Genomic DNA, 57671 nt, shown 5'->3' on the forward strand with positions numbered 1-57671 from the left:
CGTGGGCCTCGAGGCCATCACGGAGCTCCTCGATCGCCTTGGCACCGATACCATCGATGCGCAGCAGATCCTCCTCGGACTTGCCGACCAGGTCCCCGACCGTCTCGATGCCGACCTCGCTGAACTTGTTGGTCCAGCGCTGCGACACGCCCAGATCGTCGAACAGGTACAGGCGAGCCTTCTCGGCGGAGATGGTGTGGCCGTTGCGGGTGAACGAACCGTCAGCACCACCGAACTCGTCGTAGCCGGCCCAGTCGAGCTGCTGCGGGAGCTGCTCGTCCAGGTCCTTGAGCTCAACCGGAGCCCACTCGGGCAGCGACTTGGCGTTGGGCGAAGCCGGGCCGTCGATGTCGACATAGCCGTCGGCCGTACGATACGTCAGCTTGGCGTTGGCGTACGGCTTAAGACCGGTACCGGCCGGGATCTTCTTACCGACGATGACGTTGGACTTAAGGTCGAGCAGGTGGTCGACCTTGCCCTCGATGGCAGCCTCGGTAAGGACGCCGGCGGTGCGGATGAACGAAGCGCTCGACAGCCAGGAGTCGATGTTGGACGCGACCTTGAGCGTACCCAGGATGACGGGCTCGGCCACGGGGGCCTGACCGCCCAGACGGGCAACGCGCTCGACCTCGTCGGCGAACTCGTAGCGATCGACGTACTGACCAAGCAGGTACTTGGAGTCGCCGGGGTTGGTGATCTGAACGCGACGCAGCATCTGACGTGCGAGCACCTCGATGTGCTTGTCGTTCAGGTCGACGCCCTGGCTGGTGTAGACGTCCTTGACGCTCTCGACGAAGGTGTGCATCGTCGACTCGATGTCGGTCAGCTTGCGCAGGTTGCGGAAGTTGACGAAGCCCTTGGTGATCTGGTCGCCGGCGCGAACCTCGCAGCCGTCCTCGATCTCGGGCATGAAGCGCACCGAAGCGGGGACGCGACGCTCGTCGAGGACACGGGTGTGATCCTCGGAGTCGGTGAGCGTCAGCACGTACTCGGACTTCTCGGGCTTAATCGAGAGGTGGCCGGAGTACGGAGCCAGCTCGGCCTCGCGACCCAGGATCTTCTCGTTGACGTTGCCGACGATATCGAACATACGGCTGACCGTAGGCAGACCCTGCGTAATATCGTCGACGCCAGCGACGCCGCCGGAGTGAATGGTACGCATCGTAAGCTGCGTACCGGGCTCGCCGATGGACTGGGCGGCAATAATGCCGACCGCGGTACCGATGGCGACCGGACGACGGGTGGAAAGATCCCAGCCGTAGCACTTCTGGCACACGCCGTACTTGGAGCGGCAGGTGAGCAGCGCGCGAAGCTTGACCTTCTTAAGGCCGGCATCGACCATCTTCTGGATGTCAGCGACCTTCTCGATGTAGCCGTCCTGCTCAAAGAGCACGGTGCCATCGGGAGCCACGACGTCCTCAATGAAGCAACGGCCGACGAGGTCGGTGTTGAGGTCGGTGGTGCCGGGGATGATGAGGTTGTAGGTGACGCCCTCGTGCGTACCGCAGTCCTCCTCGCGGACGATGACGTCCTGGGCCACGTCGACCAGACGACGGGTCAGGTAACCAGAGTCTGAGGTGTGGGATGCGGTATCGACCAGGCCCTTACGGGCGCCGTAGGTCGAAATGAAGTACTCGAGCGGCAGCAGGCCCTCGCGGAAGTTCGCCTTAATGGGAAGGTCGATCGTCTCGCCGGACATGTCTGCCATCAGGCCACGCATGCCGCCGAGCTGACGCAGCTGGGTCTTAGAACCACGGGCGCCGGAGTCGGCCATCATGTAGAGCGGGTTCTCCTCGTCGAACAAGTCGAGCATGAGCGCTGCAACCTTATCGGTACAAGCGGTCCACTCGTTAACGACTTCGATGTGGCGCTCCGTCTCGTTGATGAAGCCCTCCTCGAAGTACTCGTTGATCTGGTCGACGTTGGCCTGGGCGCGATCGAGCAGCTCCTGCTTCTCGGCAGGGATGAGAGCGTCCCACACCGAGATGGTGAGGCCGGCGCGGGTAGCGTAGTGGAAGCCGGAGTACTTGATGGCGTCGAGGATCGGGCCGACCTTGGCCTCGGGATAGCGATCGCAGCAGTCCGCAACCAGCTTGGCCACGTCGCCCTTGACCATCTTGTAGTTCATGAACTCGTAGTCTTCGGGCAGGCACTGGCGGTTGAAGATGATGCGGCCGATAGAGGTCTCGAAGCGCGCGGTCTTGTTGCCGGTGACGTCGTAGTCGACAAACTCGTTCTTGCCGTTCTTGACGCGGAAGATACGGGTGCCGTCCTCGTTGATGACATTGGCGTCGGCAGCGGACACGCGGACCTGAATCTTGGCCTGCATGTCGACCTCGGAGCGGCAGTCATAGGCGTGCAGCGCGTCGTCGAAGCTGGCGAACACGTGGTTCTCGCCCGGCAGACCGTCGCGGACCTGGGTCAGGTAGTACACACCGATGATCATGTCCTGCGAGGGGATGTTAACCGGCTTGCCGGATGCCGGCGAGCGCAGGTTGTTCGCAGAGAGCATAAGCACGCGAGCCTCGGCCTGAGCCTGGCTGGACAGCGGCACATGGACAGACATCTGGTCGCCGTCGAAGTCGGCGTTGAAGGGCGAGCAGACCAGCGGATGCAGGTGGATAGCCTTGCCCTCGACCAGCACCGGCTCAAAGGCCTGGATGGACAGACGGTGCAGGGTCGGTGCACGGTTGAGCAGCACGACGCGGCCGTCGATGACCTCTTCGAGGATATCCCACACAAAGGTGGCACCGCGGTCGATAGCGCGCTTGGCGCCCTTGATGTTCTCGACCTTGCCGAGCTCGACCAGGCGCTTCATGACGAAGGGCTTGAAGAGCTCCAGCGCCATGGTCTTGGGCAGACCGCACTGGTGCAGCAGCAACTTGGGGTCGGTAACGATTACCGAACGGCCGGAGTAGTCGACACGCTTGCCCAGCAGGTTCTGACGGAAACGACCCTGCTTGCCCTTGAGGGCCTCGGCGAGCGACTTGAGCGGGCGACCGCCACGGCCAGAGACCGGGCGACCACGACGGCCGTTGTCGAACAGGGCGTCCACGGACTCCTGGAGCATGCGCTTCTCGTTGTTCACGATGATCGCAGGGGCGTCCAGGTCGAGCAGGCGCTTGAGTCGGTTGTTACGGTTGATCACGCGACGATACAGGTCGTTGAGGTCGGACGCGGCAAAGCGACCGCCGTCGAGCTGGACCATCGGGCGCAGATCGGGCGGAATGACCGGGATGACATCCAGGATCATGTTCGCGGGGCTGTTGCCACCCTTCAGGAAGGCGTCAACGACCTCGAGGCGCTTGACGGCCTTCTCGCGCTTCTGCTTCTGGGAATCCTCGTCGGCAATGATGGCCTTGAGCTTCTCGGCCTCGGAAGGAAGGTCGATGGCAGCGAGCAGGTCGCGGACGGCCTCGGCACCCATGCCACCCTTGAAGTACATGGAGTAGTAGCGGGTCATCTCGCGGAACAGCGGCTCATCGGAGATGAGGTCGCGCTCGGTGAGCTTCATGAAGGCGTTGAAGGCGTCCGTGCGGAGCTGCTTCTCGTCCTTGCACTCTTCCTCGATGTCGACGATGCCAGAGGCGATCTCCTCGGGGGTCAGCGGCTCCTCGTCGGAGAACTCGTCAAAGTTCTCGGGGTCGCCCTGCTCCTTGAGGGACTCGATCTGGCGGGCGCACTCGGCATCGATCTCTTCCAGATCGGCGGCGAGCTCCTCGCGCAGGTCGTCAGCGTCGGCCTCGCGAGCCTCGTAGTCAACCTCGGTGATGATGTAGCTGGCAAAGTACAGAACCTTCTCGAGGTCCTTGGACTTGATGTCGAGCATACGGCTCATCGGGAAGCTCGTGGGGCTCTTGAAGTACCAGATGTGGGACACGGGAGCGGCGAGCTCGATGTGGCCCATGCGGTCGCGACGCACCTTGGCCGAGGTGACCTCGACGCCGCAGCGCTCGCAGACGATGCCCTTAAAGCGGATGCCCTTGTACTTGCCGCAGGAGCACTCCCAGTCCTTGGCGGGACCGAAGATCTTCTCGCAGAACAGGCCGTCCTTCTCGGGCTTGAGGGTACGGTAATTGATGGTCTCCGGCTTCTTGACCTCACCGTGCGACCAGGAACGGATCTGGTCGGCGGAGGCAAGGGAGATCTTTACCGAGTCAAAATCAGTAGCTTCGAAATCTGCCACAGTCAACTACTCCTTATCAGTGGTCGTGGCGGCGACAGCCTCGGGTGCCTCGGCGGTCTCGGCATCCTCGGCCTCGACGTCGGTGTCAACGCCGGCGAGCGCAGCCAGGTCGTCGAGAGCAGAGGTCTCCTCGGCGGTCACAGGGGCGGAGGCGTCCTCGTCGGCATCGTGCATGGGCTCGATGTCCAGCGCGAGGGAGCGGATCTCCTTGACGAGAACCTTGAAGGACTCGGGGATACCCGGGACAGGAACGTTCTCGCCCTTGACGATGGACTCGTAGGTCTTGACGCGGCCCACGGTATCGTCGGACTTGACGGTCAGGATCTCCTGCAGGACGTTGGAAGCGCCGTAAGCGTACAGTGCCCAAACTTCCATCTCGCCGAAGCGCTGGCCGCCGAACTGGGCCTTGCCGCCCAGAGGCTGCTGGGTAACCAGGCTGTAAGGGCCGGTCGAACGGGCGTGGATCTTGTCGTCGACCATGTGGCCGAGCTTGAGGATGTAGGACGTACCCACGGTAATGGGCTCGCGGAACTCCTCGCCGGTGCGGCCGTCGAACAGACGGGTCTTGCCGCGCTCGTCAAGCTGGGTGACGAACTCGGGACGCATGTGATCGCCAAAGGCAGCGGTGGCCTTGTTGAGCATGTTCTTGTTGGCACGACGGATGACCTCGGCGATCTCGTCCTCCTTGGCGCCGTCGAAGACAGGCGTGGCGGTGAAGAACGGACCGGGGACATACTTGTCGGAGTCGGCCTGCTCGGTATCCCAACCGCAGGCAGCAGCCCAGCCAAGGTGGCACTCGAGCAGCTGGCCGACGTTCATACGCGAAGGAACGCCCAGCGGGTTGAGGATAACGTCGATCGGGGTACCGTCAGCCATGTAGGGCATGTCCTCGACCGGCAGAACGTTACAGATAACACCCTTGTTGCCGTGGCGGCCGGCGATCTTATCGCCCTGCTGGATCTTACGACGCTGGGCGACGTAGACGCGCACCTGCTCGTTGACGCCGGGGGCCAGGTCGTCGCCGTTCTCGCGGCTAAAGCGGACGACATCGATAACGCGGCCGTAAGCGCCGTGAGGCATCTTAAGGGAGGTATCGCGGACGTCGTGGGCCTTGGCACCGAAGATGGCGCGCAGCAGGCGCTCCTCGGCGGTCAGAGCGCTCTCGCCCTTAGGCGTGACCTTGCCGACCAGGATGTCGCCAGGGCCGACCTCGGCGCCGATGCGGATGATGCCGTCCTCGTCGAGGTTGGCAAGCATGTCCTCGGAGAGGTTCGGGATCTCGCGGGTGATCTCCTCGGGGCCGAGCTTGGTGTCGCGGGCGTCGATCTCGTGACGGGTGATGTTGATGGTCGTCAGCAGGTCCTCGGCCACCAGGCGCTCGGACACGACGATACCGTCCTCGTAGTTGAAGCCTTCCCACGGCATGTATGCCACGGTGAGGTTCTGGCCCAGTGCGAGCTCGCCGTGATCGGTCGAAGGACCGTCGGCCAGAGGCTCGCCCTGCTCAACGGTGTCACCGACGCGCACGAGCGGACGGTGGTTGATGCAGGTGGACTGGTTGGAGCGCTGGTACTTGGCCAGGTGATACTCGTCCATGCCGCCGGCATGCTTGACGATGATCTTGGCGGCGTCGGCAAAGATGACCTCGCCGGCGTTCTTGGCCAGGGTGACCTCGCCGGAGTCCAGAGCGGCGCGACGCTCCATGCCGGTACCGACATAGGGAGCGGCGGGGTGAACCAGCGGCACGGCCTGACGCTGCATGTTGGCGCCCATCAGCGTACGCTTGGCGTCGTCGTGCTCGAGGAACGGGATCAGCGTGGCTGCGACGGAGAGCATCTGACGCGGCGAGACGTCCATGTAGTCGACGTCCTCGACGGGCACGTCGGCGGGAGCGCCGAAGGAACCGTCGAAGTCGCGGGTACGGGCGATCACGGTGTGCGGGCGGACGATCTTGCCCTCGGCATCGGTCGTGATGAACTCGTTGGTCTTGGGATCGAGCGGCGTGTTGGCCGGCGCGATGACGTGCTTCTCTTCCTCGTCAGCGGTCATCCAGTCGATCCGATCGGTGGCAACGCCGTTCTCGACGCGACGGAACGGGGCCTCGATGAAGCCGTACTCGTTGACGCGGGCGTAGAGGGCGAGCGAGCCGATCAGGCCGATGTTGGGGCCTTCGGGGGTCTCGATCGGGCACATGCGGCTGTAGTGCGAATTGTGAACGTCGCGGACGGCCGTCGGCACGTTGGTGCGGCGGCTGGAGCCGGACTTGTGGCCGGCAAGACCACCAGGGCCGAGTGCGGACAGACGGCGCTTATGGGTCAGACCGGTCAGGGGGTTCGCCTGGTCCATGAACTGCGAGAGCTGCGAGGAACCGAAGAACTCCTTGATGGAGGCCACGATCGGGCGGATGTTGATGAGCGACTGCGGGGTGATCTCGTCGATGTCCTGGGAGCTCATGCGCTCACGGACGACGCGCTCCATACGGCTCATACCGATACGGAACTGGTTGGCGACGAGCTCGCCGACGGTACGGATGCGGCGGTTGCCGAAGTGGTCGATGTCGTCGACCTTGAAACCCTGCTCGCCGGCAGCGAGGGACAGCAGGTAGCGCAGCGTCGCAACGATATCCTCGTCGGTGAGCACCGTGACCTCTTCCTCGGTGGTGAGGTTGAGCTTCTTGTTGACCTTGTAACGACCGACGCGGGCCAGATCGTAGCGCTGCGGGTTAAAGAGCAGGCCCTCGAGCAGGCTGCGGGAAGCGTCCACGGTGGGAGGCTCGCCCGGGCGCAGGCGACGGTAGATCTCGATGAGGGCGTCCTCGCGGGTGAGGGCGGTGTCGCGCTCCAGGGTGCGCTTGATCACATCGGAGTTGCCGAGCAGCTCGATGATGTCGTCGTTGGTGACGGCAATGCCAAGGGCGCGCAGGAACATCGTGGCGCTCTGCTTGCGCTTACGGTCGATGGAGACCATGAGCTGGTCGCGCTTGTCGACCTCAAACTCGAGCCAGGCACCGCGGGACGGGATAATCTGGGCCTTGTAGATCTGCTTGCCCGAATCCATCTCGGAGCTGTAGTACACGCCCGGGGAGCGGACGAGCTGCGAGACGACGATACGCTCGGTACCGTTGATGATGAAGGTGCCCTGATCGGTCATCATGGGGAAGTCGCCCATGAAGACGAGCTGCTCCTTGATCTCGCCGGTCTCCTTGTTGGTGAGACGAACGTCGGTCAGAAGCGGAGCCTGATAGGTCATATCCTTCTCGCGGCACTCCTCGACGGTGTGCGCGGGGTCGCCGAACTGATGCTCGCCGAAGGTAACCTCGAGAACATGGTTCTGGCTCTGGATGGGGCTGGATTCCTTGAACGCCTCACGAAGGCCCTCGTCCTTAAAACGCTCAAAGGATTCCCTTTGAACAGAGATAAGGTTGGGGAGCTCCATGGCCTCCGGGATTTTCCCGAAGCTGACGCGCTTGCGCTCAGTGGCAGTGTATGCGTAGGTCACCAGGTTTTTCCTCCTTCACGGAAATGCTCGGTGGGTTGGCGAGGCATAGCTTCGCCAGTTATCGCAACCTAATAGTTTATCAGGTACCGACCGTTGGGCAAGAAAAGCCTTGACGCGATTGAGTTTTTGGAGTAGCAAAGATTTTCGACAGAAAACACGCAGGTAGATATATGTGTATCGAACATCTGTTCATATATTTTCTGTGAACAGAGAGCCGGCAATCGCAGCTCTTATAAAAAACGGGCGCGAACCGAAGTCCGCGCCCGTAAATGTCGATGCCCGAAGGCTTACTTGCGCATCAATCCGCCGCGCTCGTCGATAGCGTCCCAGAAGGCATCGGCAAAGCGGGGGTCGCTTGCAGCCATGAGGGCGTTGGTGGCCATCCAGCCAGAGGGAGTGCCGGTGTCGTAGCCCGACAGCGGGTCGATGACGACCGCATACATGGCCTCGCGGTCGAGCGAACGGGCCATGGCGTCGGTGAGCTGGATCTCGCCGCCCTTGCCGGCCTGCTGATCTGCCAGCAGGTCCATGACCAGCGGGCTCAGCAGGTAGCGACCGACGATGTACAGGTTGGACGGAGCAGCCTCGGGAGCGGGCTTCTCAACCAGACCGCCGATACGCCAGACAGCGCCCGGCTCGGCATCGGCAACGTCCTCGGCGCCCTCGAGCGAACCGACGCGCTCGCCGGCGATAACGCCGTAGCGGCTGACTTCCTCGGGCGAGCAAGCAGCGACGGCGATAACCGAAGCGCCACCGTGCTCCTTGGAAACGGCGAGCATCTTGTCGCAGATATCGCGGTTAGGCACAACGTAGTCGCCCAGAAGAACCAGGAAGTTCTCCCCTGCCACGGCGTCGGCAGCAGAGCGAATAGCATGGCCGAGGCCCTTGGGCTCGTACTGATAACGGAAGTCGACCGGCATACCGCCAGCGTGGGCGACGGCATCGGCATAGGCGTTCTTGCCGCGCTCGCGCAGCAGGTTCTCGAGCGAACGGTCGGGCTGGAAGTAGTTCAGCAGCTCGGGCTTGCCGGGAGAAGTAACGATGATGGCGTCGTCGACCTCCTCGGGGTCGAGTGCCTCCTCGACGACGTACTGAATGACGGGCTTGTCGAGCACCGGCAGCATCTCTTTGGGCGTGCACTTGGTGCCAGGCAGAAAACGCGTGCCAAGACCGGCGGCGGGGATGATTGCCTTCATGTTATTCAAAGATCCTTTCGCAGGCGCAAAAGCGCCCCATGCGTGCGGCACACAGCCGCAGACCAAATTGCGATACCCAAGCATCTTACCGCTGGAACTATATGTCGCTACAAGGCAGAGACAATTCTTCAGCAGGTCAACGCAAATTATTGCTCGAATGGTGCAATTTTATTGCCCAACGGCAGGGCACCCGATACGACGCAAATCACAGAACATGGCAGTTTGAGCAACCGATGCCGAGGGACCGAAAAACAAAAAAGACGGGGCTCGCAATGCGAACCCCGTCTGCAAAGAAATCTGGCGAGAAAGCCTGATTACTTGAGGGTGACAGCAGCGCCAGCAGCCTCGAGCTTCTCCTTGGCAGCCTCGGCGTCCTCCTTCTTGGCACCCTCGAGAACAGCCTTGGGAGCGCCCTCGACGACCTCCTTGGCCTCCTTCAGGCCAAGGTTGGTGAGCTCACGGACGGCCTTGATGACCTGGATCTTGTTGTCGCCGAAGCCCTCGAGCACGACGTCAAACTCGGTCTTCTCCTCGGCCTCAGCAGCGCCAGCAGCGGGAGCGGCGACAACAGCGGCAGGAGCAGCGGCGGAAACGCCGAAGGTGTCCTCGATAGCCTTAACGAGCTCGGAAGCCTCGAGAAGGGTCATTTCCTTAAGAGCATCGATGATCTCATCGGTGGTAAGCTTAGCCATTTCTAAGTCCTTTCGGTTTCCGTGTCTGTGCACGGAGATCAGTTAAAACACGGCGCGAATGCGCCAGGGGTGCGGCGTTGCCGCCGCGGGTGAAAACAGCGACTAGGCTGCCTTCTGCTCGGAGACCTGCTGGATCGAACGAGCGAGACCAGAGGAAACGCCGTTGACGCAGACAGCGATGTCGCGAGCGAAACCGGAGATGAGACCGGCGATCTGGCCGAGAAGCTGATCCTTGGTGGGCAGCTCGGCGATAGCCTTAACATCATCAGCGGAAACGGCCTTGCCGTCGGAGATACCGCCCTTGATCTCAAGGACGCCCTTGGACTTAGCAGAGAAGTCCTTAAGGGCCTTAGCGGCCTCGACCGGCTCGGACTCGTAGAACACATAAGCGACGGGGCCGGCGAGGATCTCGTCGAGCTCGGGCTGTTCCTGGTTCTTGAGAGCGATCTTGACCAGGTTGTTCTTGTAGACCTTCATCTCGGCGCCGCACTCGCGAAGCTGATGACGCAGCTCCTGAGCCTGCTTAACCGTCAGACCGTTGTAGTTGACGACGAACAGACCGGCGTTCTCGGCGATACGGGACTCGATCTCTGCAACCTTGTCGATTTTGTACTGCTGGGGCATGAATTACACCTCCTCGAATTCTTTCCGGGCACGGTCCGCCACAAGGACGTGACGGGGGCATGTCCAAAAAGAAAGCCCCCGCGCTGCATGAGCGACGGGGGCGAGAAGACATATCTACTCGACCACCTCGGCTGGCGGGATATCCCATTAAGCTCGCGGGCGATGCCCGTTTGCACCGGCTGTCTCTGGCAGCGGATTCGTGCGTGAACCGAAAGTATTATGGCGGGGACCCCGGCGTCGGTCAACGGGAAACCGGGCTGCACACAATTCCACCATCCGGCCGCGCCGCCGAAGGCCAGGCGCAAGGTTTTCGCTCGGTCAGGTCCTGGGCTCGCACGAAGAGCACATTAAGTGCTCTTCGGCTCGTGCGGAATCTACGAAAACCTTGCGCCTGGCCTTCGGCGGCGCGGCCTGCGGTGACTTTGGGGCAGCCCGGTTTCCCGTTGGCCGGCGCCCCCCACTCATAAGCCTTAAGTCGGTGGGCTGATATGTTGCGTCCCTGATGGCTATAGGGTTGAGACGAAGGTGGATAGGCGGTGGAGACCTTCGTCTAGGTCTTTGTCGGAGACGCAGTAGCTTAGGCGGATGTGGCCTTCGGTGCCGAAACAGTCGCCCGGAACCAGGGCTACGTTTGCCTCTTTGATGGCTTTGATGCAGAAGTCTTCGCTTGTTAGGCCGAATTGTTTGATGCTCGGGAAAGTGTAGAAGGCTCCTGCGGGCTCCACGACGTCCAGGCCCATGGCGTCTAAGGCTGCGAGTACGCGTTCGCGGCGGGCTCGGTAGACTTTGAGCATGGGGGTTGGGTCGACGGTGAGGGCTCGGGCTGCGGCGTCCATTTCGAAGGAGACAGCACTCGATACTAAGTATTGGTGAGCCTTTGCGATCTCGGCGATGACGGGGGCTGCCGCTGCGAGCCAGCCCAAGCGCCAGCCGGTCATGGCCCAGGGCTTGGAGAAGCTCTCGATGACCACCGTCTGGTCGCGCAGCTCCGGGTGGCGCTGGGCAAAGCGCTCGTAGCCATCCACATAGACCAGACGGTTGTATACGTCGTCGCAGACTACGTAGATGCCCGCCTGCTCTGCCACGCGCGCCACGGCGTCGAGCGATGCCGTGTCGAGGATGCAACCCGTGGGATTGTTGGGCGAGCAGATGACGATGGCCTTGGTCGCCGGGGTCACACAGGCGCGAAGCGCATCCTCGTCAATCTGGAATTGCGCAGGCTCCGTATCCAAAAAGACAGCCTTGGCGTGATTGGCCACGACGATGCTCTCGTACAGGCCAAAGGCCGGCGTGGGGATGATGACCTCGTCGCCGGGGTTGAGCATAGCCATAAATGTTGCCGACAGTGCCTCGGTCGCGCCGTCGGTCAGGATGACCTCATCGGCGGAAAACGCCAGGCCCGCGTCATCCATATATTCGGACAGTGCATCACGCAGGGCGGGGCGACCGTTGTTGGGCGGATAGTGCGTGTCACCGCGGTCCAGCGCGGCGGTCACCTCGGCGCTAATCACATCGGGCGTGGGAAAATCGGGCTCGCCGAGCGCGAGCGCGATACACCCCGGATGCTGGGCGGCGAGCGCGTTAATCCGGCGGATACCGGAGGGCTTGAGCATGGCAAGCGAGGTATTCATGGGCAGACGCATGGCGTTCCTTTCGTAAGGGTTGCACTAGGATAGCGCGGCGGGGCGCCACCAGACGGTGTAACCTAAACGGAAACGAGCCGGAAAGGAGATGGCATGGAGACGACCGCGCGCGGCGACTTACCAAAAACACTGCACACCATTGCGTATATCAGTATTCCCAATAGCGCCGATCTTGATTTTTTGCTCTGGGACCTGCAGGATGCCATCGCCGCCTATGCTCAACTTTCCGGCACCGCACTCCCCCGCCCGGTCGACTTGAAGGCAAATGACGCCGGCAGCGTTGCCGATGGCATCGTGCTGGCCATTGAAGATGTGGCTGACGATGAGACGTTGACTGCTATCGAGCAGGCGCTTGAGCGCTTTGGCGGTACGGGAACGCGCGTCTATGCCGCGATTCGAGCCGCACAAGAGGGCACTGAGCAGGCGCGTGGGACCGCCGTTCGCCTGCACAAGGCATGTGAGCGCCATGACCAATTGTGGTGTGGCGGCGTTGCCATCTGCGCCGGCAGCGGCATCGCAGCGCTTCGCCATTCCCCGCGCATGGGACTCTTGCGGCGACCGTTTTCGGAGGCCATGGACAAGCTCGTGGGCGCCGTGCGCATGGGCTGCTCCGTCGAGCATGCACAGCGACTTGGCGGCGGCAATGCCGCCAACGTCGACGCCGACGGCATGGTTTGCGCCGAGCCAGCCGTGCCCGCGCCGATCTGGCGAGGCGTTCTGAAACGTCTGGGCGCCCACGCTCAAACAAAAATCTAAATTAAATAACAGCCCAGTCAACGGCTTCGTGCCAACGCTCGACAAGACGCTCCAGTCGCCAGGCGGCATTGGCAGGACTTGTCGAGGGCAGGACGACGGCGGGCAACCCCGTCCGATCTTGCAAGTAGCGTTTGTAGAGTCGCCCTGCCGTACCGCCGTTACAGACAACGACCTCGATCGGCGCGGCATCGGTAATGCGCTCGATATGTGCCGGCACAACGTTGCGAATGCTCGCGTCGCTCGAGCCCTTAATGTCGCAACTCTCGATCACATCCCACAGGCCCACGCCGCCGTTCAGCAGCATAGATCGCTTGGCAGCAATGGAGGCATCGAGCGTCGCGGGCTCACCGCTTGCCAAAGGATCGCCCTCGTTGGGCGGCACAGGCACACCGAGGCACGCAGCCATCACACGCCAAAAGCGATTCTGAGGGTTGCCGTAATAAAAGGCATTTGCACGCGAGAGCACCGAGGGAAACGACCCCAGCACCAAAACGCGCGAGCGCTGGTCGAACACAGGCTCAAACCCATGCTCAATATGTTGATAGTCCTCGTCAGACACGGCCATGGGCTAGGCTCTCAACAGATAGCGCACCTCGTAGGGTGCAAGCTCAAGCGTGCCCGCAAGCTCAACCGCAGGTGCACCGTCGGTAAGCAGGTCGACAAAGGACCCGTTGAGCTCGCCGGCGCCAAAGGTGTAAGGCTCGCCCACGGCGCTCACCGCCACGAGCACCGTCGCGTCATCACAGGCGCGCTCGAACAGCAGCTGCTTGTTCTGGATCACCACGTTGCGATAGGCACCGTAGTTGAGAGCACAGGCCGCCGCGTCATCGGCCGAGCGAAGGTGCGCAAGCTGCGTGATGAACGCCGTCAGCTCGTTGGGCGCAGGCTCATCGAGCGCAGGTCGCAGCGCCCAGTCACCATCGGGGCCGCCCTTTTCGCCGGCAATCCCCCACTCGCTGCCATAGTAGACGCACGGAATGCCCGGCATGCCAAAGAGCATGCCATAGACGGGACGCAGGCACGACTTGTCGGTGAGGATGCTTGCCAGGCGCGGCACGTCGTGGTTGTCGACAAACGACAGCAGGTGCTTGCCGCGGTAGATGCACCACGGATCGCCGCCAAACTGGCGATGCAGCGAATGCGCGATCTCGAACATATTGACCGAGTTAAAGCTGGAGTACAGGCCCTTGTAGCACTCGTAGTTGGTGCAGGAGTCGAGCATCTCGTCGTTGACGATCTGGTTGTAGTCACCGTGAAGCGTCTCGCCGATCAGCACAAAGTCGGGCTTGAGCTCACGGGTAAAGGCGTGCAGGCGACGCATAAAGTCGCGGTCGAGCATATAGGCAACGTCCAGGCGCAGACCGTCGACGCCAAAGACCTCGGCCCAGCGGCGCACGGACTCGAGCAGGTAATCGACCACGGCGGGGTTTTGCAGGTTGAGCTTCACGAGCTCAAAATGGCCTTCCCAGCCCTCGTACCAAAAGCCGTCGCCATAGCAGGAATCGCCGTCAAAGCTGATGTGGAACCAATCCTTGTACGGCGAGTCCCACTTACGCTCCTGCACATCGCGGAAGGCCCAAAAGCCACGGCCCACATGGTTGAAGACGGCATCGAGCACCACGCGGATGCCATGGGCGTGCAGCGTCTCGCATACGGCGGCAAAATCGGCATCCCCGCCCAGGCGGCGGTCGATATGGCGCAGGCTGCGCGTATCGTAGCCGTGGCTATCAGACTCGAGCGGCGGGTTAATCAGCACAGCGCCAATACCGAGTTTTTGCAGGTAGTCGGCCCATTGGGCGATCTTCATGATGGGCGCATCGGGGTTGGGCGCAGCGTTGGCAGCCTGGGCGAGCTCATCCTCGGCAACGGGCGCGGCGTTTTCGCGCGGAGCTCCGCAAAAGCCCAGCGGATAGATCTGATAGAACGTCGTCTCGTATGCCCACATAGCAACCTCCCGGCAAGCTTTCACGCAACGACATCCATTGTATGCCCGCCGCGTATCCCCTCCCCCAAAATAAGTTGCGGTGAAATAATTCCTGCTTGGACCTTCAGGGGCCTTAAACAGGAGCTATTCCACCGCAGCTGATGAGGGGACGTGATTAGGCGACGGGCTTTGCGCGGCGTATGGCCGGGAACAGCACCGTGATGGCGAGGATGACGCCCACGACGGTAATCGCCCCGCCCGCGAAGCCAATCCAAGCGATACCGGGACCCGAAACCACGGCGCCACCGATTGCGGTGCCCGTGCCGATACCCAGATTGAACAGGCCCGAGAAGATCGACATGGCGACGGCCGACGAATCCGCCGGTGTGTACTTGATGAGCTCGGCCTGAAACGCCACGTTAAAGGCCGTGGCGCAGCAGCCCCATAGCGCGCAAACAGCGAGAACGGCGACGAGCGACGGTGCAACCGGACCCATGAGCAGCAGAGCCACCGGCACGCCGGAGAGCGTGATAGCCAAGAACGGGAAGCGATGCCCATCGAACAGACGGCCGAACAGCCAGCTTCCGAGCAGACCAGAGCAGCCGAACGCCGTCAGCGTCATGGTAATAGCGCTTGCGTCGACGTGCGCGACCTGCGCCAGGAACGGCTCGATATAGCTGTAACCCGCATAATAGCCGGTTGCCATAAAGACCGTGACCGCGTAGAGCGCGATCAGGAACGGGTTCTTGAGCAGCACGGGCAACTGTTTGACGGTAAAGCGCTCACCCGCCGGCATAGCCGGAAACACCGCGGCTTGGTACACCACCGCGGCGGCAGAGAAGGCACCGACCACGGCGAATGTCATGCGCCAGCCCACGGCCAGCCCGATGGCGCGGCCGATCGGCAGGCCAAAAATCTGCGCGATGGACGAGCCCGTGGCGATTATGCTGATGGCGAGCGCCCCATGGCGGGTGTCGACCAGGCGCGAAGCCATGATCGAGGCGACCGACCAGAACACGGCATGCGCGCAGGCGACCACCAGGCGCGCGCAGACCAAAATAGGATAGGTGGGCGCCACGGCGGACAGGAACTGGCCCAGCGAAAACACGGCAAGCACGCCCAACAGCATCCGTTTGAACTCAAAACGTGAGGCAAACACCATGAGCGGCAGCGACAGCAGCATGACGCCCCAAGCATAGACCGAGATCATGATGCCTGCCTGGGCCTCGGTGAGCGAGAACGATGCGGCAATATCAATCAGAAGGCCAATGGGCATGAATTCCGACGTGTTGAATACGAACGCACAGCAGGCGAGCCCGATAAGCGGGAGCCACTGCTTGAGCGAGATGCCATCTTGTCTTGCCTGAGTCATGTAGGAACCCTCTCCGATTGTCTTGAGCGATGGGCGATTATATAGCAACGGCCCCGCATCCGTCAGCAACAGATGCGGGGCCGTAATCAACTCAATACACAGAGGTTGCGCCATCAATAAATAACTAAGCCAACCCCAGCAATATGCCTGCCGAATGCACGACAAACGCCACAATCCAGGCAACCGTCACTTGGAACGCGAACACGGCCACGGCGTAGCGCGCGCCCAGCTCGCTCTTGACGGCGCCGATGGCCGCCACGCAGGGCGGGTACAGCAGCGTAAAGACCAGGAACACATAGGCGGTGAACGGCGAGAACATAGTCGACAGTGCAGCGGGCGAGGTTGCGCCCAGAAGCACCGTGAGGGTCGAGATGACACTCTCCTTGGCGATAAGTCCGGTGACGAGAGCCGTCGACGCACGCCAGTCGCCAAAGCCGAGCGGCGCCAGCACCGGCGCGATGATGCTACCCAAACTGGCAAGCAGGCTTTGCGACTGATCGGCGACCACGTTAAAGCGAATATCGAACGTCTGGAGGAACCAGATGACCACGGTGGCGGCAAAGATAATGGTGAAGGCCTTGGTAATAAAGTCCTTGGCCTTATCCCATGCCAGCATCACCGTCGTCTTGACGCTCGGCAGACGGTAATTGGGAAGCTCCATGATAAACGGCACCGGGTCACCCTTAAATGCCGTGCGATTGAGCACCAAAGCCGCGATGCAACCGACCGCAATGCCAATCAAATAGAGCGAGACCATGGCGGGAACCGTCGCCTGCGGGAAAAACGCCCCGCACAGCAGACCGTAGACCGGCAACTTGGCCGAACAGCTCATGAACGGCGTGAGCATGACGGTCATCTTGCGGTCGTGCTCGGATGGGAGCGTACGGGTTGACATGATAGCCGGCACGGTGCAGCCAAAACCGACGAGCATAGGCACGAAGCTGCGGCCCGACAGGCCAAAGCGACGCAGCACTTTATCCATGACAAAGGCCACGCGCGCCATGTAGCCGGAGTCTTCCAGAATGGAGAGGAACAAAAAGAGCACGACGATAATCGGCAGGAAGGTCAGCACGCTGCCCACGCCCGTAAGCACGCCGTCGACAGCCAGCGAGCGTACCACGTCGTTGGTGCCGAACGCCTTGAGGCCCGCATCGGCCGAGGCGATGACGGCAGCGATGCCGTCCTCCATGAGTCCCTGCAACGCCGCGCCGATCACGCCAAACGTCAGCCAAAAGACGAGGCCCATGATCACCAGAAACGCCGGAATGGCTGTGTAGCGACCCGTCAGGATGCGGTCGATCTTGACGGAGCGCACGTGCTCGCGGCTCTCGTGCGGCTTGACGACGCAACGCCCGCACACGTCGCCGATAAAGCTAAAGCGCATATCGGCCAGCGCGGACAGACGGTCGGTGCCGGCTTCGCCCTCCATCTGGGTAATGATGTGCTCGATAGCGTCGAGCTCATTGCGATCCAAGTGAAGCGCCTCGGTCACCAGCTCGTCGCCTTCAACCAGCTTGGTCGCCGCAAAACGCACCGGAATGTGCGCCGTCACGGCATGGTCCTCGATCAGGTTGGCAATACCGTGGATGCAGCGATGCAGTGCACCGCCGTCCGAGCCATCGGGCGCACAGAAGTCCAGGCGACCGGGGCGCTCGCGGAACCGTGCCACGTGCAAGGCATGATCCACCAGCTCGCCGATACCCTCGTTGCGGGCAGCGCTAATGGGGACAACAGGCACGCCCAACAGGCTCTCGAGCAGGTTGACGTCCACGGCGCCGCCGTTGGCCGTCACCTCGTCCATCATGTTGAGCGCGATGACCATGGGGCGGTCGAGCTCCATAAGCTGCAGCGTCAGGTACAGGTTGCGTTCGATATTAGTAGCGTCGATGATGTCGATGATGGCGTCGGGGTTTTCGTCCAGGATAAATTGGCGACTGACGATCTCTTCGCCCGTGTACGGAGACAGCGAATAGATGCCGGGCAGGTCGGTAACGCTTGCCTCGGGATGGTTACGGATGGTGCCGTCCTTGCGGTCGACCGTCACGCCGGGAAAGTTACCGACGTGCTGGTTGGAGCCCGTAAGCTGGTTGAATAACGTGGTCTTGCCGCAGTTTTGGTTGCCAGCGAGGGCAAAGTGCAGCGGTGCGCCCTCGGGCACGGCCGTTTTTGCCGCACGGGGCGAATACGTCCCCTCGCCCAGGGCCGGATGCTCCGTCGTGCCGATTGCGGCGTTAGCGCGCGGACCTGTATCGGTGTCGTGAATACCCACGAGCTCGATGCGAGCGGCATCGTCCTTGCGCAGCGTCAACTCGTAGCCACGCAGGCGAATCTCGAGCGGGTCGCCCATGGGGGCGTACTTCATCATGGTGACTTCGGTGCCCGGCGTCAGGCCCATGTCCAAAATATGCTGACGGAGCGCCTGGTCGTCGGATGTCACCGATGCGACAACGGCGTCCTTTCCAATCTCGAGTGTATCGAGCTTCACGCGCTCATCCTTTCGTTAGACGCGGTTAACCGTTTACCGGGGTTAACCAACTCGTAACGACAAATGATAGCGCTCTGAACTATTTTATAAAGTCAAATACCGATGTTTACCTGCGCAAACTTTATGCGGTGCGCCCCGAAGGCTCTTTACGCATACCGCTCAGCGAGATCGAAACGGAACCCGACCGCGCGGTAGCAGTGAGTCGATCACCCTCGACCGACCCCGTGCATGTAAAGGGCGCCTTGCCCATCAAGACGTGGGAGATAGTACCCAAGAGCTCAAAGAAATCGCCCTCAGCACGGGCACTCGAGAGAGCGATATTGAGACCCCTGACGTTTAGTACTGCCCTGAGCGCGCCGTTCACCCCATGTGAAAACGTCACCTCGCCGCGTCTACTCCCCACCGGCGTCTGGGCCGAAACCACATACGTACCCTCAAGCATGGTTCCTCCTCTAAGCAGACTTTTTGAAACGGGCAAGTAGTCTACTTTTACATATGGCGCTCCAGGAAGCGGAAGGCCAGGCGGATCCAAGGACGGACTGCCACTTGCTTGTCCTCGTTGTCGACCGCGGTATTGGCGTTGCCGAGCGAAAGGCCGTGGCCACCCTGGTCAAAGACGTGCATCTCGCATGCGACCCCTTCCTCGGCCATGCGCTGCGCAAACGGATAGACCTGCGCAATCGGCGCCGTCTTGTCGTCCGAAACGCCCCACACAAAGGTCGGAGGCATCTGGCGCGAAACGTGCGTGGTAGGGCAAATGTCGGCCAGGTGCTCATCGGTCGCCTCGCCGCCCGTCACCATCGACAGATAGTCGTTGAGCAAATCGCGCCCCGTCTTGCCACCCGTCTTGGGCACGCGCAGGTCGATGCGCGGGTCGCGCGTCTGCATATCGCGCACATAGGCAAGGTCGAGCAACGGATAGCCCAGCACCACGGCGTCGGGACGAATATCCTCCGGACGAGCCCCGGCAAGGCCCGCGAAAGGTCCGGTCTTCCACTGCGTTGCCAACGAGGCGCAGATCATGCCGCCCGCCGAGAAACCCACGATGCACACGCGCTTGGGATCGACATGCCACTCGTCGGCGTTGGCGCGCACGGTAGCGACCATCTTGGCGAGGTCCGCCTGCGGGTGCGGAAAACTCACGTCGCCCGTGGCGCTCGTCACATAGTTGAGCACAAAGGCCTGGTAGCCGCGGTCCAAAAACGCAAACGCCACCGGGTCCTGCTCGTGCGGAGCGATATGCGTAAACCCGCCTCCGCCGCAGATGATCACCGCGGGGCGGCGGCCATTGGGCTTGTCGGGCAGCGGCTCGGCACCCAGATACGTAAACGTCGCCGGATAATCCTCGGTCGGCTCCTCGCCCCACAGCGCATGGTTCTCAATAATCATAGGTGCTCCCTCCGTGCGATTCGTGCGCACTCGTTTTTCGCACCTTAGCGTACCCCACTTGAGCCCGCGGCGCAGAAACACCCCCGCAATAAGTTGGCCTTCAACTGATATATCACAAAATCGCTGTTCAGAGGTATCGTTGGACAGCGTAAAATAGGAGCGCTGACCGTGCTGGGAAACACGTACGAAACGTTTCCGGCAAACCACACGCGTGCAACATGCGCGCCTGATACGTTGGAGGCATCTATGGGTCTGCTCGATTCGCTCAAGTCCACGTTCACTTCGTCGGGCGAGGCGTCCGTTCCGCCCGCAGCAAGCTTCGCCACCCGCGAAGGCGTCATCTACGCTCCTGTCAACGGCGTGCTCGTCAATCTGGGTGAGGTTCCCGACGAGACCATCGCCTCGGGCATGCTCGGCCAGGGCTACGGCATCGAGCCCATTACCGGCACCATTTACGCCCCCGCTAACGGCCGTATCGGCGCCACCACCGTCACCAACCACTCCATCGGCATGATCACCGAGGACGGTCTTCGCGTGTTCATCCATGTTGGCCTGGGCACCGTGGAAATGAACGGCAAGGGTTTTGCCCGCTTTGTCGAGATGGGTGACACGGTCAAGGCCGGCCAGCCGCTCATCAGCTTCGATCGCGAGGCCATCAAGGCCGCCGGCCACGAGGACATCGTGACCGTCATCATCTCCGAGCTCGATCGTCTTAAGAGCATCGACCATGTCGGCGAGTCCGGAACGCTTATCGGCGGCAACCCGCTCGTCAAGCTGGGCGACCCGCTGCTGGTAGCCAAGACCAAGTAGCCAGGCCCCGCGCCACACAGCCAAAAGGCAACACGAAAAGCGCCCACGAGCATTTGCCGTGGGCGCTTTTCGTTTGAAAAACCATCCCGCCAATGCCTTATCTGTATAGCCCAAATGAGCCGAGCTGCTAGAATATCGAACTGTATGGATAACTATCATTCAACCGTTATGGGAGGATACGTGAACCGCACCAAAATCGCGCAGCTTTACGCCGATGCCGAGTCGCTTGGCGGCCAGACCGTCACCGTCGCCGGCTGGGTCAAGTCCATCCGCGACATGAAGAACTTTGGCTTTGTTACGCTCAACGACGGCAGCTGCTTCCGCGACCTGCAGGTCGTCATGAACCGCGAGGCACTCGACAACTACGACGAGATCGCCCATCAAAACGTCTCGGCCGCACTCATTTGCACCGGCACCGTCAAGCTGACCCCCGATGCGCCCCAGCCCTTCGAGCTTTCTGCCACCTCCATCGAGGTCGAGGGCGTCAGCGCCCCGGATTACCCGCTGCAGAAGAAGCGCGCAACCGTCGAGTTCCTGCGCACCCAGCAGCACCTGCGCCCGCGCACCAACCTGTTCCGCGCCGTGTTCCGCATCCGTTCTGTCGCGGCTGCCGCCATCCACCGCTTCTTCCAGGAGCAGGGCTTTGTCTACGTCAACACCCCCATCATCACCACGAGTGACTGCGAGGGCGCCGGCGAGATGTTCCGCGTGACCACGCTCGACCCCAAAAATCCGCCCCTCACCGAGTCCGGCGAGGTCGACTGGAGCCAGGACTTCTTTGGCAAGCACGCGAGCCTTACCGTGTCCGGCCAGCTCAATGCCGAGAACTTTGCCATGGCCTTTGGCGACGTGTACACCTTTGGCCCCACCTTCCGCGCCGAAAACTCCAACACCACGCGCCACGCCGCCGAGTTTTGGATGATCGAGCCCGAGATGGCCTTTGCCGACCTGAACGACTACATGGATAACGCCGAGGCCATGCTCAAGTACGTCCTTAAGGACGTTATGGCCACCTGCCCCGACGAGCTCAATATGCTCAACAAGTTTGTGGACAAGGGCCTGATCGAGCGCCTGGACCATGTGGCAAACTCCGACTTTGCCCGCGTTACCTACACCGAGGCTGTCGAAATCCTGGAGCAGGCAGTCGCTGCTGGCCACCAGTTTGATTACCCCGTCAGCTGGGGCATCGACCTGCAGACCGAGCACGAGCGTTTCCTGACCGAGGAGCACTTTAAGCGACCGACCTTCGTAACCGACTACCCGGCCGAGATCAAGGCGTTCTACATGCGCATGAACGAGGACGGCAAGACCGTCGCCGCCGCCGACTGCCTGGTTCCCGGTATCGGCGAGATTATCGGCGGCTCCCAGCGCGAGGAGCGCCTGGATCTGCTCGAGGCCCGCATCAAGGACCTGGGCATGAATCCCGAGCAGTACAAGTACTACCTTGACCTGCGCCGCTACGGTTCCTGCAAGCACGCCGGCTACGGCTTGGGCTTCGAGCGCCTGGTCATGTATCTGACCGGCGTGGGCAACATCCGCGACGTCCTGCCGCACCCGCGCACCGTGGGCAACGCCGACTTCTAATCGCCACAGCGCCACCAAACGCGTTCCAGCGCATCACGCCAGCGCCTCTCGGCAAGCCGAGGGGCGCTTTTTTCAACAGTATCCGTCAAGCTTTTGGCAAGATTTTGGTCAGTTGAGCAGGGCTGTTGAAAACTCGACCCGCCGCTTGCCGACGACTACCGACCGCCCGGAGCGTCCTGCACCCCTGGGAAAGCCCCGCGCCCTAGGCTCCATACCGTCGCCACCCAAAACGGAAAGGACGTGGACGCCATGACCGAAACCGCTGTTGAAACTTACGAGACCACGACGAGGGGCGCCGCCTCGATGGCAGCCTATCGCGCCGTTCGCATCCTGCAACTATTAAGCGAAAACACCGGCGAGGACAAGGCCATGCTTTCCGATGAGTTGATCCGGCGTCTCGCCCATCCCGACGACCCCGCCCGCATGCCCATCTCGGCGGCACGGCGCAGCATCTACACCGCCATCTCCGCACTTCGCCATGCCGGATACGAAATTGAGTACAAGCGCGGCGTTGGCTATCGACTCTTGACCCGTCCGCTCACCGACGAAGAGATCATCCGGCTCCACGGCATGGTCATGCGCAACCGCTCCACGCCCATCGCCATTCGAAAGAGCATAGCGCAGCACCTGGTCGCCATGGCGAGTGCCGACGTTCGCGGCTACCTCGATGCACCCGAGCCTGCTCCAAGCGCAGGCGACAAATCCACCAAGGCCACACGCACGCCCGTCAAGCGCATCGATGCCTGCGAGCTCATCGAGCAGGCCATCGACCACGGAACCACGGTGAGTTTTGATATTTCGAGTGTCACGGCACGCGGAGAGGTCGAAGTGGCGCGGATGACACTCCGGCCCTTTGCCATCAAGCAACGAGACGGCATCTCATATTTGCTGGGAACGGTCTATGACGCGCGAGGCGCCGACGACACGCTGCGTACCGTTGAGATCGGCCGCATGAGAAACGTCACCACACGTCTCCTTGACGGCAAGAAGCTCTTCGCCGTCCTGGACGAGGACGATGCCTCCTCCGCCGCATAAGACCCTCCGCCGCCCATTCGACTACCCGTACCGCCCATCCGATTCTGTATTAAAAAACCCGCCAGGCTGTTGTAAAAATGGACATCAGCGCTACTATAGTTCCACTTGCACTTTGTCCCAGTGCAGTGTTTCCAGCCATTTTTATACTGGGGGTAATGATATGAAGGACATCACCATCAGCCGCAGGAGCCTTCTGGTCTCCGCCGGTCTGCTCGCGCTCGCCCCGCTCGCCGGATGCGGCGGCAACTCTGGTTCCGGCTCTGCTGCCGCCGGTTCCGACTACACCATCGGCGTTCTGCAACTCACCGAGCACTCCGCACTCGATGCCGCCAACGACGGCTTTGTCAAGGCCATCAAGGAGAGCGGCCTTAAGGTCAAGATCGACCAGAAGAACGCCCAGAACGACCAGTCCACGTGTAAGTCCATTGCCGACAAGTTTGTGGGCGACAACGTCAACCTGATTTATGCCATCGCCACGCCCGCCGCGCAGGCTGCCGCCGGTGCCACGGCCGATATCCCCATCGTGGGCTGCGCCATCACCGACTACGCCGCCTCCGGCCTGGTCCAGGACAACGACAAGCCCGGCACCAACGTCACGGGCGCCTCCGACCTCACCCCGGTCGCCGAGCAGCTCGAGATGATGCAGAAGGTCCTGCCCGACGTTAAGAAGGTCGGCTTGCTCTACTGCACCGCTGAGTCCAACTCCGACGTCCAGATCAAGGCCGCCAAGAAGGAACTCGACAAGCTGGGCCTCGAGTACACCGATTTCACCGTCTCGAGCTCCAACGAGATTCAGTCCGTCGTCGAGTCCGCCGTGGGCAAGGTCGACGCGCTGTACTCCCCCACCGACAACACGATTGCCGCGGGTGCCTCGCAGGTGGGCCAGATCTGCAAGGAGAATAAGCTCCCCTTCGTGACCGGCGAGGAGGGTATGTGCATGGCCGGCGGCCTGTTCACCCTCTCCATCAACTATAAGGACCTGGGCTACGCCGCGGGCGAGATGGCCGTTAAGATCCTGAAGGGCGAGGCCAAGCCCGAGGATATGCCGATCAAGCACCTCTCGAGCAAGGACCTGGTCGTCGTCAAGAACGACGAGACGGCCGAGGCCCTGGGCATCGACCTTTCCGCTCTGGACGAGTAGCGCCATGCGCGGTAACGCGTCTAGGGCCCGCACGCGCGCCACAGCCGCGTTATTCAATATCTGAGTCCTTGGGGCGAACGCTAAAGACCGGCGTTCGCCCTGCTTGTTTCGGATGAGACAAAACATCCGTCCGCAGCTCTTTTATGCATTGGTACCGCTATTATGGAAAATCACGTGTCAACCCTATCCTAGGAGGTATGAAGCATGCTCATTGCATTGCAGGGCGCCGTTTCGCAGGGCGTCCTCTGGGGCATTATGGTGCTTGGCGTGTTTATCACGTTCCGCCTGCTCGACATCCCCGATATGACCTGCGACGGCAGCTTTGCCCTCGGCGGCTGTGTCTGCGCCGTACTCATCGTCAACAATAACGTCGACCCCTTGCTCGCCGTGCTGGCCGGCATGTGCGCCGGCGCCATCGCGGGCGCCGTCACGGGCATCTTGACCACCGTCTTTGAGATTCCCGCAATCCTCGCCGGAATCCTTACGCAGATCAGTCTGTGGTCCATCAACCTGCGCATCATGGGCAAGTCCAACACGCCCATCCTTGCCAAGGGCACTATCTTCTCATCCGTCAGCAACATGACGGGCCTGCCGCAGTCCACTGTTGCCATTATCCTAGGCATTGTGCTGGCCGTGGCCATCGTCGCCATCCTGTACTGGTTCTTTGGCACCGAGATCGGCTCGGCGCTGCGTGCCACCGGCAACAACGAGTACATGATCCGCGCCCTAGGCGTCAACACCAACTCCACCAAAATGATCGCCCTCGTGCTCTCCAACGCCCTCATTGGCCTTTCGGGTGCGCTCATCTGCCAGAGCCAGAAGTATGCCGACATTGGCATGGGTACCGGCGCCATCGTTATCGGTCTTGCCGCCATCGTCATCGGCGAGGTGCTCGGCCGCCTGCTGCCCGGCGGTCTCACGCAGTTCTCCGTCCGTCTGGCCTCCGCCGTCTTTGGCTCCGTGGTGTACTTCCTCATCCGCGCCATCGTGCTGCAACTGGGCATGGACGCCAACGACATGAAGCTGCTCTCCGCCGTGATCGTCGCCGTGGCCCTGTGCGTGCCCGTGGTTTGGGAGCGCTATAAGCTCCGCAGCTCCTACACGAAGGGAGATGAGGCAGATGCTTAAGCTCTCGCACGTCAAGAAGACCTTTAACAAGGGCACCGTCACCGAGAAGCGCGCGCTCACCGACGTCGACCTCACCCTCAACGATGGCGACTTTGTAACCGTGATTGGCGGCAACGGCGCCGGCAAGTCCACGCTGCTCAATATGATCGCCGGCGTGTATCCGCTTGATTCGGGTGTTATTGAGCTCGACGGCACCGACATCTCGCGTCTGAGCGAGTCGCAGCGCGCCAAGTACCTGGGCCGTGTGTTCCAGGACCCCATGCGCGGCACCGCAGCCGACATGCAAATTGCCGAAAACCTGGCCCTCGCCAAGCGCCGCGGCCAGCGTCGCGGTCTTTCGTGGGGCGTCACCAAGGCCGAGAAGGACGAGTACGTTGAACTGCTCAAGCGCCTGGACCTCGGTCTGGACACGCGTCTCAACGCCAAGGTCGGCCTGCTCTCGGGCGGCCAGCGCCAGGCACTCACCCTGCTGATGGCCACGCTCACCAAGCCGCGCCTGCTGCTGCTCGACGAGCACACGGCGGCCCTCGACCCCAAGACGGCCTCTAAGGTGCTCAACCTGACCGAGGAGATTGTCGACGAAAACCATCTGACCACGCTCATGGTTACGCACAACATGAATGACGCCATCCGTCTGGGCAACCGTCTGATCATGATGCACGAGGGCCATGTGATCTACGACGTGGCCGGCGACGAGAAGAAGTCGCTCACCGTCGCCGACCTGCTGCAGAAGTTCGAGGAGGTCTCGGGCGGCGAGCTCGCCAACGACCGCATGCTGCTGAGCTAAACCTACCAAAAAGGGACAGGTTTATTTTGGCAGGTTTTATCTGCGCAAACGTCAAAACCGCCGCAAAGGGACAGACGCCCTTGCGGCGGTTTTCGCATATTATGTCGATAATCCAGCGTCAGCAGGAACCACTGGTTAAGAACTAAGGAAACTGCCATGAGAAGACTCCTTCCCCGTCTTGCTTGACCGCCGCACTCCTTGCCGGCGTGCTCGCCGGCGGCCCAGCTTACGCCACCGCGGCCACCCCATCTCAAGTTATCGGCCCGTCCGATGTGATCGGACGGGCCTTTTGGTGGGTATCATGGTTGAATGATCATTAGGAGGTTTTCCCTACATGGAATTGTTTGAACCGATTCTTCATTTCTTTGAGCAGCGCTGGGTCCACAACATCATCTGGGCCGTCATCTTGGTAATAGTCACCGCCATCGCCGCCAAGGTGGCATCCAAGACCCTGCGCCACCTACTCAACCGAGACGACAACCCGCTTCCCGCATCGAGCATCTTCATCAACATCGCGCGTGCCGTCATTTGGATGATCGGCGGCAGCTTTATCCTCGACAACTGCTTTGGCATTAACGCAAACGCGCTCGTCGCCGCTCTTGGCGTCGGCGGCATCGCCATCTCGCTCGGCTTTCAGGACACGCTATCAAACCTTATCGGCGGCATGCAAGTGACCTTTATGGGCATCATCAAGCCCGGCGACAATATCGAGGTCGGCGGCGTGTCGGGCGTGGTCCAGGACATCACTTGGCGCCACACGACCATCGAGGACGCCTGCGGACAGACCATCATCGTCCCCAACTCCAACATCTCCAAGAACACACTCGTGCACCTCATGCCCTTTGGACGCGTTGTCGTTCCCGTCGCGGTGAAGGACACGTCAAAGTGGGACTCGCTCGATGCGCTGGCAGACGAGCTCGCCTGTGCCACCAAGGTCGCCGTTTCACCCATCTCGGGCTTTGACAAGGAACCCTACGTGCTCTTTAGCGAGATCGGCGACTTTGGCATTAAGGGTAAGATCATCTTTATCGTCAGTGACGACAGCACCACCTTTACGGCAGCCGACGCCTGCATCCGCGCCATCGCCCCCATCATCGCCTAAAACCACCGCAAAGGGGACAGGCACCTTTGTGGTGGTTTCGCATCGTGGTACCATGGTTCATATCGTTGTTTAAACGACTAAGGGAGTAGACACCATGGAAGAGGCCTATCGTCAAGCGCGCAAGCGCGGCGAACAGGAACGCCGTCGCGCCATCAGCCAAAGCGAGCATCCATATCTTACGGACCTCGACAGCTTGGTCGCCCAGCTTCCCTGCGGGCAGCGCGAGAACATCGGCCTGCGGGACATTCCGCTCGAAATGGTCGTCGGCACGGTTACCAAAGGTCGCCAGTCCGCCTTTTCGTGTAACTTTATGCCGCTGCTCCCCTGGAATACCGAATTCGCCCGCAAATGGTCCAACCTCTACGATATCCAAATCTCCGAGGGCTACCGCGACCCCATCATCGTCACCGAGTTCATGCACCGCTTTTACGTCCAAGAGGGCAACAAGCGTGTCAGCGTCCTCAAATTCCTTGACGCTCCGACGGTCTCGGCCAAGGTGACGCGTCTGTACCCCGGTAAGTGGGATTCCGTCGAGAGCCGCCTGTACGGTGAGTTTTGCGCCTTTTGGTACGTATGCCCCCTGTACGAGATTGAGTTTTCGCGCGAGGGCAGCTACGAGATGCTTGCCAAAATGCTCGGCCAAGATCTTGTCGAAAAATGGCCTCAAAAGAAGGTCGACTACCTACGTCACACCTTCCTGCTCTTTAAGCGCGCCTATCTTCGCGCAGGCGGCGACCACCTGGACATTACGCCCGCCGACGCCATGCTCGTCTACCTCAACGTGTACAACCAAGACCGTCTACTGGATACGCCGACGGACATCGTCGTAAACCGCCTGTGCAAGATTTGGCGCGAGCTGGTCATTGCCGGCAAAAATGACGAGGACAAGGTCGATCTTGTCGAAGCGCCGAGCGTCGATGAGCAAGAGACACCCGCCAAGTCCACCTCCGGCGTGCTCAACTTCTTTATGGGCAAGACCGTCTATTCGGCGGCCAACCCCCTGCGCATCGCCTTTATCCATGAGTTCCCCTGTGCGACGTCGAGCTGGGACAGCCTGCACGACCAAGGACGTCAGTATCTCGATGAGCACTTTGGCGGTATCGTGCGCACCGAGGCGTTCGAGGACTGTCACGATCCGGACGTGTTCTACGCCGCCGTGGAAACGGCTGTCAAACATGGAGCAAACGTCATCTTCTCGACCTCGCACCGCCTGATGGAATACACGCTCAGGGCTGCGGTTGAGTATCCCCAGGTTCGGTTCCTTAACTGCTCTATCGGCCTTCCCCACCAAAGCGTCCGATCGTACTTTGGCAAGATGTACGAGGCCAAGTTTCTCCTGGGCGCCCTTGCCGCCAGCATGGCGGACAACCACCGCATCGGTTATCACGCGTCAGTCTTCGCCTCGGGCGCACTCAGCGAGATCAACGCCTTTGCGATTGGCGCCTCGCTGCTCGACCCCCGTGCGCAAATTATCCTGACCTGGGGCGATGTGCCCGCCGGAGGCCTTGCCGAGGCCATGTGCCGCGAAGGCGTGAGCGTCATGACCGGCGCCGATATGTCCAAGTCTCTCGAGGACCCCACCGCCTACGGGCTTCACCGTCTGGTAAACGGCAAGGAAGTTACCGGTATTGCTATGCCGGTATGGAACTGGGGCCGTTACTACGAACTCATCGTACGCAGCCTACTGCACGGCACATGGGACGAGACCGCCGATGACCAGCAGGTGCGCGCCGTCAACTACTGGTACGGTATGAGCTCCGGCGTCATCGATATTCGCTACGCTCCGGGCCTACCCTATCAGACGCGTAAACTTGTGCAGCTGCTTCGCAACGGCATTGTCGAGGGCTCCATCAACCCATTTGGCGGCGAGCTCCACAGCCAGGACGGCGTGGTTCAGATTGAGGGCTTCCCTCCCCTGCCGAGTACGCAGATTGTCGAGATGAACTGGCTGGCTGACAACGTTATAGGCTCGATTCCGCAGCTCGATAACGAGCCGGAGGTCCGTGCCCTATGAATATCCTAGCCATTGCCGATGTAGAGGAGCGCTGCCTGTGGGAATGTTTTCGCAAGGAGCGCTTTGAGGACGTTGACCTGATTCTATCCGCAGGCGACCTGGATCCGGACTATCTTGAGTTTTTGGTCACTGTCATCAACAAACCGCTTGTGTACGTTCGTGGCAACCACGACGACCGCTACGCGCGCCATGCACCGGGCGGGTGCATTTGTGTTGAGGACAGCGTATATGTGTACCGAGGTATTCGCATTGCGGGTCTGGGCGGTTCCATGCGCTACCGCGACGGCGCGAACATGTATACCGAGCGCGAGATGGCAAAACGCATGCGCAAGCTATCGCGAAAAATCGCACTGGTAGACGGATGCGATATTCTACTTACCCATGCACCCGTCGCAGGCATGGGCGACCTGGACGACCTGCCGCATCGAGGATTCGGGTGCTTTAATGCGGCTCTTGAGTCTTGGGGTCCCGACTATATGGTTCACGGGCATGTGCACCAAAGCTACGGCCCCAACTTTCAACGCGAGCGCCAACACCCATGCGGAACGAAGATTGTCAACGCCTGCGGCTATACCAAGATCGAAATTGACGAGGCGCGCTACCCCACGCGCGGTTGGAAGGCCGCTTGGCTCAACTCGCAAACCATGCGCCGCGAGCTCAAACGCCACGAAGCAATCGAGTCTTCAACCGCCAGAACCCCCTGGTAACTGCCAACAACCACCACGAAGGGGATAGGCACCTTTATGGTGGTTTTGCTGACTCGTCCGACCTGTCCATCACGGTGCTTGTGTAATTAACGAGAACACTCATTGTTTTGTAAGGACGGCGCTCACGTGCCGTCTTTTTTTGTCAACTTATGCAGTCTCGACCGTGTTGTATGTAGAGGGACCTCGCGAGACGCCTTCCCTATATCCACCACGACCAATTGGAGGTGACACTATGCCTGCACGCCGTAACCGCAATAGCACGCTCCGATGCGATGCCGATCAGATCGAGCGGGAAGCAAAGCGCTTGGTCGACACGTATTCCGACCTCATCCTTCGATTGTGCTATTCGGCCCTTGGATCCGCTGACGACGCTCAAGACATCTGCCAGGACACGCTGATCAAGATTCTCCAACGCACTCAACCGTTCGACTCGCTCGAACACGAACGTGCTTGGGTGATCCGAGTCGCACTGAACGCATGTCGCGATATCGGCCGTACGCACGCGAATCACCCGGTTGTCGACCTCGATTCGCTCCCCGATTTCTGCGCACCCGTAACACATACCGAGCAAGAATTCGCGCAACGCGACTGCGCCATTCTTTCCGCTGTCACGGCCCTGCCTCAAGCACAGCGCATCGCCATCTTTTTGCACTACTACGCAGGCATGAGCATCAGGGAAATCGCAGACGCCGTTCACGCGACGCCAGCTGCAACCGCCCAGCACCTTAGCCGCGGACGTGCGTCACTTCGGCTTTCCTTGAAAGGAGACCACAATGACTACGAATTCGAATGACTATCGCCACGCCCTGGAGCACATTTCGTTTACCGATAATGCGAAGCAGCACATGGCAAACTCGATTGCTCAGTCCGTCGCCTCGAGCGATGCGGCGACCGCTCAAAGCAACTTTAATGGCACGCGACGCAAGCCGCGCATCGCCCGCCATCCCGTAAGAACAGTCGCTCGCATTGCCGCTGTAACGGCAGTCCTCGCTATCGTCATTGGAGGCGCTGGCACGGCTATGGCAACAGGCGTCCTGCCGCTTCCTTCTGACATGCTTTCCGACATCTTTGACGGACCTGCTTCTCAAACCGAGATCATCGACCGTATTGGCCGGCCCGTCGGTGCTAGCTGCTCCAACAACGGAGTCACCGTGACCGCCGACGCCATCATGGGCGACAAGGATATGGTTACCATCGCCTATACGCTTACGTTCGACGATCCCGCTGCCCTGAAAAAGCTTTCCGAGCCGGGCGAGAACGGAACTATCGCCGGAAGTGTCGATGGAAACGTATACGTTGATGGCGAGCATGGCGGCCAAGGCCAATCATGGCTCATTGACAAGAACCCCAATGACTCCAGCATTCAATACTTTGCACAGTTCAGCGTTGAATCACCCGGCCTTATGGGCAGGACCGTCCGCACGCATATCAACTCTCTCGTTGTGCCACGTGCTGGCAAAGAGCTTCCCGAGTATAAGAAAATACTTACGGGCCCATGGGATCTTAAGTTCCAGCTGAATTACGAAGATACATCCGTTACGATTCCCGCGCCCAAATCGGTCAACTTTAACGGCACCAAGGCGACGATTCAAGAGGCCACCGTATCCTGCGTTGGCGTTTCAGTCCGCTACAACATAGATCGTTCCATCGAACACGACAACAACAGCGGCAAGATGTCTCAAAACATGGAGGAGTCTATGGATGCCGTTGGCAACATACCCCTCATCGTGACGTTCAAAGACGGTCATGTTGAGGACGCAACCAGCCACAGCGGCTATTTCGCAAATAAACTGGATAACGGCACCACTGATGTCCACAAGACCTGGCCGTTCTCGCAAGTTTGTGACACAGACAAGATTGCAAGCGTACAAATTGGCGATACGGTCATTCCCATGAATTCGTAACGCTACGCGGCTCGTATATGCACCCGGTTCCGCACTTCGCGTCTAAAGATGCGCTGTCATCGAGCAGCGTGAGCGCAAGGCCGCCCGTATGGTCGGCTGGGAACACCTCGTTGCTCTAAAAACCACCACGAAGGGGACCGGCACCTTTGTGGTGGTTTTGCTGACTCGTCCGACCTGTCCCAACGGTTTGTCTCAATCTGTAACAGGTAGGGCCCAAATAATCGGTTAGCTGTTACAGATCGAGACAGACCACGGATGCTCGGCCGAAAATCTCAATCTGTAACAGGTAGGAACGATTTTGCCCCTTAGATGTTACAGATTGAGATATTTGACAGCTTGAATCGGCATCGCCTACAGCGCGGCGACGACCTTGTCGCCCATCGTCGTGGTGCCCAGGATCTTATCTGCCGGGGTGTTGACATCGGCGATGTCACGGGTGCGCCAGCCCTCGTCGAGCACGCGCGCCACGGCGCTCTCGATCCACGCGGCTTGCTCGCCCATGTCGAGCGCGTAGGTCAGCAGCATCGCCACCGACAAGATTTGAGCCAGCGGATTGGCCACGCCGAGCCCCGCGATGTCAGGAGCGCTGCCAGCGCTCGGCCCAAACAGCGATACGCCATCATCCAGCGAGGCAGAGGCAAGCATACCAAGCGATCCGGTAATCTGAGCCGCCTCATCGGACAGGATGTCGCCGAACATGTTCTCCGTCACCACGACGTCAAAGTCTGCCGGTCGACTGATGAGCTGCATGGCGGCGTTGTCGACGAGCAGGTCCTCAAGCTCCACGTCGGAGTACTCCTCGTCTTGCACGCGATGCACGATCTCGCGCCACATGCGGCTCGTCTCCAGCACGTTGCGCTTATCAACGCTCGTCACCTTGCCGCGACGTTTGCGCGCCGCCTCAAATGCCTGGCGCGCAATGCGCTCAATCTCGTACTCGCGATACTCCATCACGTCGACCGCACGCTGACCGGCCGCACCCGCAGCGCCCGCGCAGGTCACGAATGCGGGCGCCAAAGTCCCACGGCATGTTGTAGCCCATCGTATCGGGGATGTTCACGACCGTGGCACCGGCCTTTACGGCCGCCTCGATAATGCGCACCAGAAACTCCTGATCGGAGCGGCCGGCATCCTCGGCATAAAACTCAACATCGTCAACGAACTTGCGAGCATGTTTGACGGCATGAATCGCTCACTCAATTGCCCTTTCCTCAGTCATATGGAGCTTGTCGCGCAGGTGACTGGTGCTCACACCCAGCCCTGTATGGATACGGGGCCTCTGGGCCGTTTTGAGCGCCTCTGCAGCCACTTCGATATCCCTGTCGACAGCGCGCGTCAGGCCGCATACCGTGCATCGGTCGCCCGCAATCTTGCCAATCTCCTGTACGGAGCGAAAGTCACCAGGACTCGAGATGGGAAAGCCCGCCTCGATAACGTCCACGTTCATGCGCACCAGCTGGCGGGCGATGAAGAGCTTTTCCTCGGTATTCATGCTGGCGCCCGGCGACTGCTCACCGTCGCACAGGGTGGCGTCAAAGATTGTGATTTTGCGGCTTATATGTTCCTCCTGATTGACCGTTTTATGACAGATGGCTTTCAGGAGAGAGAAGGCCTAGAGATAGAAAAATACCCGTGTCGCTCATCACGCCTGAAAGCGGCAGACGATAGCGCACCCGGGTACAACAAATCGTTATAGCGAGATTACAACCCTAGCGCGCTATCCAATCTAGTAGCGCTAGGCCTAGGAGCTGTTGCGTGTTCTTAAACATGTTGGGCTCCCTTCGGCCTCGGGTAGTACTACATCGCGCTAAAGTACAACACAAGTAAAACCACCACAAGGGTGCCTGTCCCCTTCGTGGTGGTTTCGTTGACTCAAAAGCAAGAGACCCGGTCCTGCACGAGGCAGAACCGGGTCTCTTTAGCAATGCTTGCTTTGCTCAGGCAGTAACTGTTAGTTACTCAGCCAGGAAGTCGCGCTGGATAGCGGGATCGACCTTGACGCCAGGGCCCATGGTGGAAGACACGGAGATGGACTTGACGTACTTGCCCTTAGCAGAAGAGGGCTTGACGCGCAGGATCTCGGTGTACAGGGCAGCGTAGTTCTCGACGAGCTGCTGCTCAGAGAAGGACTTCTTGCCCAGGGGCACGTGGCAGATGCCGTAGCGGTCGGCGCGGTACTCAACGCGGCCAGCCTTGAGCTCGGAGACCATCTTGGCGACGTCCATGGTCACGGTGCCGAGCTTGGGGTTCGGCATGAGGCCACGGGGACCAAGGATCTTACCGATGCGGCCAACCTTGGCCATCATGTTCGGCGTAGCGATAGCGGCGTCGAAGTTGATCTCGCCCTTCTGAATCTGGGCGACAAGCTCGTCGGAACCGATGATGTCGGCGCCGGCAGCCTCAGCCTCGCGGGCCTTCTCGCCCTCGGCGAAGACGGCAACACGAACGGTCTTGCCGGTGCCGTGGGGCAGGGAGATGGAACCACGGATGTTCTGGTCAGCCTTACGAGTATCGATGCCCAGACGGAAGTGGGCCTCGACGGTCTCGTCGAACTTGGCGGTGTCGAGCTCCTTGATGAGCTTGGCAGCCTGAAGGGGGGTGTAGAGCGTGGCGCGGTCGATCTTCTCGGCAGCGGCGTTATAGCTCTTACCATGCTTAGCCATGTGCATTACCTCCTGTGGTCAAACGGGCGTGAGCCCTCCCACATCGTATCGTGTGCCCTATTGCACACATATAACGCGCGCCCCGGTCGGAGCACGCGTCATTACCTAAAGAAATCGCTACTCAGCGATGGTGACGCCCATGGAACGGGCGGTACCGGCGATAATCTTCTTGGCGGCGTCAATGTCGTTGGCATTGAGGTCCGGCATCTTGATCTCGGCGATCTTGGTGAGCTGCTCCTGGGAAAGCTGACCAACCTTGTCGGCCTGGGGCTTAGCGGAACCAGACTTGAGGTTCAGCTCCTTCTTGATGAGATGAGCCGCCGGCGGGGTCTTGGTGATGAAGGAGAAGGACTTGTCCTCGTAGACAGAGATCTCAACGGGGATGATGTCGCCCTTCTTGTCCTGCGTCTCGGCGTTAAAGGCCTGGCAGAACTGCATGATGTTCACGCCAGCAGCGCCCAGGGCGGGGCCGACGGGAGGAGCGGGGTTAGCTGCACCAGCAGGAATCTGGAGCTTAATGACGTTGGCAACCTTCTTCTCAGCCATGGTCATTCCTTTCGAATCACGAGTGTGAAGTACTTGCTATATCGTAAGCACGCACGTGTTAGAAGCACTCCTGAGATGAGCAGTCACAGAAGAAGCACGCTCGCGCGAACGGACGAAAACTTAAGCGATGACAGCGACCTGGTTAAAGTCGAGCTCGACCGGCGTCTCGCGGCCAAAGATCATCAGCGTGACCTTGAGCTTGCCAGCCTCGGTGTTAACCTCGGAGACCTTGCCATCAAAGTCGGTAAGCGGGCCATCGGTGACGCGGACGGACGTGCCGACCTGAATATCGACCGAGGTGCGCTTGGGCGAATCGCCCTTACCGGGACGACGAGTCATCTTGTTGTACTCGTCGCGGGAAAGCGGAGCGGGCTTGCCGTTGCCGCCCAGGAAACCGGTGACGCCAGGCGTGTTGCGAACGCACGTCCAAGCATCGTCATCCATCTCCATGCGGACCAGGACATAACCCGGGAAGATCTTAGAATCCTTGGTCTCGCGCTTGCCACCCTCTTTAATCTCGGTGACGCGCTCCATAGGAATCTCGATATCAAAGATACGGTCCTGCATGCCCATGGTCTCGATGCGATGCTCGAGATCGGACTTAACGCGGTTCTCGTATCCAGAGTAAGTGTGAACGACGTACCAACGCTTAGACATGGTTTAGCCCCTCAATCCAGAGAACAGAGCAAGAGCCTCGCCAAAGCCAGCATCGAGCAGAGCGATGACGACGCCGACGACGATCAGAGAAGCGCAAACGACGACAGAGTAGTTCACGAGCTCCTTCTTATCGGGCCACGTGACACGCTTCATCTCGGACTTGACCGAAGCGAAATACTTCTTGGTGCGGGCGAAGAAACCAGGCTTCTCGTTCTTCTTGGACTTCGCAGCCTTCTCGTTCTTCTTGGCAACGGCCTTCTTGGCCTCAACCTTGGAGTTGGCGGCAGCGTTATTGGCAGGCGCCTGCTGCTGTGCCTTCTTCTTGTTCTTCTTGTTGGCCATTTGGGTTACCTCCGCGCAATGCGCTTATACATGAGTAAACCGTAAGCCCCCAATTGGGAGCTTACGGAATAATGACTGGCACGCCAGGAAGGACTCGAACCCTCAACACTCGGTTTTGGAGACCGATGCTCTACCAATTGAACTACTGGCGTATATGACTAGAGACTAGCGAGTCTCTTTGTGCAACGTGTGGTGACGGCACCAGGGGCAATACTTCTTGATCTCCATACGATCAGGCATGTTCGACTTGTTCTTGGTGGTCGTATAGTTGCGGCGCTTGCACTCAGTGCACGCAAGAGTAACTAGAGTACGCATTTATCCTGAACCTTTCATTTCCGCCCCGTACGGGCACGAGATGGTACTTTATCAGCTCTATGTAAGTGCTGTCAATGAAAACCTCGAATCAATTGGTTCTCGGTGGATCCATTCATATTTGGAACACATCAATGAAGCCATCGAGAGCTAATCGACGGTGCAACCAGGACCATTATTGATCTTCTCGACACCAGCAACGGCTCAATATCCATTGCAGAAAAGAACCCGGCACCCATATAAGTGCCGGGTTCTCTAAGTCAACTATCAGAGAGCTAATTTACTCAATGATCGTGGAGACGATGCCCGAACCGACGGTGTGGCCACCCTCGCGGATAGCGAAGCGCAGGCCCTCCTCCATGGCGATCGGGTGGATGAGGTCGCCCTCGATGGTGATGTGGTCACCAGGCATAGCCATCTCGGTGCCCTCGGGGAGCTTGACCGTACCGGTAACGTCGGTGGTACGGAAGTAGAACTGAGGACGATAACCATCGAAGAACGGGGTGTGACGGCCGCCCTCCTCCTTGGTCAGAACGTAGATCTCGCCGGTGAACTTGGTGTGCGGGGTAACCGAACCGGGCTTGCAGAGAACCTGGCCGCGCTCGATGTCCTCGCGCTTGATGCCGCGGAGCAGCAGACCGACGTTGTCGCCAGCCTCGCAGAAGTCCATGGACTTACGGAACATCTCGATACCGGTAACGACGGTGTTCTGGGTATCCTTGATGCCGACGATCTCGACGGGCTCGTTGAGCTTGAGCTCACCGCGCTCGACACGGCCGGTAGCAACAGTACCACGGCCGGAGATGGTCATAACGTCCTCAACGGCCATCAGGAACGGGAGGTCGTTGTTACGAGCAGGCGTCGGGATGTACTCGTCGACGGCGTTCATGAGCTCGCGGATAGCGTCCATCCACTTGGCGTCGCCCTCGAGAGCGCCCAGAGCGGAACCACGGATGACGGGGATGTCGTCGCCGGGGAAATCGTACTCGGAGAGGAGCTCACGGGTCTCCATCTCGACGAGGTCGATGAGCTCGTCATCGTCAACCATGTCGCACTTGTTCAGGAAGACGACGATGTAAGGAACGCCAACCTGACGGGCGAGCAGGATGTGCTCGCGGGTCTGAGCCATGGGGCCGTCGGTAGCGGCGATGACCAAGATAGCGCCGTCCATCTGAGCAGCACCGGAGATCATGTTCTTGACGTAGTCAGCGTGGCCCGGGCAGTCAACGTGAGCGTAGTGACGGGCAGCAGTCTCGTACTCGACGTGGGAGACGGAGATCGTAATGCCGCGCTCGCGCTCCTCGGGAGCCTTGTCGATGTTCTCGAACGCAGTGAAGTCAGCCTTGCAGCCCTCGGTCTCGGAGAGAACCTTGGTGATGGCGGCGGTCAGCGTGGTCTTGCCGTGGTCGACGTGACCAATGGTGCCGATGTTAACATGCGGCTTAGTGCGCTCAAACTTCTCTTTGGCCATAAAGCCCTCCTCTAAACAGGTCGTCCCCGGACGGGACTTTGCCTTTATACCATAGTGGCCTCTCAACATACTATTGAGAAGCCACCGTGTTACCTATGGTAGCGGTGACTGGATTCGAACCAGTGACGCCACGGGTATGAACCGTGTGCTCTAACCAACTGAGCTACACCGCCGGATGGAGCCTGCAACCAGACTTGAACTGGTGACCTCTTCGTTACCAACGAAGTGCTCTACCGACTGAGCTATACAGGCACTTGACGGGTGGGAGCTATAGGATTCGAACCTATGTAGGCAGAGCCAACGGGTTTACAGCCCGTCCCCATTAACCACTCGGGCAAACTCCCAATCGTTCAAGTATCCGCAGGTCCTTTGGTCTTTTGGACCGCCGCCCCCGCGAACGAAAAAGATAATACGATGCAACCTTGGGGGCTGTCAACGAAAACCTCTAGATACACGGTTCCGGGCGTATCTATATAGCCGTGACCTGCGGTTTTGCTGAGTTTGATTATGTGGAGTGATGAATTTGGCAATGCTGGCGTCATTTCCCAAGGGCACACTTTGGCGTGATGGAGTATGTCTGCAGTCTCGACCCTCGATAACGGATCCCTTGCGCTTATTACATAGGTCGTGATCGGCCTTCACCGGCACAATTCAGCGTGGATTTTCTCCCGTTTGACATCGAGCGTGGATAATCTCCCACTTTTGGCGTGTTTCTGAGGCCAAAGTGGCAGATTATCCACGCTCATTCTCTAGGCGGGAGAACTATAGAGCCGAACTACTCGGGCCAGGCCAAAGTAGACCCATAGAGCGGCTCCCCCTTGGTGCAGGGGTAGCGACTCAAGTAACACGACGATAGCAAGTCGAAGAAATAAGTCATGGCATATTTCGAATAAACGCCGAGTCGGTCAATTCCGTTTCCCGCATTACCAAGACGATATACACGGTCAAAAGACCTCGATTTGTCATCGTTGCTAAACGCAGTAATTAGAATCTTCCTGCCCGAACGGCAATCAAGATACTCACGTGCCTGTGGCGCAAATAGCCCGGAGACCGATACGAGAATTATCAATGACTGCGAAACGTCTCCCATGTTTTTCAATTCCGCGACGTTAGCCCCAGCAACTATGCGAACTATCTTGCCCGCATAAAACATTTCCTGCTGAAATCGTACGAGATTGGCGCTCACATTATTGGTGCACCAGATTTCAACGTTTTTATGGCCATCAATTTCGTCGGCAAGGTGCTTAATAGCGATATCGGACACGCCGCTTTCAACCTCAGCGAACATCTCGATCATGCGAACGTCGAGCTCTGCCCTGTACTCCTCGTAGCCAAATTCCTCCTCTCGATGGCTTAAGTCGCTTGGAAAGACTGATTGAGTAAATGATTCTTTCAAATCGCTAAGAGACTGGTAGCCCAATCGATTGCAGAAACGACGAACAGCGGAACGGGTCACGAATGCATCGCGGGTTATTGCGGCAACATTGATTTCGCTCGAACGCCTAATGTGAGCGATGAGATATCGAGCGATGGCGGCATCGTTTGACCCAAACTCGCTGTTGATGATTGAGCTAATGCGATTGAGCACATCGAAGTCATTGATATTCACGTGATCCCTCTTTCCGCTCTCCTCGAAATCATGGTTCATTTATTGAATCAAACAGCTTTGGTCGTTCTCCTATGATTCAAATCAGTTGACGTCATCTTAATCGTAATTCCGCCACACGTATCCACCGTGTTGAATGATGGAAAGGGGATTCATGGACAACGTGAACAACATGCCGTTTCTCTGGGGTTCCGCCACGGCGTCTTATCAGTGCGAGGGTGCCTGGAACGAAGACGGCAAAGGCCTTGGCGAGTGGGATTTCTTTAGCCACACAAGCAATAAGAACATCAACCATGTTGACGGTGATGTATCTTGCGACTTCTACCATCGCTATGAAGAAGATATCCGCATGATGAAAGAAGGCGGACAAAACACTTATCGCTTCTCTCTTTCATGGAGTCGAATCATCCCCACGGGTATCGGCGAAGTGAATGAAGAGGGTATCGATTTTTATAATCGGGTCATTGATTGTTGCCTCGAAAATGGCATAGAGCCCAACGTTACGCTGTTCCATTACGATCTACCATTCACGCTTGCTTGCAAAGGCGGATGGCTGAACAACGACATGGCAGAGTGGTTCTGCAAATACGCCAAGATTTGCTTTGAGCGCTTTGGAGACCGCGTCAAAATCTGGGCTACCGTTAACGAGCCGCATTTCTACAGCTACTGCGTAAACATGTTGGGCAACTATCCCCCCAATCGATCGCTCGACGTTCAGTCGTACATGCAGTTTCAGTACAACCTGATGCGCGCGAGCGCACTCGCAGTCCGAACATATCGTCAAATGGGCTACGACGGCATCATCGGCGCCGTCCACGATGGCGGCGTTGTCGAACTCGACCCGGCAACCGAGCACCCTGATGACGTATTTCGATACGCAGACTTTTTCGCCAATCGCATGATTCTGGCACCAGCGCTTCAGGGTCAACTGCCGCCAGAAATGGACGAAATCCTTGAAAAACTTGGCGTCTCGCTCTATCGATCCCCAAATGACGTAGAAGAATTCAGAGACGGTAAAGTCGATTTTATTGGACTCAACGTGTATTGCCGAGAGTATGTAACCGACTGGCACGGTGGAGAGCTTGCCGTTTCGGCGAACAATAAGGGCGGTTCGAGCAAAAAGGTCGAAGGAAAATGCATTGCGCCCTTGTTTGAAAGCGCCCGCGACAGCAATGTTCCCCGCAATAAATGGGGCCGCGAAATACTCCCAGGTTGCATGTATTCAACCATCATGGATGTCCACGAGCGCTATGACGCGCCCCGCATCTTTATTACGGAAAACGGACATGGCGCCTATGAGCAACCAGACGCAGACGGAATGATCCACGATGATGACCGCATCGAGCTTCTGGGCCAGTTCATCGAGCACATGATGAGGGCTAAGCGCGACGGCGCGCGCGTTGAGGGCTACTACCTCTGGTCGACGATGGATCTGTATAGCTGGATCAACGGCTACGAAAAACGATACGGACTTGTCCATATCGACTTCGAGAACAATCTGGAGCGCACCCCCAAAAAGAGCTGGTATTGGTACCGAGACCTTATCTCGAAGTATCAGGAGCAGGAAGGTTAGGAGAAAGAGATGAAATATCAGGCAATGTCCGAAACAGTCCTAAAGGCTGTTGGCGGCAAAGAGAACATTACATCGGTAACTCATTGTGCGACGCGCCTTCGCATCGACGCACGAGACACCTCGATCATCGATCTCCAGCTCGCCAAATCGGCCGATCAGGCGCTCGGGGCAGTAGTCAGCGGTGGCCAGCTTCAGGTGATCATCGGCCCCAACGTCACCGAGGCTTACAACGACTTCCTCGACTTCGCGGGAATCGAAGTCGGCGGTGGCACGGTTGCCGACGATGCCCAAACCGCCAAAGACCTTGCAGAAGGCATTAAAAGCGGTAACACCGCCATGGGCTTGATTGAGAAATTCGGGAACGTCTCTGCACAGGTATTCATGCCCATCGTCCCGGCGCTCATCGTTGGCGGACTCATTCTTTCGATCAAGAATCTCCTGGTCAATTATTGCGGATTGAGCACCGATAGCGGAACCGCCCAGGTCCTGTTGGCGATCTTTAGCGCTTCGTTTAGCTTCTTACCCGTTTATCTTGGTTATCAGCTCGCGGCCGTCATGAAGATGCAGCCCATCATGGGCGCATTGCTGGGCGCGATCATGATCAGCTCGTCCATTAGCGGTGCCGAGGGTCTCGACTTTCTTGGTATTCCCATCCCGACGAACGACTATTCGAGTACGGTAGTGCCCATCGTACTGGGCGTTGTATTCATGTACTTTGTCGACCGCGGCCTTCAGAAGATCATTCCCGACGTTACCAAACTGTTCTTGAAGCCGCTGCTCACCATGATCATCGTCGTGCCCGTCGAGCTTATTATCCTTGGCCCCGCCGGCAGCATGATGGGCTACGCGCTGAGCGATGCCGTCACGTGGCTTATGGACAACGTGGCATTTATCGCTACTCCGATCCTGGCAGCCCTTAACCCCTATTTCGTCATGCTCGGTCTCGATAAGGCTTACATCGCAATCGAAGTTACGAGCCTGGCGCAGCTCGGTTGGGCACCCATTATCTTTGGATTCATCTCGAACCTCTGCATTGGCGGCACGAGCCTCGCCCTGGCAACTGCCATGAAGGGAAACAAAGAGAAGAGGGGTATGGTCACCACGGTTGCCGTCACCGCACTCTGTGGCGTAACCGAGCCCGCGTTCTACGGTTGCCTCATCGAGCGTCCCCGCCTGCTTGTCGGCACGGCAATCGGCGCGCTCTGCGCTGGACTCCCTGCAGGCATCTTTGTTCTGAAAGAGTATGTTGCGGGAGCATGCCCCGGCCTTCTTTCGGCACTCATCTTTATCGCTCCCGATGGGTCCATGGGTAACTTCGTGCTGGCATGCGTTGTCGCCATCATCGCCATCGTCGTCTCCTTCATCGCTGCACGCGTGATCATCAAGAAGAACCCCAGCTATATTGAGTAGATGCCCGCTGTTTACATTGGGGACATCCTCGGCAGACCATTAGCAAGAACCCAAAAAGTTCCTTAGGAGCTCGATTAATCCATTCGGATTCCTGAGGCACAAACGACCCCGATTCCACAATGAAATCGGGGTCGTTGTTTCTAAAGCCGTCGATAGACAATCGGTGTTTACCTTAGCTCCCTATCCAAGTTAATTATCCACGCTCGTTCTCCGGTCGGGAGATTTTCTTAGCTCGCGTATCCAGAAATCCACGCTCGAGCAGGACATCCAGATCCGCGCCCGCCCTTGTCTCGATCTGTAACAGCAAGAGGCCTATTCCGCTTCTACATGTTACAGATCAAGATATTCCTAAAACACCCTAAGTTTCATCTCAATCTGTAACAGTTAGATGCCGAATATCGGTCTTGGTGTTACAGATTTAGACAAACTGGAGGACGAGACAAACCAAAAACGGGATGGGCGCTAACCCGATGGCGCACCACCTAAATAGAAACGGGCTCTGTCCCTCTTGGAGACAGAGCCCGAAACTCTCATGGAGCCAGTGACAGGAATCGAACCTGCAACCCACTGATTACAAATCAGTTGCGCTACCGTTGCGCCACACTGGCACACTTGGCGCTTTCGCGCGAAGCCAATTAAGAATAAAGGAATTGCTGACGAGGCGCAACAGACCCTTCGACCGACCACATCTCAAAACTATTCGCCAGAACGAATAGTTTTATCTGTTCGCCAAAACAAAAAACTATTCGTTTTGGCGACGGCAACGGGCTGGCCAATTGGGAAACGGGTCTCTATAGATACTCCCCTACCTCCCGCGAAGGGCCTTGAGCTTGGCCAGGGCATCGGGGCTCAGGCGACTGCCCAGAGTCATCTTGATCTGCGGAGCTTCCTCGGCCTCGTGCACGTCGTTGTCGATCTGTTTGATCTCGTCCACCAGCATGCGGCTCGAGATGCGCGTAACACCCTTGCCCATGACGACGGCCTGGATCGTGCCGTCGCTCGACACCACGGAGCACGCGCGGCCTTCTTCGCGCGCCTCGATGCAGAGCTTCTGCACCACGGTGTCGGCCGATACGCCCGTCGGCGAAAACTCGATGCGCACGCCGCGGGCCGGCAGGTTGGGGCGCTCGCTGGAGATATTGCCCGCGCCGTCAAACACGATTACGGCCTCGTAGCGGCCCTGGGCAAACGCGGCAACATCGTTGATGAGTGCCGTGCGCGCCATATCGTGAACGTCGCTGGAATACGGATCATCGGAATGGTCGTAGACGAGCTTTTCGTAGCGCGGCGTGCAGTGGATCACGTTGTAGCCATCGACCACCAGCAGCTCGGGCTTATTGGAGTGCACCGTCGAGACCGGGTCGGCGATGGCCTGCGCAAACGCATTGCCGCCCACGCCATAAGTCGCGGCCGAAACAATCGGCTTGGCCGAGCCTTCGCCAAAGCGCTTGGCCTTGGACTTGGCGCGGTTCTTCTTGGACATGCGCTACTCCTCCCCCATGAGCTCGCCGGCATTGCGGCGCAGCCACTCAAAGCACAGCGCGGTGGTCGCCTGGGCCACGTTGAGACTCTCGGTCATGCCGCGCTGGGGAAGCTTGGTCAAAAAGTCACATTTCTCGAGCACCAGACGCGAGATGCCGTCGCCCTCGGAGCCCATGACGAGCGCCACGCGGCCCTCGAAGGGAGCATCCCAGCAGCTGCCCTCGGCATGCTCGGAAGCGCCACCCACCCAAAAGCCGGCGGCCTTGAGGACATCGAGCGCACGGGCGATATTGGGCACCTGCGCGATAGGCAGATGCATGACGGCGCCGGCGGAGGTCTTGTAGCTGCCCACGGTCACGCCGGCGGCACGCTTGTTGGCGATGATGACGCCCGCTGCGCCCACAACCTCGGCAGAGCGCACGATGGCGCCAAAGTTACCGTCGTCGGTCACATGGTCGAGCACCACGACAAGCGCCGAGCCCTCGCCTGCGCGGTCGAGGATGTCGGCGACATCGGCGTAAGGGAAGTTGCCCACCTCGAGCGCAATGCCCTGGTGAGCGCCATGGCTCGACAGCGCATCGAGCTGCGCGCGCGGCACATACTTAATGCGGACGCCCGTGGCGTTGAGGTCATCGACCAGGCGCGACAGAGCGGCATCGCGCTCCCCGCCCTCGGCGATGAGCGCGCACTTGATGGGAAAACCGGTGCGCAGTGCCTCGGCGGCAGCACGACGACCTTCGATAAACTCGCCCTTGGGAACCTGGACAGCGTCGCGGTTACGATCGCGTTGCGGACGTGCGGCCTGGGCGCGATCGCGCTGGCCCTTGGGAGTGGCAGCGCGGTCGTTGCGGCGAATCGGACGCGAGCCAGAAGCAGTCTGCTTGCCGCCACGAGGCGCACGCTTGCGATTGTCGGCCATAAAACGGCCTCCTTTAAAAAATTTTCAAACAGGACAAAAGAAGCGACCGCTTAAGACGAATAGCTCAAGCGGTCGGTACGGGTTTTCCAAGTGCCCGAGATTGCCGTGAAAGAGGAGCGACGCGTACTTGAGTACGCGAGCGACGGTTTGAACGGCAAGGTCGGGTGCTTGGGAAACCCGCGGGGATTAGAGAGATTTAATACGAGTGCCCGCGGCAGTATCCTCAATGGTGAGGCCCAGGTCCTTGAGCTGGTCGCGGATGGCGTCGGCCAGATCCCAGTTCTTGGCGGCACGGGCCTCGGCGCGGGCCTCGAGAATCTTGGCGGCGGCCTCGTCCACGTCGTCGCCCGTGTAGGCGACCAGGCCGGCGGCAACGCCCAGCAGACCCAGCGGCAGCTCGACCTTGGGCTCGGGGAGCTCAACGCCAAACGTATCGAACAGCTCGGCCAGCGTATCGGCAGCAGCCAGGACTGCGGCCTTGTCGGCAGCGTCGCCCGCCTGCTCCAGGTACTGGTTGCACTCGGTCACAAAGCCAAAGACAGCACCCATGGCACCGGCAGTGTTAAAGTCGTCGTCCATGCACTCCTTAAAGGCGGCACGGGCCTCGGCGGCCTTAGCGGCAAACGCCTCGGATGCTGCCTCATCGGCATCGGCCGTCGCATGGTTCGCGGCCCAGCGCAGGTTCTCGACCGTACCGGCAATGCGTGTGAGCGAGTTCTCGGCACCATCCAGACGCTCCCAGGAGAAGTCAAGCGGCGAGCGATAGCTCGTCTGCAGCATCAGCAGGCGCAGAGCGGCAGCGGAGTGCTGCTCGAGCACCTCGGCCAGCGTAAAGAAGTTACCGAGCGACTTGGACATCTTCTCGCCGTCTACCAGCAGCATGCCCGTGTGCATCCAGGTGTTGGAGAAACCCTGGTGCCAGGCGCAAGTGGCCTGGGCGCACTCGTTCTCGTGATGCGGGAAGGCAAGATCGGAGCCGCCGCCGTGGATGTCGATCGGGGTGCCCAGGTAGCGGTGCACCATGGCGGCGCACTCGGTGTGCCAGCCGGGACGGCCCTCGCCCCAGGGGCTCGGCCAGCTGGGCTCGCCGGGCTTGGCGGCCTTCCACAGGGCAAAGTCGAGCGGGTCGTTCTTGTCCTCGTTCTCCTCGATGCGCGCACCAACCATAAGGTCATCGATGTTGCGGCCCGAGACCTGGCCATAGTTGGGATCGCTGCGCACGGCAAAGTACACATCGCCGTTATCGGCGGCGTAAGCGTGGCCCTGCTCGATAAGCGTCTTGATCATGGCGATCATGGGGCCGATCTCCTTGGTGGCGCGGGGGCGCACATCGGGATCGAGCACGTTGGCGGCGCGCATGACGCCGATGAACTTGCCAGAGAACTCCGTCGCGACCTCGGCGGCCGTTCGGCCCTGCTCGTTGGCGCGCTTGATGATCTTGTCATCGACATCGGTGAGGTTCTGGGCGAACGTGACCTCGTAGCCGCTCGCGATGAGCCAGCGACGAATCACGTCAAAGCTGATGAACGTGCGGGCATTGCCGATGTGGATGTTGTCGTAGACCGTGGGGCCGCACACGTACATGCGGACCTTGCCGGACTCGATGGGCTGGAACTCTTCCTTTTTATGGGTAGCGCTGTTGTAGATACGCATTCGTTACTCCTTAACAGTTTTCTGTAGCAGGCAGACGGCCCAGGCGCCAATTCCCTCGCCTTGACCTTCCCAACCGAGCTTTTCGGTCGTAGTGGCGGCGACGCCCACGTTTTCGACGTCGACGCCCAGGGCATGGGCAAGGTTGGCGCGCATGGCATCGCGGTGCGGGGTGATCTTGGGTTGCTGACAGGCAATGGTGCAATCGGCATCGACAAACTCGAAGCCCAGTTCGCGCGCGTAGTCCATCACGCGAGCGAGCAGCACCATCGAATCGGCACCCTCATAGGCGGGGTCGGTATCGGGGAATAGCTTGCCGATGTCTCCCCCGCGGCAGGCGCCCAGAATGGCGTCGGCCAAGGCGTGCGCGAGCACATCGGCATCCGAGTGGCCCAGCAGGCCGCGCTCGTAGGGAATGTCAACACCGCCGATGATACATCGACGCCCCTCCACCAGACGGTGGACGTCGTAGCCATGGCCAATGCGCAGGTTACTGAACATGGGGAAGGTCCTCTCCCTCGGCCATACGGCCAAGCAGAATCGCGGTTACGGGACGAAGGTCCTCGGGCACCGTCACCTTTAGGTTGTCGCGCGGGCTCTGGACGCAGCGGACGCGCCCACCCATGCGCTCGACCAGCGATGAATCGTCGGTACCGATAAAGCCCTCGGCAATCGCCGCGGCGTGAGCGCGCTTCATGGCGTCGACGCTAAAGATCTGCGGCGTCTGCGCGGCCCAATAGAGCTCGCGCGGCGGCGTCTCGACGATGTTGTCGCCATCGACGATCTTGAGCGTATCGATCGCGGGCTGACCGCACACGACACCGTCGAGGGCACGGTCGCTCACGAGCACGTCGATAGCGTGGTCGATAGCCTCGGTCGTAATGAGCGGACGGGCGCCATCGTGGATGGCGACATATTCAAAGCCCGCCGGCACCGCGTGCACGCCGGCGCGGGTGGAATCCTGGCGGGTCTCGCCGGCATCGGCAAAGCTGATGGGCGTGCTATACGAATACGGGCTGATGGCCAGGCGGCGCATCTCGGCACGACGCTCGGCAGGGCAAACCACGACGATGTGGCCGACCTTATTGCTACGGTCAAATGCGCGGATGGACCAGCTCATAAGCGGACGACCCGCTACATTGACGAGCTGCTTGCCACCGGGGTTACCAAAGCGCTGGCCGCTGCCACCGGCAACGACCACGGCGCATACGGGCGCCATTATGCGTTCCCCTGTTTGGTGCCCTTCATGCGGTACAGGGAGTCCGCAAGAATGGCAGGGTTGTTAACGCCAAAGTCGCCCAGGCGCTCCGGATCCTCGCTGATGTCGTCCATGAGCTCCTGCAACGATCCATACTCGTCGACGATTTTCTCGGCCACGCCGTCGCGCACGACGGACACGCGCGAAAGCGTGCGCAGGCCCAGCGGTGTCATGACGGAGTCCTCGTCCAGGTCGTCGTAACCCAGAACCGCCGCCACATGCTGCGGGTCGGACAAGTCCTTGGGCGTCATACGGCTCAGGTTGGCGCGGATCTTTTCGGCATTGGCCTCGGAAGAATCGCTCGCGTAGTCGCGAATCATCAGGTCGTACTCGGTATCCATGCTGGAGCCGGCGAGCTGCTCGAGCTGCATCTGCACGAGCTTGCCCTGGTTGCCCAACTTGACAATGCAATCCTTAAGCTCAGTCTTTGCCTGCTGCATGATCTCGAAACTCGAGAAAATGCCGGTGATGTCGGCGAGCGTAACGTAGTCGTCGAGCTCGAGGGCCGTCAGACGCAGCAGGGAGCGGTCGAGCGACTGACGGGTAGTCTGGAGCGTGGCGACGAGCTGGTTGACCGAGCTCATGATGGTGGTGACGGGCTGGATCTCGTAGCTCTTGCCGTGAACGTACACGTTGACGACGGCACGACGGGCCGAGACCGAGATCACGATGGCATCCGTGAGCACCGACATGCGGGCGGCGGTGCGGTGACGCATGCCCGTCTCACTCGTGGCGAGTGAGGGATCGGGATTGAGGTGGAAGTTGGCGCGCAGGATCTGGGTGAGGTCGCCGTCGATGACGATGGCGCCGTCCATCTTGGAAAGCTCGAACAGGCGGTTCGAGGTAAACGAAATGTTGAGCGGGAAGCCGTCGTTACCAGCAGCGAGCACGTTTTCGGTGTCGCCGACGCAAATAAGAGCGCCCAGGTGACCAGCGATGATCATGTCGAGGGCGGTGCGGATCGGCTGGCCAGGTGCCGTCAGGCGGATGGCCTGTTCCATACGCTTTTGCAGCTCGTTCTTATCCAAGGCATCGCTCCCATCGTATACGCTCCATAAACGTCAATAAGTTTCTCACGGTTTGCCTCTGTGACGCCCGCAAAATCCGATGCTTACAGAATGAGCGAACACCGCTAAGATAGCTAATTTGGGACGGGCTCTTTTGACTACCCACTCAACCATGTGCCAAGGATAGTCTTTTTGTTGCTCCCCCAAGAGGTACACGCGGGCCCGCCCGCAGAGAGGGAGCCAGACTATGGGACTCGCAGAGCTCGTGCTGCTCGCCGTTGGCCTTTCGATGGACGCCTTTGCCGTATCCATCTGCAAGGGCCTTGGCATGAAGAAGATCAACCTTAAGGTCGCCGTAGTGCTCGGCCTGTTCTTTGGCGGCTTCCAGGCCGGCATGCCCGTGATCGGATGGGCGCTTGGCAGCCAGTTTATGGGCATCATCGGCCCCATCGACCACTGGATCGCCTTTATCCTGCTCGCCTTCATTGGCGGCAAAATGCTGTGGGAGGCCTTTACCGAGGACGAGGACGAGGATGAAGGCGACGGCAAGGATGCCGAAAAGATTGACCTGGGCGAGTACATGATCCTCGCCATCGCCACCTCAATCGACGCCCTAGCCGTGGGCATCTCATTTGCCGCGCTCTCGGTCGACATCATGCCCGCCGTGTCGCTCATCGGCATCACGACCTTTATCTTCTCCGTCGCCGGCGTAGTGATCGGCCACACCTTTGGCGCGCGCTACGAAAAGCCTGCCACCATCGTGGGTGGCGTCGTGCTCATCCTCATCGGGCTTAAGATCTTGCTTGAGCATCTGGGGATTCTCGCGATATAAAAAACGCCTCTCATAAGCTCAACGTCAATGTAGAGGTCTCATGCAGAGTTTTGCATAATACCTTTTCGTGCAGACTTTTGCATGTCATACTGATATGCAAAAGTCTGCACGTTAGGAGATCGCCATGGATACCCTTCCCATCACCACACCGCGGCAAGCTGGCATCTATGTGCGTCAGGCACGCGAGGCTCAGGGTCTCACCCGTGCCGCCCTCGCTAAAAAAGCCGGTGTTTCGGAGCGCCTGCTCGCATCGCTCGAGCTAGGAGACGCCACTGGCATTCGACTCGACAAGCTGCTGACGATTTTCAATGCTCTTGGACTGGCACTCGCCGCTCAAGGGGATATCGGCGAAGCAAAAAATGAGCGACCAGTCGACGCTCCGCATGCCAATCCGCTGCCTCGCAGCATCCCCAGGCGCCATCACACTCAACGTCCCCATCATCGCAACAGTCGTAGTACCGCCATTCCGGCTCTTGCAGATGCCCCCTTTACATCCGCACTTTACGACGAGATCTTCGCCGATTTCGTCATGTCCAATCTCGGAGTCTCGATTGCCGCAAACGCATCTAACCAAACCAAGCCCGAAGGGAAATAGCCAATGGCCAGAACATCACTTCGGACCATTATTTGCGGCGTACCTGCGGGAACGCTCACGCAAGATGAGAACGGTCTTATCAGCTTTACCTACGATCATGACTATGACGGGCCAGCCCTATCGACCAACATACCCGTATCGAATCGCACATACGGACAACAGGTCATGAATCCGTACCTGTTTGGCCTTCTACCCGACAGCGAGGACCAGCGAAAAGCGATTGCCGCCGAATTCGACGTTAGGCCCAACAATCCCGTTGCGTTGCTCAGCCATATCGGACTCGACTGTCCGGGCGGAGTGCAGTTTTATGCCGAAGAAGATGCCGACGCCGTCCTGCATCGCGCTGGCGATTACCGCCCTATAGACGACCACGAAATTGCTCTCCGCCTCAAGTCGATCAGAGATGACCGCGATGCATCGTGGATGGGTCTAGATGAAAGTTGGTCACTTGGAGGCAACCAGGGCAAGTTCGCGCTCGCGTTCATTAACGGCCGCTGGTGCGAATGCATGGGCTCCTCGCCCACGACGCATATTTTCAAAAATGGCGTTAACGGATTTAAACTCGAGGCTCTCAATGAGTTTGTCTGCATGAAAAGCGCCCAGCGCGCCGGTATCGCAACGGCAAACGTCGAATATCGTATGTTTGAGGACGAACCTACCCTCATTGTTGAGCGCTATGACCGCGTGAAAGTCGAAGACGGAACGATCAGGCGCCTACATCAAGAAGACCTCTGTCAGGCACTTGGGGTGATGCCCGCCCAAAAGTACACGGCAGACGGCGGCCCGACCACACGCGACATTCAAGAGCTCCTCGTAACTACGAGCCACCATCAACTTAACCTGCATCTGTTTACGCAGATACTGTTCTTCAACGCCATTATCGGCGCACCGGATGCGCATGCGAAAAACTATTCCCTGCTCCTTGGAAACGACGGCGCAGCCATGATGGCTCGAATGTACGATGTCGCTTCGGGTTTGGCGTATGAGCGTATGCGCCGCCGGGCGCGCCTTGCCATGAGCGTTGGCGGCGAAAATCGAGTGGGGCGCATCGGTCCAGGCGCTATCCGCCGATACCACGGTATGGGCGACCCCGCGCTGGAGGCGGCGCTCACCGATGCCGGGCTATCCGAGAAGTTTTGCTTTGCGACCATGATGGACCTCGCCTACGAGGTGCCCATTTGCATGGAAGAGATCATGGACGAATACGCCGACCTGCCCGGCATGGCGGACCTGCGCGAGCATATGCTCGGCCCCGTCCGCGAAAACTGCCAGCGCACCCTCGACCTCATCAAGGCGGATATGGGCTAGGCGCCAATCAATCCACATTTCTTAAAAGAAGAGGGGGGCACCCGTCGCAAAAGTTCGGATGCCCCCTCTCGTAATGTCATTTGCAATCCGCTAGCACGTGGCTCGAACTGCTGCTAGCGCGACCCTTACGCGGCAAGGCGCTTGAGGACGTCGATGAGCAGCTCGTAGAAGCGCTCGGCAGAAGCGAGCTCCATGCTCTCGTCCGGGGTGTGGACATCGGAGAGCGTCGGGCCCACGGCGATGGCGTCCAGGCCGTGCAGGGCCTCAGCAAACAGGCCGCACTCAAGGCCAGCGTGAATGGACTCGATGCGCAGCTCGGAGCCAAAGAGCTCGCGATAGCTCTCGACAAAAACGTCGCGGACCGGCGAATGCTCGGCATAGCTCCAGCCGGGATACTCGAACTCGAACTTGGCGTCGAAGCCCAAGACATCGGCCAGCGTCTGCAGGCGGTCCTTGAACTCGTTCTGCAGCGAGGTGATCGAGGAGCGCGGGGACAGCATGATCTTGACCTGGTCGTCGGAAGTGGCGACCACGCCGATGTTGGAGGAAACCTCGACGGAGCCGTCGGTGGCGACGTTGCGGCGAATCACGCCGTTAGGGGCAAGACGCAGGGCGCGGATGAGGGCAAGCGCGGACTTCTGATCCATGGCCTCGACCTCGGCGTCGTCGGCAATCTCGACGGTGCAGGTAAAGCCGGGGTCGAAGACCTCGAGCTCGGCAGTGACGTCGGCGATGATGCCCTTTGCGATCTGGGCCGCGGCCTCGGCGGCAGCGTGGTCGGCGTAAACCAGCTCGGCCTTGCACTCACGGTTGATGGCGTTGTCCTTAGTGCCGCCGTTAAAGCTGACGATGGCGGGCTCGCCGGCAACCATCAGGCGGTCGATGATGCGGGCCATGATGAGGTTGCCGTTGCCGCGCTCCAGGTGGATATCGCTGCCGGAGTGGCCGCCCAGCAGGCCGGAGATGTCGAGCGTGAGGGTGCTGCCGGTCTTGTGCTCGCGCACGATGGGGCAGGTGTAGGTAACGACGACGCCGCCGGCGCAGCTGACGGTGGCAACGCCCTCTTCCTCGGAGTCAAGGTTAATCATGGTGCGGGCGCTAATCTGGGACTTGTCGAGCGTCTCGGCGCCGACCAGGCCAGTCTCCTCGTCGGTGGTGAATACGCACTCGAGGGCGGGGTGAACGATCGAATCGTCATCGAGAACAGTGAGCATCAGAGCGACGGCGATACCGTTGTCGGCGCCCAGGGTGGTGCCGTTAGCGGTGAGGACGCCGTCCTTGACGACCAGGTCGATACCGTCGGTCGTAAAGTCGTGCTCAACAGAGCCCAACTTGTCGCACACCATATCGATGTGGCCCTGCAGCATCACGGTCGGGGCATTCTCGGCACCGGCAGATGCGGGCTTGCGAATGATGACGTTGTAGACCTCGTCCTGATACACGTCGAGGCCGCGCTCCTTGGCAAACGCAACCAGGAAATCGCTGATGCCCTTCTCGTTGCCAGACCCACGGGGGATCGCGCTGACCTCCTCAAAGAAATGGAACAGCTGGGCGGGCTCGTAGCCGGTGATCTTGTAATCCATGGTGCCTCCTTGGCGCAACTGGTTAGACAGTAAGACATGCGACTTGTATATTCCCAGACTTTGCGTGCATAAACCAGTCGAAAACGCCGAGCGCCCTTGCATCATCGGCTAACGGCGGGGAAACGCCACTTTATTAAGATAAAGCAGGCTAGACGGGCCGTGCCGAAGGGGCGTTGGACCCTTCAACCAACCTCAACGCCTGTTGAACATTAATGCATACACCATTGGTATGTTTAATAAGATTCTTGTCCTCCGTCACGACGTAATCGGCATCAATGCGATTGGCGACGCCCAGCATCAGGTCGTCCTCAAAGTCATTGTGGTGGTACTTGAACACAAAGGAGTCGAAGACCTCGTCTGCACCGACCGGGGCGATGAGGGCTAGCTCGCGCATCTGTCGAACGCATGCCCAAGCCGTTTCGTCTGCCGCCGCAATGGCGTTATCGCTCAGTGAGCCAGTCTTTCTTCGGCACTCCTGCTTGATTGCCGCCGAGACAAGATATGAAACGTCTTTGACCGAAAGCGACGAGGCAAACAGGGCAATCCGCTCCGAGGCGTCGGCAATCTCGATCAGATGGACGACATTTGCCGTACGGTCGGACCTGCCAGAAAAATAATCCATCCATACGTTGGTATCGATTAACAGCTTGAGGACGCCTTCTGTGCTCATAGTTCCACCCACTCGGGATAGCGCTCCGCCATGGCCTCCTCATAGAGGTCGTCATAGCCTCCCGAGAACTCAGGGATGGGGATGCCGTATTTGAGGCACGAATCGCGAACGATATGGCTGCCTTGCGCGGCCCTTGACTCCATGCGCCGGGGCTCCACTCCGTCAGAAACCGGAGCCGCCGCGTCTCCCTTCGAGGGCATGCGTCCGTTAACGACCAGATACTCCCAAAGTGTCCGAACGGCTTGTGACGGCGTCATGCCAATATGAGTCAGGACGGCGTCTCCCGCCTCTTTGAGCTGGCGATCTATACGCACGTTCATCTGAACCGGCCGTGAGTCTAGTATCGACATAGACATGTTGGCTCCTTTTGCTATACGCTTTCCTTAATTAAGTATAGCAATTTGTCAGACAGACAGACGCCTCAGTACTGAAGCGTTCGTTTGACCGGTTTTGCCGTTGTGGGATTAGTCAATAAAAGAAGCTGATACATGTTTGGGATAACTTTCCACATCAGCTGCAATTCGCTATCCACAGGCAATGAGCCCCGCAACGAAGCGCCATGCACAAGCTTTTACAGCTCAATCACTTCGTCGCAAGCCTCAAGCAACTCGGGATCATGCGAGACAACAACCACTATATGATCCTCTTTCTTCTGTTGCAGAATATCAATGAACGCTGACCTACTCGCTCCGTCAAGCGCCGACGTCGGTTCATCGAATAACATGACGGGTGAGTCCTTAAGCAATACACGAATAATCGCAATCTTCTGCTTCTCACCACCCGATATATTATGGTTTTGCTCGTCCAGCACCCCATCAAGACCATTGGGAAGTGTTGAGACCAGTTTGGTCAGACCAAACTGGTCTACAAGTCGCCTGACTTCAAGAATTGGACAATTATCGCCCGCGAGTAGCGTCAGATTCTCTCTGAGTGTTCCGTTAACGATATCAGGTTCTTGCTCAGCAATACCAACGACATACGAGCGTAGATTTATAGAATCAATCTGGCTCAAATCAACCTCGTCATAAGCAATAGTCCCAACGCAATCATCGGGATATAGACCAGCCATGCCATCGAGAAGCGTGCTTTTCCCGCTTCCGTTTGCGCCCGACACGCCGTATAAGACTCCTCGATTAAGCGAGATGAGCTCTGGATAATCTATGATTCGATCGGTATCAGGGCGACAAATCGACAGGCCCTTGCACACAAGTGAAACAGGAGAACCAATGCGGACAGAACCGTTCGCCTCTTCATCCATTGCCCAAAGGCGCTTAAGGCGTTGGGCGCTCACCTTGCTCGCCTGGTAGCTTTTGCCCCAAGAAAGCAAGTTCACCAGAGCAGAATTGGCGCTCGAATAATAGCTCAATGCCGTCAGCAGAAAACCAACCGGCATTTTACCTGCGACAATCTCACAGCCTCCAATCGCGAGCAAACAGAACTGCGCAAAGGAAAAAATCAACTGATTCGCAAGTTCGAACCGTGATCCGGCTTTTTGGTTAGCCAATATAGCTGGATAAAGACCATCGAAAGCCTTCTGCAGCCTCAAGGAATAGAAATCAAATAATGAATGGCGACGAAGAAAGGAGACGCTCTCCAGCTGGCTCTGGAGAGTCCCATAGAAAGCAGCGGTCTTTTCTTGAAACTCAAAGCCTCGATTGAACAGCAGCCCGCTAAACAATCGATAAACTACTGCCCCCGTAACGATGCAGGCTAGACAGGCAATCGCCATCGCAATGTTTATATTCATCAACATAATCAAGGAACAGATAATCGTTGCAACACCGCCAATGATATCTGACGCCGATGTTATTCCGAATATTATGAGGTCGTTTGAATCGTGATTGATTTGCTGATTATAATAGCCCGCATCAAATCCGATGAAAAACTTCCGGGGCAAACGCTTGACGTGTTCAAGTGTGTCAGCGTTAAGTTGATATCCCGCATGCGCTTGAAGGTCGACATAGATTAGGGAAGTCCAATAGGCCAACACCGACCCCACAATGGCGACCACGCCAATCGCGAAAATACATAAGACTAGCGTCCGCAAACTAATACCAAGGACATTTTTTGCCGCCAGCACATTTACAGTCAGTCCCAACAGATATGGTTCAGCAAGGCTGCACAGCTGAGACAAGACATCGAGAAGCAGATAGACATAAAGCCTTGGCTTATGGAGGAGATATATCTTCCAAAATCTAAACATCGTGATTTGCCTCATGCGAATACTGATGATTACAAGCCAACCGCATTCTCTGCCTGGCATTGAATTTAACGCTCGCGCATTTTCTCTGGCCCTCCATCGCGGCGTGGGGACATCCGCCCATACAAGCCGGAAACATTACACACTCGCCACATACTGGGTCGTTTGGTAAATACTCCATCCATTTCAAATAGTTCGAATTAGCTTTCACACCTTCTCGAACATTTCCAACGGCGCACTCGCCCTTGCCAACCTCATCCCAACATTTAAAAAGTCTACCAAGCGGGTCGATGACAAACGAATTAAGGGAAACCGCACAGCAGACGCCTGGTTCATACGGCGTAAACGGAATAACGTTGAATCCGCGCTCGCTAGCTTTATCCATAAAGAACGTTTCAACTTGAGAGAATCCACGCTGAGAAAAACAATGAATGTCATTTGAGCAAGTATCGTTAACATTGTCGACCGCAGCAAGATAAATCGCGACTTTACCGCGAAGCCCTTTAGCGTCAAGCTCGTCAATCAACGCATCGACCTCTTTGCTATTGGACTCATCGACATTCACGCGAATGGTAATCTGAAGAACATCGGCACATGAGATTATATTGTCGATAATGGCATCATATGTCGGACGACCGTCGGCCGGGACCCTCCGCGAATCATGATCCCTCTTTGAGCCATCAATAGTGATTTGAACCGAACCGATCTGACAATCAGCAAGCTTCTGAGCAATTTCTCGCGTCAGGAGATATCCGTTCGTTACCATTCCGGCAGAATAAGTAGCGCCTGGCCTAATCGCCCCTCTCAGTTCTTTTGTCAGTCGCTCGATCATGTCCACACAGAGTAGGGGTTCGCCTCCATACCAGTCAACGTGAAGATCGTTGATCCCGGGATAGCCGGAACGCACGAATTCTGCGATATCCGTCATTGTCTCTTCTGACATAGTGGGGTGCGAGCAGCCTTTTTCATAGCAGTAGGGACACCTAAAATTGCATGCCAGCGTTGGAGCAATCGTCAGTCCTAAATAGTCATTTGCAAACCTTGCCGACAAGCTCTCAAGCATCAACATTCGCCGCTCGTCAACATCGTCATCTACCAACATGCCACCCATCTTAAGGGCCTCTTCGAAATCACCATCCAAGGAGGCGGCACCCTTGCGATATAAATTCAGCTCATTCGTGTGCGCAGCGTCAAGGTCGAGAACGCCACCAGACTGGGTATTGTAGATAGTGATACCGTTCACATCATTCTCTTCAATAACGTTAAATTCAGACTCTTTCATTTATATGCTCCGTTTTCTGATAGCACCCTTGATAGCCCAACAAAGTCCGAGGATGACAATGGGAACGACTGTTGCCAGCGCTACAAACAGCAACGTCCCCGGCACGATGAATTGAATTGGTCGCGGAGACGCAAGGGTCGCCAGCCATGTCAAGTGCAGTGGCATATTTGGATTCCCGTACCCCAAATAAAGCAGCAGGATGATGAACGATAGAACAAACGCGCCATTTCCAAAGAGCGAGATGGCCAGGACGAGCAGCAGGCATAACGTTGTGCAAATCAAGGCAGCAAGAGACAGTCGAAGAAGAAACTCTCCGATCATATCCATC

At 58.9% G+C, this 57671-nt stretch carries 50 protein-coding genes, 5 tRNA genes and 1 pseudogene (2 of these 56 cut by a window edge); 17 read left to right on the plus strand and 39 right to left on the minus strand.

Features of this window, described 5'->3' with window-relative positions; all coding sequences use genetic code 11:
- The 6 genes from DXD16_RS02730 to DXD16_RS02755 form a co-directional block, all read right to left on the minus strand.
- A protein-coding gene (locus DXD16_RS02730; RefSeq protein WP_187361807.1) for a DNA-directed RNA polymerase subunit beta' crosses the window boundary here: on the minus strand, positions 1–4186 show its 5' portion. It extends 290 nt beyond the left edge of the window; only the first 4186 of its 4476 coding nucleotides appear in the window; its start codon is at positions 4184–4186; its stop codon lies beyond the left edge, outside the window.
- 6 nt (positions 4187–4192) lie between these two features.
- Positions 4193–7621, minus strand: coding sequence for a DNA-directed RNA polymerase subunit beta (locus DXD16_RS02735; protein ID WP_233502589.1), 3429 nt, complete (start codon positions 7619–7621; stop codon positions 4193–4195).
- Positions 7622–7971: 350 nt separating this feature from the next.
- Complete coding sequence (locus tag DXD16_RS02740; protein WP_055250255.1) at positions 7972–8880, minus strand: UTP--glucose-1-phosphate uridylyltransferase; 909 nt, start codon at positions 8878–8880, stop codon at positions 7972–7974.
- Between the two features lie 314 nt (positions 8881–9194).
- Positions 9195–9572: a 50S ribosomal protein L7/L12 gene (rplL, locus tag DXD16_RS02745; protein WP_006235005.1), complete on the minus strand. Its 378-nt coding sequence runs from the start codon at positions 9570–9572 to the stop codon at positions 9195–9197.
- A gap of 102 nt (positions 9573–9674) precedes the next feature.
- Positions 9675–10196: a 50S ribosomal protein L10 gene (gene rplJ / locus DXD16_RS02750; RefSeq protein WP_006235004.1), complete on the minus strand. Its 522-nt coding sequence runs from the start codon at positions 10194–10196 to the stop codon at positions 9675–9677.
- Between the two features lie 506 nt (positions 10197–10702).
- Complete coding sequence (locus DXD16_RS02755; protein ID WP_117655039.1) at positions 10703–11839, minus strand: pyridoxal phosphate-dependent aminotransferase; 1137 nt, start codon at positions 11837–11839, stop codon at positions 10703–10705.
- A 93-nt stretch (positions 11840–11932) separates the two neighbouring features.
- Here DXD16_RS02755 and DXD16_RS02760 point away from each other — a divergent pair, with 93 nt between their 5' ends.
- Entirely contained in the window at positions 11933–12595 is a 663-nt protein-coding gene (locus DXD16_RS02760) for a hypothetical protein (RefSeq protein ID WP_117563775.1), read from the plus strand.
- A 1-nt stretch (position 12596) separates the two neighbouring features.
- Here DXD16_RS02760 and DXD16_RS02765 read toward each other — a convergent pair whose 3' ends face one another.
- The 6 genes from DXD16_RS02765 to DXD16_RS02790 form a co-directional block, all read right to left on the minus strand.
- On the minus strand, positions 12597–13160 hold the full coding sequence (locus tag DXD16_RS02765) for a uracil-DNA glycosylase family protein (protein ID WP_117563776.1): 564 nt from the start codon (positions 13158–13160) through the stop codon (positions 12597–12599).
- Between the two features lie 3 nt (positions 13161–13163).
- Entirely contained in the window at positions 13164–14540 is a 1377-nt protein-coding gene (locus tag DXD16_RS02770; protein WP_117655040.1) for an alpha-amylase family glycosyl hydrolase, read from the minus strand.
- A gap of 154 nt (positions 14541–14694) precedes the next feature.
- On the minus strand, positions 14695–15891 hold the full coding sequence (locus tag DXD16_RS02775; protein WP_117655041.1) for an MFS transporter: 1197 nt from the start codon (positions 15889–15891) through the stop codon (positions 14695–14697).
- Between the two features lie 124 nt (positions 15892–16015).
- Positions 16016–18376, minus strand: coding sequence for a ferrous iron transport protein B (feoB, locus tag DXD16_RS02780; protein WP_117655042.1), 2361 nt, complete (start codon positions 18374–18376; stop codon positions 16016–16018).
- Positions 18377–18497: 121 nt separating this feature from the next.
- A complete protein-coding gene (locus tag DXD16_RS02785) occupies positions 18498–18818 on the minus strand; it encodes a hypothetical protein (RefSeq protein ID WP_117637613.1) in 321 nt (106 codons plus the stop codon).
- Positions 18819–18865: 47 nt separating this feature from the next.
- On the minus strand, positions 18866–19765 hold the full coding sequence (locus tag DXD16_RS02790; protein WP_117563781.1) for an alpha/beta hydrolase: 900 nt from the start codon (positions 19763–19765) through the stop codon (positions 18866–18868).
- 246 nt (positions 19766–20011) lie between these two features.
- Between DXD16_RS02790 and DXD16_RS02795 the strand changes: the two genes are divergently transcribed.
- The 6 genes from DXD16_RS02795 (at position 20012) to DXD16_RS02820 (ending at position 26250) form a co-directional block, all read left to right on the plus strand.
- Positions 20012–20575 (plus strand): PTS glucose transporter subunit IIA, encoded by a 564-nt coding sequence (locus tag DXD16_RS02795; RefSeq protein ID WP_117563782.1) that lies wholly within the window; start codon positions 20012–20014, stop codon positions 20573–20575.
- A 180-nt stretch (positions 20576–20755) separates the two neighbouring features.
- A complete protein-coding gene (asnS, locus tag DXD16_RS02800; protein WP_117563868.1) occupies positions 20756–22159 on the plus strand; it encodes an asparagine--tRNA ligase in 1404 nt (467 codons plus the stop codon).
- A 249-nt stretch (positions 22160–22408) separates the two neighbouring features.
- Positions 22409–23194, plus strand: a complete 786-nt coding sequence (locus tag DXD16_RS02805) for a hypothetical protein (protein ID WP_089572510.1) — start codon at positions 22409–22411, stop codon at positions 23192–23194.
- A gap of 160 nt (positions 23195–23354) precedes the next feature.
- A complete protein-coding gene (locus DXD16_RS02810) occupies positions 23355–24335 on the plus strand; it encodes an ABC transporter substrate-binding protein (protein WP_117563784.1) in 981 nt (326 codons plus the stop codon).
- A 204-nt stretch (positions 24336–24539) separates the two neighbouring features.
- Positions 24540–25463: an ABC transporter permease gene (locus DXD16_RS02815; RefSeq protein ID WP_117655043.1), complete on the plus strand. Its 924-nt coding sequence runs from the start codon at positions 24540–24542 to the stop codon at positions 25461–25463.
- Complete coding sequence (locus DXD16_RS02820) at positions 25456–26250, plus strand: ABC transporter ATP-binding protein (RefSeq protein WP_117655044.1); 795 nt, start codon at positions 25456–25458, stop codon at positions 26248–26250. The genes DXD16_RS02815 and DXD16_RS02820 overlap by 8 nt, the downstream gene beginning before the upstream one ends.
- Before the next feature lie 2 nt (positions 26251–26252).
- Here DXD16_RS02820 and DXD16_RS10280 read toward each other — a convergent pair whose 3' ends face one another.
- Positions 26253–26408 carry a hypothetical protein gene (locus DXD16_RS10280; protein ID WP_158551514.1) on the minus strand — a complete coding sequence of 52 codons (156 nt, stop codon included), beginning with the start codon at positions 26406–26408 and terminating at the stop codon, positions 26253–26255.
- Positions 26409–26584: 176 nt separating this feature from the next.
- Here DXD16_RS10280 and DXD16_RS02825 point away from each other — a divergent pair, with 176 nt between their 5' ends.
- The 5 genes from DXD16_RS02825 to DXD16_RS02845 all read left to right on the plus strand — a co-directional run bounded on the left by DXD16_RS02825 (position 26585) and on the right by DXD16_RS02845 (position 31977).
- Positions 26585–27352 (plus strand): mechanosensitive ion channel family protein, encoded by a 768-nt coding sequence (locus DXD16_RS02825; protein ID WP_117635370.1) that lies wholly within the window; start codon positions 26585–26587, stop codon positions 27350–27352.
- A gap of 94 nt (positions 27353–27446) precedes the next feature.
- On the plus strand, positions 27447–29366 hold the full coding sequence (locus tag DXD16_RS02830) for a BMP family ABC transporter substrate-binding protein (protein ID WP_117655045.1): 1920 nt from the start codon (positions 27447–27449) through the stop codon (positions 29364–29366).
- Complete coding sequence (locus DXD16_RS02835) at positions 29363–30073, plus strand: metallophosphoesterase (protein ID WP_117655046.1); 711 nt, start codon at positions 29363–29365, stop codon at positions 30071–30073. The genes DXD16_RS02830 and DXD16_RS02835 overlap by 4 nt, the downstream gene beginning before the upstream one ends.
- 232 nt (positions 30074–30305) lie before the next feature.
- Complete coding sequence (locus DXD16_RS02840; RefSeq protein WP_117583099.1) at positions 30306–30866, plus strand: RNA polymerase sigma factor; 561 nt, start codon at positions 30306–30308, stop codon at positions 30864–30866.
- Entirely contained in the window at positions 30847–31977 is a 1131-nt protein-coding gene (locus tag DXD16_RS02845; RefSeq protein ID WP_117635373.1) for a DUF4179 domain-containing protein, read from the plus strand. Before DXD16_RS02840 ends, DXD16_RS02845 begins: the two co-directional genes overlap by 20 nt.
- A 351-nt stretch (positions 31978–32328) precedes the next feature.
- Here the strand turns inward: DXD16_RS02845 and DXD16_RS02850 are convergent, their stop codons facing one another.
- The 13 genes and pseudogenes from DXD16_RS02850 to DXD16_RS02910 form a co-directional block, all read right to left on the minus strand.
- Entirely contained in the window at positions 32329–32979 is a 651-nt protein-coding gene (locus tag DXD16_RS02850) for an isocitrate/isopropylmalate family dehydrogenase (protein ID WP_233502585.1), read from the minus strand.
- Positions 32903–33469, minus strand: a pseudogene (locus DXD16_RS02855) (hypothetical protein). Before DXD16_RS02855 ends, DXD16_RS02850 begins: the two are co-directional and overlap by 77 nt.
- 463 nt (positions 33470–33932) lie before the next feature.
- A complete protein-coding gene (rplA, locus tag DXD16_RS02860; RefSeq protein WP_089572518.1) occupies positions 33933–34640 on the minus strand; it encodes a 50S ribosomal protein L1 in 708 nt (235 codons plus the stop codon).
- 117 nt (positions 34641–34757) lie between these two features.
- Entirely contained in the window at positions 34758–35186 is a 429-nt protein-coding gene (rplK, locus tag DXD16_RS02865; protein ID WP_022093893.1) for a 50S ribosomal protein L11, read from the minus strand.
- Between the two features lie 120 nt (positions 35187–35306).
- Positions 35307–35843 (minus strand): transcription termination/antitermination protein NusG, encoded by a 537-nt coding sequence (gene nusG, locus DXD16_RS02870; RefSeq protein ID WP_006234984.1) that lies wholly within the window; start codon positions 35841–35843, stop codon positions 35307–35309.
- A gap of 3 nt (positions 35844–35846) precedes the next feature.
- Positions 35847–36185, minus strand: a complete 339-nt coding sequence (gene secE, locus DXD16_RS02875; RefSeq protein WP_006234983.1) for a preprotein translocase subunit SecE — start codon at positions 36183–36185, stop codon at positions 35847–35849.
- Positions 36186–36261: 76 nt separating this feature from the next.
- Positions 36262–36337, minus strand: a tRNA-Trp gene (locus DXD16_RS02880).
- 13 nt (positions 36338–36350) lie between these two features.
- Complete coding sequence (rpmG, locus tag DXD16_RS02885) at positions 36351–36500, minus strand: 50S ribosomal protein L33 (RefSeq protein ID WP_117655047.1); 150 nt, start codon at positions 36498–36500, stop codon at positions 36351–36353.
- 277 nt (positions 36501–36777) lie between these two features.
- Positions 36778–37968: an elongation factor Tu gene (tuf, locus tag DXD16_RS02890; protein WP_117563790.1), complete on the minus strand. Its 1191-nt coding sequence runs from the start codon at positions 37966–37968 to the stop codon at positions 36778–36780.
- Between the two features lie 96 nt (positions 37969–38064).
- Positions 38065–38141, minus strand: a tRNA-Met gene (locus tag DXD16_RS02895).
- Between the two features lie 3 nt (positions 38142–38144).
- A tRNA-Thr gene (locus tag DXD16_RS02900) sits at positions 38145–38220 on the minus strand.
- A 10-nt stretch (positions 38221–38230) separates the two neighbouring features.
- Positions 38231–38312 (minus strand) — tRNA-Tyr (locus DXD16_RS02905).
- 431 nt (positions 38313–38743) lie between these two features.
- Positions 38744–39577, minus strand: coding sequence for a MurR/RpiR family transcriptional regulator (locus tag DXD16_RS02910; protein ID WP_158551516.1), 834 nt, complete (start codon positions 39575–39577; stop codon positions 38744–38746).
- Positions 39578–39728: 151 nt separating this feature from the next.
- On the opposite strand from DXD16_RS02910, the gene DXD16_RS02915 reads away from it, so the two are divergent.
- Both DXD16_RS02915 and DXD16_RS02920 read left to right on the plus strand, forming a co-directional pair.
- On the plus strand, positions 39729–41147 hold the full coding sequence (locus DXD16_RS02915) for a glycoside hydrolase family 1 protein (protein WP_117646059.1): 1419 nt from the start codon (positions 39729–39731) through the stop codon (positions 41145–41147).
- Positions 41148–41156: 9 nt separating this feature from the next.
- Positions 41157–42557, plus strand: a complete 1401-nt coding sequence (locus tag DXD16_RS02920; RefSeq protein WP_117646058.1) for a PTS transporter subunit EIIC — start codon at positions 41157–41159, stop codon at positions 42555–42557.
- 533 nt (positions 42558–43090) lie between these two features.
- On the opposite strand, the gene DXD16_RS02925 is transcribed toward DXD16_RS02920, so the two are convergent.
- From DXD16_RS02925 to disA, 7 genes are all read right to left on the minus strand, one after another.
- Positions 43091–43165 (minus strand) — tRNA-Thr (locus DXD16_RS02925).
- Between the two features lie 197 nt (positions 43166–43362).
- Positions 43363–44040: an NYN domain-containing protein gene (locus DXD16_RS02930; protein ID WP_006234978.1), complete on the minus strand. Its 678-nt coding sequence runs from the start codon at positions 44038–44040 to the stop codon at positions 43363–43365.
- Positions 44041–44043: 3 nt separating this feature from the next.
- A complete protein-coding gene (gene rlmB, locus DXD16_RS02935) occupies positions 44044–44958 on the minus strand; it encodes a 23S rRNA (guanosine(2251)-2'-O)-methyltransferase RlmB (protein WP_117655049.1) in 915 nt (304 codons plus the stop codon).
- Positions 44959–45144: 186 nt separating this feature from the next.
- Positions 45145–46611, minus strand: a complete 1467-nt coding sequence (gene cysS / locus DXD16_RS02940; RefSeq protein WP_117655050.1) for a cysteine--tRNA ligase — start codon at positions 46609–46611, stop codon at positions 45145–45147.
- A gap of 3 nt (positions 46612–46614) precedes the next feature.
- Complete coding sequence (gene ispF / locus DXD16_RS02945) at positions 46615–47109, minus strand: 2-C-methyl-D-erythritol 2,4-cyclodiphosphate synthase (protein ID WP_006234975.1); 495 nt, start codon at positions 47107–47109, stop codon at positions 46615–46617.
- Positions 47099–47827, minus strand: coding sequence for a 2-C-methyl-D-erythritol 4-phosphate cytidylyltransferase (ispD, locus tag DXD16_RS02950; protein WP_117655051.1), 729 nt, complete (start codon positions 47825–47827; stop codon positions 47099–47101). Before ispD ends, ispF begins: the two co-directional genes overlap by 11 nt.
- Complete coding sequence (gene disA / locus DXD16_RS02955; RefSeq protein ID WP_369831362.1) at positions 47827–48867, minus strand: DNA integrity scanning diadenylate cyclase DisA; 1041 nt, start codon at positions 48865–48867, stop codon at positions 47827–47829. The genes ispD and disA overlap by 1 nt, the downstream gene beginning before the upstream one ends.
- Positions 48868–49120: 253 nt before the next feature.
- Here disA and DXD16_RS02960 point away from each other — a divergent pair, with 253 nt between their 5' ends.
- From DXD16_RS02960 to DXD16_RS02970, 3 genes are all read left to right on the plus strand, one after another.
- Positions 49121–49705 (plus strand): manganese efflux pump MntP family protein, encoded by a 585-nt coding sequence (locus DXD16_RS02960; protein WP_117655052.1) that lies wholly within the window; start codon positions 49121–49123, stop codon positions 49703–49705.
- A 124-nt stretch (positions 49706–49829) separates the two neighbouring features.
- Complete coding sequence (locus DXD16_RS02965; RefSeq protein WP_117655053.1) at positions 49830–50300, plus strand: helix-turn-helix domain-containing protein; 471 nt, start codon at positions 49830–49832, stop codon at positions 50298–50300.
- Positions 50301–50303: 3 nt separating this feature from the next.
- Positions 50304–51608, plus strand: coding sequence for a type II toxin-antitoxin system HipA family toxin (locus DXD16_RS02970; RefSeq protein WP_117655054.1), 1305 nt, complete (start codon positions 50304–50306; stop codon positions 51606–51608).
- Between the two features lie 125 nt (positions 51609–51733).
- On the opposite strand, the gene DXD16_RS02975 is transcribed toward DXD16_RS02970, so the two are convergent.
- From DXD16_RS02975 to DXD16_RS03000, 6 genes are all read right to left on the minus strand, one after another.
- Positions 51734–53191, minus strand: coding sequence for an aminoacyl-histidine dipeptidase (locus DXD16_RS02975; RefSeq protein ID WP_117655055.1), 1458 nt, complete (start codon positions 53189–53191; stop codon positions 51734–51736).
- Positions 53192–53339: 148 nt separating this feature from the next.
- A complete protein-coding gene (locus DXD16_RS02980) occupies positions 53340–53861 on the minus strand; it encodes a PIN domain-containing protein (RefSeq protein ID WP_117655056.1) in 522 nt (173 codons plus the stop codon).
- Entirely contained in the window at positions 53858–54217 is a 360-nt protein-coding gene (locus tag DXD16_RS02985) for a type II toxin-antitoxin system RelB/DinJ family antitoxin (protein WP_199408069.1), read from the minus strand. The genes DXD16_RS02980 and DXD16_RS02985 overlap by 4 nt, the downstream gene beginning before the upstream one ends.
- A 215-nt stretch (positions 54218–54432) precedes the next feature.
- Positions 54433–56064, minus strand: a complete 1632-nt coding sequence (locus DXD16_RS02990; protein WP_158551518.1) for an ABC transporter ATP-binding protein — start codon at positions 56062–56064, stop codon at positions 54433–54435.
- Complete coding sequence (locus DXD16_RS02995) at positions 56057–57343, minus strand: radical SAM protein (protein ID WP_117655058.1); 1287 nt, start codon at positions 57341–57343, stop codon at positions 56057–56059. Before DXD16_RS02995 ends, DXD16_RS02990 begins: the two co-directional genes overlap by 8 nt.
- Positions 57344–57671, minus strand: the 3' portion of a protein-coding gene (locus DXD16_RS03000) for a hypothetical protein (protein WP_117655059.1). It continues 482 nt past the right edge of the window; the window shows 328 of its 810 coding nt (coding positions 483–810); the start codon falls outside the window, past its right edge — the gene reads right to left on this strand; the stop codon is at positions 57344–57346.

It is taken from the genome of Collinsella sp. TF11-5AC (assembly GCF_003436775.1).
Taxonomy (GTDB): domain Bacteria; phylum Actinomycetota; class Coriobacteriia; order Coriobacteriales; family Coriobacteriaceae; genus Collinsella.

Coding starts and splice junctions, on each gene's coding strand:
- DXD16_RS02735 (WP_233502589.1), bottom strand. CDS start 7,621: ATGGAGCTCCCCAACCTTATCTCTGTTCAAAGGGAATCCTTTGAGCGT.
- DXD16_RS02740 (WP_055250255.1), bottom strand. CDS start 8,880: ATGAAGGCAATCATCCCCGCCGCCGGTCTTGGCACGCGTTTTCTGCCT.
- rplL (WP_006235005.1), bottom strand. CDS start 9,572: ATGGCTAAGCTTACCACCGATGAGATCATCGATGCTCTTAAGGAAATG.
- rplJ (WP_006235004.1), bottom strand. CDS start 10,196: ATGCCCCAGCAGTACAAAATCGACAAGGTTGCAGAGATCGAGTCCCGT.
- DXD16_RS02755 (WP_117655039.1), bottom strand. CDS start 11,839: ATGCGTCTGCCCATGAATACCTCGCTTGCCATGCTCAAGCCCTCCGGT.
- DXD16_RS02760 (WP_117563775.1), top strand. CDS start 11,933: ATGGAGACGACCGCGCGCGGCGACTTACCAAAAACACTGCACACCATT.
- DXD16_RS02765 (WP_117563776.1), bottom strand. CDS start 13,160: ATGGCCGTGTCTGACGAGGACTATCAACATATTGAGCATGGGTTTGAG.
- DXD16_RS02770 (WP_117655040.1), bottom strand. CDS start 14,540: ATGTGGGCATACGAGACGACGTTCTATCAGATCTATCCGCTGGGCTTT.
- DXD16_RS02775 (WP_117655041.1), bottom strand. CDS start 15,891: ATGACTCAGGCAAGACAAGATGGCATCTCGCTCAAGCAGTGGCTCCCG.
- DXD16_RS02785 (WP_117637613.1), bottom strand. CDS start 18,818: ATGCTTGAGGGTACGTATGTGGTTTCGGCCCAGACGCCGGTGGGGAGT.
- DXD16_RS02790 (WP_117563781.1), bottom strand. CDS start 19,765: ATGATTATTGAGAACCATGCGCTGTGGGGCGAGGAGCCGACCGAGGAT.
- DXD16_RS02795 (WP_117563782.1), top strand. CDS start 20,012: ATGGGTCTGCTCGATTCGCTCAAGTCCACGTTCACTTCGTCGGGCGAG.
- DXD16_RS02805 (WP_089572510.1), top strand. CDS start 22,409: ATGACCGAAACCGCTGTTGAAACTTACGAGACCACGACGAGGGGCGCC.
- DXD16_RS02810 (WP_117563784.1), top strand. CDS start 23,355: ATGAAGGACATCACCATCAGCCGCAGGAGCCTTCTGGTCTCCGCCGGT.
- DXD16_RS02815 (WP_117655043.1), top strand. CDS start 24,540: ATGCTCATTGCATTGCAGGGCGCCGTTTCGCAGGGCGTCCTCTGGGGC.
- DXD16_RS02820 (WP_117655044.1), top strand. CDS start 25,456: ATGCTTAAGCTCTCGCACGTCAAGAAGACCTTTAACAAGGGCACCGTC.
- DXD16_RS10280 (WP_158551514.1), bottom strand. CDS start 26,408: ATGGCAGTTTCCTTAGTTCTTAACCAGTGGTTCCTGCTGACGCTGGAT.
- DXD16_RS02825 (WP_117635370.1), top strand. CDS start 26,585: ATGGAATTGTTTGAACCGATTCTTCATTTCTTTGAGCAGCGCTGGGTC.
- DXD16_RS02830 (WP_117655045.1), top strand. CDS start 27,447: ATGGAAGAGGCCTATCGTCAAGCGCGCAAGCGCGGCGAACAGGAACGC.
- DXD16_RS02835 (WP_117655046.1), top strand. CDS start 29,363: ATGAATATCCTAGCCATTGCCGATGTAGAGGAGCGCTGCCTGTGGGAA.
- DXD16_RS02840 (WP_117583099.1), top strand. CDS start 30,306: ATGCCTGCACGCCGTAACCGCAATAGCACGCTCCGATGCGATGCCGAT.
- DXD16_RS02845 (WP_117635373.1), top strand. CDS start 30,847: ATGACTACGAATTCGAATGACTATCGCCACGCCCTGGAGCACATTTCG.
- rplA (WP_089572518.1), bottom strand. CDS start 34,640: ATGGCTAAGCATGGTAAGAGCTATAACGCCGCTGCCGAGAAGATCGAC.
- rplK (WP_022093893.1), bottom strand. CDS start 35,186: ATGGCTGAGAAGAAGGTTGCCAACGTCATTAAGCTCCAGATTCCTGCT.
- nusG (WP_006234984.1), bottom strand. CDS start 35,843: ATGTCTAAGCGTTGGTACGTCGTTCACACTTACTCTGGATACGAGAAC.
- secE (WP_006234983.1), bottom strand. CDS start 36,185: ATGGCCAACAAGAAGAACAAGAAGAAGGCACAGCAGCAGGCGCCTGCC.
- rpmG (WP_117655047.1), bottom strand. CDS start 36,500: ATGCGTACTCTAGTTACTCTTGCGTGCACTGAGTGCAAGCGCCGCAAC.
- tuf (WP_117563790.1), bottom strand. CDS start 37,968: ATGGCCAAAGAGAAGTTTGAGCGCACTAAGCCGCATGTTAACATCGGC.
- DXD16_RS02915 (WP_117646059.1), top strand. CDS start 39,729: ATGGACAACGTGAACAACATGCCGTTTCTCTGGGGTTCCGCCACGGCG.
- DXD16_RS02920 (WP_117646058.1), top strand. CDS start 41,157: ATGAAATATCAGGCAATGTCCGAAACAGTCCTAAAGGCTGTTGGCGGC.
- DXD16_RS02930 (WP_006234978.1), bottom strand. CDS start 44,040: ATGTCCAAGAAGAACCGCGCCAAGTCCAAGGCCAAGCGCTTTGGCGAA.
- rlmB (WP_117655049.1), bottom strand. CDS start 44,958: ATGGCCGACAATCGCAAGCGTGCGCCTCGTGGCGGCAAGCAGACTGCT.
- cysS (WP_117655050.1), bottom strand. CDS start 46,611: ATGCGTATCTACAACAGCGCTACCCATAAAAAGGAAGAGTTCCAGCCC.
- ispF (WP_006234975.1), bottom strand. CDS start 47,109: ATGTTCAGTAACCTGCGCATTGGCCATGGCTACGACGTCCACCGTCTG.
- ispD (WP_117655051.1), bottom strand. CDS start 47,827: ATGGCGCCCGTATGCGCCGTGGTCGTTGCCGGTGGCAGCGGCCAGCGC.
- disA (WP_369831362.1), bottom strand. CDS start 48,867: ATGGAACAGGCCATCCGCCTGACGGCACCTGGCCAGCCGATCCGCACC.
- DXD16_RS02960 (WP_117655052.1), top strand. CDS start 49,121: ATGGGACTCGCAGAGCTCGTGCTGCTCGCCGTTGGCCTTTCGATGGAC.
- DXD16_RS02965 (WP_117655053.1), top strand. CDS start 49,830: ATGGATACCCTTCCCATCACCACACCGCGGCAAGCTGGCATCTATGTG.
- DXD16_RS02970 (WP_117655054.1), top strand. CDS start 50,304: ATGGCCAGAACATCACTTCGGACCATTATTTGCGGCGTACCTGCGGGA.
- DXD16_RS02975 (WP_117655055.1), bottom strand. CDS start 53,191: ATGGATTACAAGATCACCGGCTACGAGCCCGCCCAGCTGTTCCATTTC.
- DXD16_RS02980 (WP_117655056.1), bottom strand. CDS start 53,861: ATGAGCACAGAAGGCGTCCTCAAGCTGTTAATCGATACCAACGTATGG.
- DXD16_RS02985 (WP_199408069.1), bottom strand. CDS start 54,217: ATGTCTATGTCGATACTAGACTCACGGCCGGTTCAGATGAACGTGCGT.
- DXD16_RS02990 (WP_158551518.1), bottom strand. CDS start 56,064: ATGTTTAGATTTTGGAAGATATATCTCCTCCATAAGCCAAGGCTTTAT.
- DXD16_RS02995 (WP_117655058.1), bottom strand. CDS start 57,343: ATGAAAGAGTCTGAATTTAACGTTATTGAAGAGAATGATGTGAACGGT.